The sequence below is a fragment of the Streptomyces sp. NPDC003023 genome, assembly GCF_042888225.1.
In the GTDB taxonomy this organism is placed as follows: Bacteria; Actinomycetota; Actinomycetes; order Streptomycetales; family Streptomycetaceae; genus Streptomyces.
The window spans coordinates 125,582-183,252 of sequence record NZ_JBIAPL010000001.1 but is presented as its reverse complement, the minus strand read 5'-3'; the positions used below and the strand labels follow the sequence as shown (position 1 = coordinate 183,252).

The 57,671-nt window shown below is 70.5% G+C and carries 45 protein-coding genes and 2 pseudogenes (1 of these 47 cut by a window edge); 20 read left to right on the top strand and 27 right to left on the bottom strand.

Annotated elements, in window-relative coordinates; translation table 11 throughout:
• Both ACFYV1_RS00715 and ACFYV1_RS00710 read left to right on the top strand, forming a co-directional pair.
• A protein-coding gene (locus ACFYV1_RS00715; protein ID WP_389393154.1) for a hypothetical protein crosses the window boundary here: on the top strand, positions 1 to 435 show its 3' portion. 426 nt of this gene lie to the left of the window's left edge; only the last 435 of its 861 coding nucleotides appear in the window; its start codon lies off the left edge, out of view; its stop codon occupies positions 433 to 435.
• Positions 436 to 838: 403 nt separating this feature from the next.
• Positions 839 to 1,288: an ATP-binding protein gene (locus ACFYV1_RS00710; protein WP_389393153.1), complete on the top strand. Its 450-nt coding sequence runs from the start codon at positions 839 to 841 to the stop codon at positions 1,286 to 1,288.
• 34 nt (positions 1,289 to 1,322) lie between these two features.
• On the opposite strand, the gene ACFYV1_RS00705 is transcribed toward ACFYV1_RS00710, so the two are convergent.
• The 7 genes from ACFYV1_RS00705 to ACFYV1_RS00675 form a co-directional block, all read right to left on the bottom strand.
• Positions 1,323 to 2,645: a hypothetical protein gene (locus ACFYV1_RS00705; RefSeq protein WP_389393152.1), complete on the bottom strand. Its 1,323-nt coding sequence runs from the start codon at positions 2,643 to 2,645 to the stop codon at positions 1,323 to 1,325.
• Positions 2,646 to 2,882: 237 nt separating this feature from the next.
• Positions 2,883 to 3,449, bottom strand: a complete 567-nt coding sequence (locus tag ACFYV1_RS00700; RefSeq protein ID WP_389393151.1) for a hypothetical protein — start codon at positions 3,447 to 3,449, stop codon at positions 2,883 to 2,885.
• The gene (locus ACFYV1_RS00695) at positions 3,446 to 4,636 is read right to left on the bottom strand and encodes a helix-turn-helix domain-containing protein (protein WP_389393150.1); all 1,191 of its coding nucleotides are present in this window, start codon (positions 4,634 to 4,636) and stop codon (positions 3,446 to 3,448) included. The genes ACFYV1_RS00700 and ACFYV1_RS00695 overlap by 4 nt, the downstream gene beginning before the upstream one ends.
• Positions 4,637 to 4,731: 95 nt before the next feature.
• Entirely contained in the window at positions 4,732 to 5,844 is a 1,113-nt protein-coding gene (locus ACFYV1_RS00690; protein ID WP_389393149.1) for a hypothetical protein, read from the bottom strand.
• Positions 5,845 to 5,849: 5 nt separating this feature from the next.
• The gene (gene drmB / locus ACFYV1_RS00685) at positions 5,850 to 7,724 is read right to left on the bottom strand and encodes a DrmB family protein (RefSeq protein WP_389393148.1); all 1,875 of its coding nucleotides are present in this window, start codon (positions 7,722 to 7,724) and stop codon (positions 5,850 to 5,852) included.
• The gene (locus ACFYV1_RS00680; RefSeq protein ID WP_389393147.1) at positions 7,721 to 10,870 is read right to left on the bottom strand and encodes a helicase-related protein; all 3,150 of its coding nucleotides are present in this window, start codon (positions 10,868 to 10,870) and stop codon (positions 7,721 to 7,723) included. Before ACFYV1_RS00680 ends, drmB begins: the two co-directional genes overlap by 4 nt.
• Before the next feature lie 63 nt (positions 10,871 to 10,933).
• Positions 10,934 to 12,520: an RNA polymerase sigma factor RpoD/SigA gene (locus tag ACFYV1_RS00675; protein ID WP_389393146.1), complete on the bottom strand. Its 1,587-nt coding sequence runs from the start codon at positions 12,518 to 12,520 to the stop codon at positions 10,934 to 10,936.
• 108 nt (positions 12,521 to 12,628) lie between these two features.
• Here ACFYV1_RS00675 and ACFYV1_RS00670 point away from each other — a divergent pair, with 108 nt between their 5' ends.
• The 3 genes from ACFYV1_RS00670 to ACFYV1_RS00660 are packed head-to-tail and all read left to right on the top strand — an operon-like array spanning position 12,629 to position 17,862.
• Positions 12,629 to 14,446: a DUF4357 domain-containing protein gene (locus ACFYV1_RS00670; protein WP_389393145.1), complete on the top strand. Its 1,818-nt coding sequence runs from the start codon at positions 12,629 to 12,631 to the stop codon at positions 14,444 to 14,446.
• A complete protein-coding gene (locus ACFYV1_RS00665) occupies positions 14,443 to 15,696 on the top strand; it encodes an McrC family protein (protein ID WP_389393144.1) in 1,254 nt (417 codons plus the stop codon). Before ACFYV1_RS00670 ends, ACFYV1_RS00665 begins: the two co-directional genes overlap by 4 nt.
• Positions 15,697 to 15,726: 30 nt before the next feature.
• Positions 15,727 to 17,862, top strand: coding sequence for a UvrD-helicase domain-containing protein (locus ACFYV1_RS00660; protein WP_389393143.1), 2,136 nt, complete (start codon positions 15,727 to 15,729; stop codon positions 17,860 to 17,862).
• A 42-nt stretch (positions 17,863 to 17,904) separates the two neighbouring features.
• Here the strand turns inward: ACFYV1_RS00660 and ACFYV1_RS00655 are convergent, their stop codons facing one another.
• The gene (locus ACFYV1_RS00655; protein WP_389393142.1) at positions 17,905 to 19,560 is read right to left on the bottom strand and encodes an N-6 DNA methylase; all 1,656 of its coding nucleotides are present in this window, start codon (positions 19,558 to 19,560) and stop codon (positions 17,905 to 17,907) included.
• A gap of 440 nt (positions 19,561 to 20,000) precedes the next feature.
• Between ACFYV1_RS00655 and ACFYV1_RS00650 the strand changes: the two genes are divergently transcribed.
• The 5 genes from ACFYV1_RS00650 to ACFYV1_RS00630 are packed head-to-tail and all read left to right on the top strand — an operon-like array spanning position 20,001 to position 25,610.
• A complete protein-coding gene (locus tag ACFYV1_RS00650; protein ID WP_389393141.1) occupies positions 20,001 to 21,293 on the top strand; it encodes a helix-turn-helix domain-containing protein in 1,293 nt (430 codons plus the stop codon).
• 14 nt (positions 21,294 to 21,307) lie between these two features.
• A complete protein-coding gene (locus tag ACFYV1_RS00645; RefSeq protein WP_389393140.1) occupies positions 21,308 to 22,063 on the top strand; it encodes a toll/interleukin-1 receptor domain-containing protein in 756 nt (251 codons plus the stop codon).
• Positions 22,060 to 24,066, top strand: a complete 2,007-nt coding sequence (locus ACFYV1_RS00640; RefSeq protein WP_389393139.1) for a hypothetical protein — start codon at positions 22,060 to 22,062, stop codon at positions 24,064 to 24,066. Before ACFYV1_RS00645 ends, ACFYV1_RS00640 begins: the two co-directional genes overlap by 4 nt.
• Entirely contained in the window at positions 24,063 to 25,139 is a 1,077-nt protein-coding gene (locus tag ACFYV1_RS00635; RefSeq protein ID WP_389393138.1) for a hypothetical protein, read from the top strand. Before ACFYV1_RS00640 ends, ACFYV1_RS00635 begins: the two co-directional genes overlap by 4 nt.
• Positions 25,140 to 25,160: 21 nt before the next feature.
• The gene (locus ACFYV1_RS00630) at positions 25,161 to 25,610 is read left to right on the top strand and encodes a hypothetical protein (RefSeq protein WP_389393137.1); all 450 of its coding nucleotides are present in this window, start codon (positions 25,161 to 25,163) and stop codon (positions 25,608 to 25,610) included.
• A 222-nt stretch (positions 25,611 to 25,832) separates the two neighbouring features.
• On the opposite strand, the gene ACFYV1_RS00625 is transcribed toward ACFYV1_RS00630, so the two are convergent.
• The 7 genes from ACFYV1_RS00625 to ACFYV1_RS00595 form a co-directional block, all read right to left on the bottom strand.
• Positions 25,833 to 26,930: a MerR family DNA-binding transcriptional regulator gene (locus ACFYV1_RS00625; RefSeq protein ID WP_389394533.1), complete on the bottom strand. Its 1,098-nt coding sequence runs from the start codon at positions 26,928 to 26,930 to the stop codon at positions 25,833 to 25,835.
• A gap of 267 nt (positions 26,931 to 27,197) precedes the next feature.
• Complete coding sequence (locus tag ACFYV1_RS00620; RefSeq protein WP_389393136.1) at positions 27,198 to 28,076, bottom strand: anchored repeat-type ABC transporter permease subunit; 879 nt, start codon at positions 28,074 to 28,076, stop codon at positions 27,198 to 27,200.
• A complete protein-coding gene (locus tag ACFYV1_RS00615; RefSeq protein WP_389393135.1) occupies positions 28,073 to 28,843 on the bottom strand; it encodes an anchored repeat-type ABC transporter ATP-binding subunit in 771 nt (256 codons plus the stop codon). The genes ACFYV1_RS00620 and ACFYV1_RS00615 overlap by 4 nt, the downstream gene beginning before the upstream one ends.
• A complete protein-coding gene (locus tag ACFYV1_RS00610; RefSeq protein WP_389393134.1) occupies positions 28,840 to 30,516 on the bottom strand; it encodes a TIGR03773 family transporter-associated surface protein in 1,677 nt (558 codons plus the stop codon). The genes ACFYV1_RS00615 and ACFYV1_RS00610 overlap by 4 nt, the downstream gene beginning before the upstream one ends.
• Positions 30,513 to 32,054 (bottom strand): anchored repeat ABC transporter, substrate-binding protein, encoded by a 1,542-nt coding sequence (locus tag ACFYV1_RS00605; protein ID WP_389393133.1) that lies wholly within the window; start codon positions 32,052 to 32,054, stop codon positions 30,513 to 30,515. Before ACFYV1_RS00605 ends, ACFYV1_RS00610 begins: the two co-directional genes overlap by 4 nt.
• 78 nt (positions 32,055 to 32,132) lie before the next feature.
• Positions 32,133 to 33,863 (bottom strand): choice-of-anchor M domain-containing protein, encoded by a 1,731-nt coding sequence (locus tag ACFYV1_RS00600; RefSeq protein ID WP_389393132.1) that lies wholly within the window; start codon positions 33,861 to 33,863, stop codon positions 32,133 to 32,135.
• A gap of 76 nt (positions 33,864 to 33,939) precedes the next feature.
• Entirely contained in the window at positions 33,940 to 34,638 is a 699-nt protein-coding gene (locus ACFYV1_RS00595) for a choice-of-anchor M domain-containing protein (protein ID WP_389393131.1), read from the bottom strand.
• Between the two features lie 158 nt (positions 34,639 to 34,796).
• Between ACFYV1_RS00595 and ACFYV1_RS00590 the strand changes: the two genes are divergently transcribed.
• Positions 34,797 to 35,240, top strand: coding sequence for a Fur family transcriptional regulator (locus ACFYV1_RS00590; RefSeq protein WP_389393130.1), 444 nt, complete (start codon positions 34,797 to 34,799; stop codon positions 35,238 to 35,240).
• A gap of 884 nt (positions 35,241 to 36,124) precedes the next feature.
• Here the strand turns inward: ACFYV1_RS00590 and ACFYV1_RS00585 are convergent.
• From ACFYV1_RS00585 to ACFYV1_RS00560, 6 genes are all read right to left on the bottom strand, one after another.
• Positions 36,125 to 36,748 (bottom strand): ABC transporter ATP-binding protein, encoded by a 624-nt coding sequence (locus tag ACFYV1_RS00585; RefSeq protein WP_389393129.1) that lies wholly within the window; start codon positions 36,746 to 36,748, stop codon positions 36,125 to 36,127.
• The gene (locus ACFYV1_RS00580) at positions 36,745 to 37,545 is read right to left on the bottom strand and encodes an ATP-binding cassette domain-containing protein (protein ID WP_389393128.1); all 801 of its coding nucleotides are present in this window, start codon (positions 37,543 to 37,545) and stop codon (positions 36,745 to 36,747) included. Before ACFYV1_RS00580 ends, ACFYV1_RS00585 begins: the two co-directional genes overlap by 4 nt.
• A gap of 1 nt (position 37,546) precedes the next feature.
• Positions 37,547 to 38,404: an ABC transporter permease gene (locus tag ACFYV1_RS00575; protein WP_389393127.1), complete on the bottom strand. Its 858-nt coding sequence runs from the start codon at positions 38,402 to 38,404 to the stop codon at positions 37,547 to 37,549.
• On the bottom strand, positions 38,401 to 39,531 hold the full coding sequence (locus tag ACFYV1_RS00570; protein ID WP_389393126.1) for an ABC transporter permease: 1,131 nt from the start codon (positions 39,529 to 39,531) through the stop codon (positions 38,401 to 38,403). The genes ACFYV1_RS00575 and ACFYV1_RS00570 overlap by 4 nt, the downstream gene beginning before the upstream one ends.
• The gene (locus tag ACFYV1_RS00565) at positions 39,513 to 41,090 is read right to left on the bottom strand and encodes an ABC transporter substrate-binding protein (RefSeq protein ID WP_389393125.1); all 1,578 of its coding nucleotides are present in this window, start codon (positions 41,088 to 41,090) and stop codon (positions 39,513 to 39,515) included. Before ACFYV1_RS00565 ends, ACFYV1_RS00570 begins: the two co-directional genes overlap by 19 nt.
• A 648-nt stretch (positions 41,091 to 41,738) precedes the next feature.
• Complete coding sequence (locus ACFYV1_RS00560) at positions 41,739 to 41,897, bottom strand: hypothetical protein (RefSeq protein ID WP_389393124.1); 159 nt, start codon at positions 41,895 to 41,897, stop codon at positions 41,739 to 41,741.
• Between the two features lie 400 nt (positions 41,898 to 42,297).
• Here ACFYV1_RS00560 and ACFYV1_RS00555 point away from each other — a divergent pair, with 400 nt between their 5' ends.
• The 3 genes and pseudogenes from ACFYV1_RS00555 (at position 42,298) to ACFYV1_RS00545 (ending at position 45,624) form a co-directional block, all read left to right on the top strand.
• Entirely contained in the window at positions 42,298 to 44,298 is a 2,001-nt protein-coding gene (locus ACFYV1_RS00555) for an ABC transporter ATP-binding protein (protein WP_389393123.1), read from the top strand.
• Positions 44,295 to 44,741, top strand: a pseudogene (locus ACFYV1_RS00550) (MFS transporter); the annotation flags it as partial. The gene ACFYV1_RS00555 and the pseudogene ACFYV1_RS00550, both read left to right, overlap by 4 nt.
• 79 nt (positions 44,742 to 44,820) lie before the next feature.
• Positions 44,821 to 45,624, top strand: coding sequence for a hypothetical protein (locus tag ACFYV1_RS00545; protein WP_389394615.1), 804 nt, complete (start codon positions 44,821 to 44,823; stop codon positions 45,622 to 45,624).
• A 377-nt stretch (positions 45,625 to 46,001) separates the two neighbouring features.
• On the opposite strand, the gene ACFYV1_RS00540 is transcribed toward ACFYV1_RS00545, so the two are convergent.
• Entirely contained in the window at positions 46,002 to 47,072 is a 1,071-nt protein-coding gene (locus ACFYV1_RS00540; RefSeq protein WP_389393122.1) for a methyltransferase, read from the bottom strand.
• Positions 47,073 to 47,125: 53 nt separating this feature from the next.
• Entirely contained in the window at positions 47,126 to 47,986 is an 861-nt protein-coding gene (locus tag ACFYV1_RS00535) for a helix-turn-helix domain-containing protein (protein WP_389393121.1), read from the bottom strand.
• Positions 47,987 to 48,106: 120 nt separating this feature from the next.
• On the opposite strand from ACFYV1_RS00535, the gene ACFYV1_RS00530 reads away from it, so the two are divergent.
• Positions 48,107 to 48,394 carry a transposase gene (locus ACFYV1_RS00530; RefSeq protein ID WP_389394532.1) on the top strand — a complete coding sequence of 96 codons (288 nt, stop codon included), beginning with the start codon at positions 48,107 to 48,109 and terminating at the stop codon, positions 48,392 to 48,394.
• 115 nt (positions 48,395 to 48,509) lie between these two features.
• On the opposite strand, the gene ACFYV1_RS00525 is transcribed toward ACFYV1_RS00530, so the two are convergent.
• On the bottom strand, positions 48,510 to 48,839 hold the full coding sequence (locus ACFYV1_RS00525) for a hypothetical protein (RefSeq protein ID WP_389393120.1): 330 nt from the start codon (positions 48,837 to 48,839) through the stop codon (positions 48,510 to 48,512).
• Between the two features lie 970 nt (positions 48,840 to 49,809).
• On the opposite strand from ACFYV1_RS00525, the gene ACFYV1_RS00520 reads away from it, so the two are divergent.
• Both ACFYV1_RS00520 and ACFYV1_RS00515 read left to right on the top strand, forming a co-directional pair.
• Entirely contained in the window at positions 49,810 to 50,202 is a 393-nt protein-coding gene (locus tag ACFYV1_RS00520) for a hypothetical protein (RefSeq protein WP_389393119.1), read from the top strand.
• Between the two features lie 5 nt (positions 50,203 to 50,207).
• A complete protein-coding gene (locus tag ACFYV1_RS00515) occupies positions 50,208 to 50,876 on the top strand; it encodes a nucleotidyl transferase AbiEii/AbiGii toxin family protein (protein WP_389394531.1) in 669 nt (222 codons plus the stop codon).
• 304 nt (positions 50,877 to 51,180) lie between these two features.
• Here the strand turns inward: ACFYV1_RS00515 and ACFYV1_RS00510 are convergent, their stop codons facing one another.
• The gene (locus ACFYV1_RS00510) at positions 51,181 to 51,675 is read right to left on the bottom strand and encodes a nucleotidyltransferase domain-containing protein (RefSeq protein WP_389394530.1); all 495 of its coding nucleotides are present in this window, start codon (positions 51,673 to 51,675) and stop codon (positions 51,181 to 51,183) included.
• A gap of 165 nt (positions 51,676 to 51,840) precedes the next feature.
• Between ACFYV1_RS00510 and ACFYV1_RS00505 the strand changes: the two are divergent.
• A pseudogene (locus tag ACFYV1_RS00505) lies at positions 51,841 to 52,074 on the top strand (IS701 family transposase); the annotation flags it as partial.
• Positions 52,075 to 52,539: 465 nt separating this feature from the next.
• On the opposite strand, the gene ACFYV1_RS00500 reads toward ACFYV1_RS00505, so the two are convergent.
• Positions 52,540 to 53,868, bottom strand: a complete 1,329-nt coding sequence (locus ACFYV1_RS00500; protein WP_389393118.1) for a class I SAM-dependent RNA methyltransferase — start codon at positions 53,866 to 53,868, stop codon at positions 52,540 to 52,542.
• Between the two features lie 75 nt (positions 53,869 to 53,943).
• Positions 53,944 to 55,992: an APC family permease gene (locus ACFYV1_RS00495; RefSeq protein ID WP_389393117.1), complete on the bottom strand. Its 2,049-nt coding sequence runs from the start codon at positions 55,990 to 55,992 to the stop codon at positions 53,944 to 53,946.
• 194 nt (positions 55,993 to 56,186) lie between these two features.
• On the opposite strand from ACFYV1_RS00495, the gene ACFYV1_RS00490 reads away from it, so the two are divergent.
• The gene (locus tag ACFYV1_RS00490) at positions 56,187 to 56,855 is read left to right on the top strand and encodes a potassium channel family protein (protein ID WP_389393116.1); all 669 of its coding nucleotides are present in this window, start codon (positions 56,187 to 56,189) and stop codon (positions 56,853 to 56,855) included.
• The gene (locus ACFYV1_RS00485; RefSeq protein ID WP_389393115.1) at positions 56,855 to 57,538 is read left to right on the top strand and encodes a potassium channel family protein; all 684 of its coding nucleotides are present in this window, start codon (positions 56,855 to 56,857) and stop codon (positions 57,536 to 57,538) included. Before ACFYV1_RS00490 ends, ACFYV1_RS00485 begins: the two co-directional genes overlap by 1 nt.
• The last annotated feature ends 133 nt before the right edge of the window (positions 57,539 to 57,671 follow it).

The window sequence follows — 57,671 nt, the reverse complement described above, 5'->3', positions numbered from 1 at the left end:
CGGGACGATCTGGCGGGACTGATCGAGGACGGCTTGGGCAGCGAACACGCCCGGAAAATCTGGAGGAGCCTGATGGAAACCCTCTTCACCCCCAGGCGAGGCACCATCGTGGGCGATGCCCGCCTCGCAGGACAGGAAGAAGGACTCAAGGAGGGACTCGAGGAAGGTCGCGTGGCCGGAAAGGCCGAGCAACTGCTGCGCCTGATGGAGCGCCGAGGCTTCTCCATGACGGAAGAGACCCGACAGCGCGTCACCAGCTGCACCGACATGCCGCTCCTGGATCTCTGGTTCGACCGCGCCATCGACGCCACCACCCTCGACGAGATCTTCGCCGAACCCTCCACCACGGACCGCGTCCCCGACCCCGCCCAGAGCCCGGAGCACACCGCAGTCCCCGGTCAAGGGCCGAAGGCTCCCGACTCCTCGGCCAACTGACACCAAGGGCGCGCCCCCGGACGGCCGGTCAATACCGCACCGGCCAAAAGGCCGCCCCCCATGCAACGCCACATGTGCCGCGTCCGGTCGACGGCGCGCAGCGGCACCCGTCCGGGCCGTGAAGCAGCACGGGGACGTGCCGGCAATCGGCTGCAGAACCAGAGCGTTCAGGCCCGTCGGGGCGAGCCCGGTCGCGGTTCTCTCTCACTACGGTGAACCCGGCCGTCCCACAGGCAGGCCGCACTCCACTCCGGGGTGCGGCCCACCCGGTCCACGGCCCGGTCCACAACCCCTCGCGATCCTCGCTCCCGAACGCACGGACTTCGCTCCGCCTCCGTACGCTCACTCCGCGTACGAGGCGCGGCGGTCGCCCCCGCCCGCACCCGGCCGCCACGCTGGCGTCGTGAACCACGCAACGCCTCAAGTCGGCGCCCCCGTCGCCACCTTCACCCAGCTGCTGTCGTCCACGCGGCGCGGCGCCCGTCTCGCCCGGCTGCTCACGGTGACCGAGCTGCGCGCGCGGGGCGCTTCGCAGGAACTCACGGAGCGTGCCGAACTCGTCGTAGCGGAACTCGCGGCCAACGCCGTCCTGCACGGCCGCGTGCCCGGCCGCTGCTTCCGCCTCACGCTCCTCCTCGGCCCGTGCGCCGGCCGCCTCCGCGTGGAGGTCAGCGACGCCCGCGGAAACGTCCATCCGAAGCCTCACCCGGCGGACACCGAGCCCGATCCACTCGCCACCGGCGGACGCGGTCTGACCCTCGTCACCACCCTCGCCGACCACTGGGACTGCGTCCCCTACCCGCCCAGCGGCAAGACCGTCCGGGCGGTGCTGACGACACCGGCCGAGGAGTGACGGCGTCGGCCGAGGAGGGCCGCAGCTCGCGCGCCTACGCCTCCGCGGGCAGCGCGGGGAACACGACCACTGAGCCGTCCTTGTCGCGGGCGATCTCGATCGCGACATCCGTCGGGCGGCCGCCCACCGCGACGCCGTCGCCCAGCCCACGGATCTGGTACGCCGTACGCATCAGCCGGTCGACCTCACCGTTCGTCAGGACGGGACGCACACTCTTCGGGCGCGCCAGCTCCAACGCCGACAGGCGCAGCAGGACACCGGCAAGGCCCTTCTCCAGCTCGTCGAGGCGCTGCTCGTCACGCCGCAGCGTACGGGTGAAGTTCTCGAACAGGTTGTCGGGCTCGCTCTGGGCCCGCTCGACCGCCTGGAGGACGTTGACACGCCGCTTCAACGCGATGGCCAAGGCAGCCAATTCGAGGTGAGTGCGGAACGTGCCACCCTGTTCGTCCACACCGGGGAACGACTCGGTCAGCGTGCCGATCTCGACGGGCTCGCCGTCGGGAAGCTTGTCGAGCGTGCTCGTCCACCGGGCCAGGCGGATGTCGGCCTTGCTCAGCGCGGTGTCGATGGCGTGCACCGCCGAGTCGAGTCCCAGCGAGACACCGAGCCTGCCCTGGTCCAGCAGGATGGCCGTGGCCTTGTCGATGGCGGGACGGCAGCCGTTGAGCGCGCTGTGCTCGTCGTCGAGCTTGTCCGCCTGAAGCTGCTCCAGCAGTTCCGTGATGTGCTCGATGGCCTCCTGCCGCTTGGCGTCGGCGTGCGCGCTCACCCCGACCGCCACGGCCATGAGAACGAGCGGTGCGGCCACGGTGAGCACCGCACTGCCGGCGGCCGCCACGCCGGCAGTCGCACCAGCTCCGCCGACTGCGCCCGCCGTTGCCGTTTTACCGACCGGCACGTACGTCACCCCGGCGACGATCTTGCCCGTCACCGGGTTCACGACGGAGGCACGGGCACCACCGGCCACCGCCTTCGACGGCATCAGGCGGAGGGCGCCCTGCCCCAACTGCTTGGCGACCTTCGCCGGAACCACGATGCGGTACAGCCCTTCGCCGGAAGCCGTCGCCTTGGCCGCCGCCGCGGAACCGCGCGCCGACTGTGTGACCAGCTGCGACAGGTGCTGCGCCAGCGGACTCGCGGCGTCGAGCGAGATGCCCCGGCTGCGGTCGAGCTTCTCCGGCAGCGGATGCAACTCGAGTGTGGCGATCGGCCGGTCGGCCAACGCGGCCAGCACGCCGCGCAGTTCGGTCAGACGCTCAGCCGTCATCGGCCCGTCCCCGGCCACCGACGGCACCTGGACGTCACCTGTCGCCAGCGTCCACACCGGAACGGGCGTTGCCTTGCGGTAGTCAATCATCGTCTCCCCTAGTTTCCCATGACAGCGTACGGCTGACGCCCGACGAGCACGGTGGACTCTCGTCCTCCCGGATCGCAGCCTCGGACGTCATTCGCCGCACATCGCTACCCGCGCCGAACGCCGACTGCCGTCCAGGCGGTGACGCCGCCGAATCCGATGTGGTGCGGGCCCGTTCGATCCTGCACAGCGCGTCCCGAGAGCCCTGATCCACTGCCCCCCATGGCCCCCTCTCCGGGCTCAGTCGAGCAGCCGCTCCGCGCACTCCGGTACGCCGCGGATGTGGCGGCCGTCGGCGAGCATGGCGAGCAGGAGCCGGTGGGCCTCGGTGCAGTGGATCAGCCCGGACACGGCGGCTTCGCGCATGAGGGCGACGGTGTTCTTGACGGGAATGCCGCGCGTGGTCGCGTACTCACCGGCGTCGCGGTCGTCCGTGATCCAGACGGCCCCGGCGAACTCCCGTCGGGTCTGGATGAGGGCGAGGGTTTCGGCTTCGCCCAGGTGGCGCAGGGGTTCGCTCGCGGTGCCGCCGAAGACCGCCCGGCGCAGCCGGTCCGCGAGGGCGATCTCCGCGTCGGTGGACAGCTCGATCGGTTCGCCCAGCCAGCCGTCGGCGGGGAGTTGGGCGAGGCCGCGTACGTAGGCGGCGGAGCGGCGGGCCTCCTCCGCCACTGCTTCGGTCCAACGGCCGCAGCCGTCCAGCATCTTGCGGAGCAGATCGAGACGGCTCACGGTGCCGAAGTTGCAGAGGACCGTGTTGTCGGGAAAGAGGCTGACTCGGCCGGGGACGGGTTGAGGGCTCGTCATGGCTGGAATACCGGGTCGCCCTTCTCGTCCTCCGGCAGAGGGCGCCGGGGCGGTGCGGGTTCGAGTATGGCTCTCAGGTCGTCGACCGTGCGGTTCAGGTAGGCGGCCAGCGGGCGCAGCGTCGTCTCGCCGGCCTCGTAGGCGGCGTGCAGCAGTTCCATCGGGACGAGCGGCGGGCGGGCCGCCGCGGATTCGGCACGGTGCCGGTAGTGGTCGTCGAGCCGCCCCGCCAGTACGTGGCAGATCTCGGTGGTGAAGCCGCGGAACCGGTCACGGCGGGCGGTGTCGAGGAGTCCGAGCCGGTGAAGACGCGCGGCCAGGGCGCTCGGCGAGACCTTGAAAGTAACGACGAGTTCGCTGAGTTCGGCGTCGGTGGGGCTGTGCGGGTCGGTGACCGTGCGCTCCCAGGCAGCTCGTACTTCGGCTTCGGGCAGCAGGAAGTGGGCGGCGAAGACGTTGGCCCTCACCTCTGTGTAGTCCTTCTGCTTACCGGGTTCCGGTGCCATGTCGGCGCGGAGGTCCTGGGCGTCCTGGGCGAGGAGGTGTCCGACCTCGTGGGCCAGGGTGAAGCGGGCGCGGGTCCACTCCTGTGTGGTCGCGAGCAGGACGATGCGGAAGCCGTCGGACTGCCAAGTGGCGCCGGACAGGGCCGCCTGGGTGGGGAATTCGACGAGGGCCACATCAATTCCGCAGTGGTCGCCGAGAAGCCGGATGAGGGCAGCCAGGTCCATCCCCGCCGGGGACTCCGCCCCCAGTCGCCCGAGGTGCTGCGTGAGATCGGCTGCGAGCCGCTCCCCCTGATCGACGTACCGTTCGAGCTCGGTGCGCAGTTCGGGGAGGTGCGGGATCGGCCGCGGACGGCCGAGCAGGTCCAGAACGTCGTAGGCGTTCTGGAAACGGCAGGCGATCTCCTCGATCTCGGCCCATCTGACCCCTTCGGCCCCGGCCCCGGCGGGGCGGGCGGCGGAGCGGGGGCGCACCGGTTCGCGTCCACTGAGCAGCCAGTCCACGGTCGTGTCGAAGGCTTCCGCGATGCGGGCGAGATCGAGGGAGCTGAAACGGCGTACGCCGCTCAACGACTTGGAGAGCTTGTCCCGGGACAGGCCCACCCGTTCGGCGAACGCCGCCTGGGAGAGGGAGGCCGCGTCCATAACCTCGCGCACACGGTCGTTCACAGTCTCGCTCATATCCGCACCATAAAGCGGTGTTGCGAAAATCGCAACAGGCGAGCGAGGGCGGTCCGTGCTCAGAAGCGTGCGAGCATCCAACGTCGCTTCCCCTCTCACTTCCTCACCACCCGGCCGTCCAGCCCCTCCAGGTGGCGCGGCAGCCGGCTGCCCTGCCAGCCCAGCACCAGCCCTTCGCGGGCGCGGGTGATCATCACGTAGTAGGCCATGCGCAAGGCCGCCGCCGTGGGGTCCGTGTCGGCGTCGGTCTCGCAGTCGGGGATGACGACGGTGTCGAAGTCGAGGCCCTTGGCGCTGGCACGGTGGACGATGACCACGCCGGGACGGGCGAGGTCGAGGTCGCGGTAGCGGCCGGCGGAGGCCGCCGAGCTGTAGAGCTGGGGCTCCTGCGCGAGACCCGCCCGCTCCAGGCGCCGCATCAGGTCGGCCGCCGTGCGCAGGGAGCCGACGATGACGCCTGTACGGTGCTTCGGCTGCCGGGCCGCCATGGTGACGATGCCCTCGGCGATGTCCTGGCTGCCCGCGTAGTGGCGGAGGACGGGGAGCACGCCGCTGCGCAGCGGGATCTCGGGCTGTGGGCCGCCGGTGCGGAAGTGTTCGGCCAGGGAGGCGATCTCACGGGTGTTGCGGTGATTGCCGGCGATCTCCAGATGTCCCGTCGCACGGCCGAGGGCGTCGGCGATCTCGGTCAGGGTGGAGTTCGTCTCGGTGAGGCGCTGGCACTCGTCGGCGAACACGGTGACGGAGACGGCGGCCAGGCGGGCCATGCGGTAGAAGGCGGGCGGCAGGTCCTGGCCCTCGTCGACGACGAGGTGCGGTGTGGAGGGATCTCCGTCCCCGAAGGTCGCGGCGGCCTGGTGGATGAGGGCGGTCCAGTCGAACCAGCCGTCGTCGGTGACCGGCGCGTCACGGCCGAACCTGCGCAGAACCCAGCTGTGGACGGTGGACGCCACGGCCGGCGCGCCGGGGATCGTGAGCCCCTGGAGCATCCCGTGCAGGAGCTGGCGCAGGAGGTTGGAGCGGGACAGCAGCAGCGTGGGGCGTCCCGTGAGGGCGAGGTGGACGGCTCGGTGTGCGGCGAGCAGGCTCTTGCCGCTGCCGGGCGGGCCGCTGACGACGTGGTGGCCGGACAGCGGCAGAGAGTCCAGGCAGTCCCTCTGCGCCGGGGTGAGGTCGGGATGGAGAACGGGGGCGTTCGCGGTGGCCATGGGCGTCACTCCGGGGCGGTGGCGGCGGCCGCGTATTCGCGGCTCGCGGTGAGGACGTCGGTGAAGTAGCCGGGCACCCGGGCGGAGCCGACGACCAGAGCACGGTCGAGGAGGGTGTTGCCGGTCTGGCAGCTCGTCTCGGGCAGCAGGGTGCAGGCGTGGCAGGCGGCCCGGTTGAGGTTGCCGAAGCCCTGGCCGGTGTGTTCGGCGCACAGCGGGTCGGCCGAGCACCAGGCGGCCGCTTCCAGCATCCTGATGAGCGTCTCCGCGAACTGCGGTGCCTCGCCCTGCCGGACGAGGCCGCCGAGGGTGCCTTCCGCGTCGCCTGCGGCGGTGTAGATCAGCAGGCCGTGCTGGCCGTACTCGGGGCGCCCGTACACGCGCTCGCGGAGGCTGGCCGTCGTGTAGCCGGAGTCGAACGAGAGCTGACGGATGAGCAGGTGGGCGAGGGTGTGCAGGAGGAGGAAGCGTGCGGAGAGTTCGCTGCCGGCGGTCTCTGCGAGCTGTTCGCCGCGGAACGACGCGTCGAGGTCCGCACGGACGCCCTGGACGTGGGTTTGGACGCGGGGGTCGCTCTCCCAGGCGGTCAGGCGCTGCGCGTCGAGGGTGAGGACGATGCCCTCTCCGTACACCTCGGTCGCGGGCAGCCAGCGCAGACGACCGCCGGTGTCGGCGGGGACGAGGGTGCCGTGCGGCGAGTGACGGCGGAACCCGGTCAGAGCCCGTACTTCGCGGAGGCGGTCGGCGAGGACGACGCCGCCGACGTGTGTGTCGAGCGTGGCCCAGGGCTCCTCGGTCTCGCCGTCGAGGCCGAGGCCGCTGCGGCGGACCGCGAACTCCGCGGTGGGTTCGGGGAGCTGGACGGCGTCGAAGGCGTGCCACTCGTCGCGGCTCAGGTCCGGCGTGCCGGCTTCGGGCGCTTGGGCGAGTGGCGCGGTGGCGCCCGTGGCCTCTGCGAGCAGTTGGTCGATGAGGATGTCGGACGCTTCGGTGTCGGATTTGATCATGTTGCGGAAGAGGTCGGCCCGATCCGTGCCGAGAGCGTCGAGCAGGATCGGCCAGTACGGGTGGCCGAGGACGGTGTCCGCCGCGGTCTGCTCCGCCCGCGGGGGTTCGGCGGACTGTGGGATGTCGAGAGCCGAGTGGACGAGCGGGTAGTAGACGTTCCCGGCGGTGCGCTGCACGTTGTGGACCTGCTGACCGCAGGAGGTGTGCTCGCTCCACCGCTGCCACGGGTTGCGGCCGGAGCAGCGTCCGCTCTGGGGGCCGAGGATGTCGAGCAGGTCGCGCTCGGCACCGCAGGGCCGGCCGCCTGCCCCGGTCGCTCCGCAGCGCACCGAGAGCGCTTCGAGTCCGGAGGCGCGGTCGGCGACGCGGAAGCTGAGGCGGCGGGCCTTCCAGGCGTTGTCCGCCTCTGAACAGGCGGACCGATGTTCGGGTGCGAGGTGTGAGTGGGCCCAGTACCACCAGTCGACGTCGTCCAGATGCCCGTCGGGGCAGATGCGTACGAAGCGCATCGGGGTGAGGCGCGGCGCGGCGGCACACGAGGTGCAGACAGGCGGTTCGCCGGGCTTCTCGTGCTCGCGCAGGAAGCGCACCATGGTCCGGCACGCCCCGCAGAAGAGCCAGCCGGGAAAGCGGACATAGGGTACGCCCGGCCGGTCGGCCTTGTCATAGCGGTCGTTGAGGGTGTGGGGGGCGGCGAAGAAGCCCGTCACGCCGAGACGGGTGGCCAGCCGGTCCGAGACGACGGGAGTCTTGAGCTGCGGCCAGGACGCGATGCCGGCGGCGACAAAGGACTCGCCCTGGACGTCGAGGACGGCGCCCACTCCGAACGGCAGCACCGTCTGCGCCTGCCGCACCCTCAGTTTGCGCTTCACTTCCCTGCTCCCGTCACGGTGATCTGGCACTCCCGGTCGACGCTGCGCATCGAGTTGAGGGTCTCCCACAGGCCGTAGCGCTGCTCGAAGCCCTTGAGCAGGTTGTACTGGCCCTTGCCCTGGCTGCGGTAGTGGAGGTCCTTGCCCTCGGCCGCCGCCGTCGCGGACTGCCGGCACCAGTCGTCGAGGAGGTACCCGAGCTCCGCGCGGACATCGGCGCGTACCGCCTCGGCTCGTGCCCCCTTGGCGCCGCTCTCCGCGGTCGCGGCCCGTGCGGCGAGGACGTCGGCGATCCGCTCGGCGTCGTCCCGGTGGGCGGTGATGTGTCCTGCCTGGTTCTCGGCGGCGAGGCCGAGCCGGTGGCGTACGAGGACGACCAGCGCGGCGTGCAGGGCTCGGCGGCGTGCCGGCAGGGACCAGGGCGTGATGCTGGCGGGTTCGACGTAGCGGTAGAGCGCCCGATGGTAGTCCGGGAAGGTCTCGTAGTGGGACCGGTCGCGCGGGCGGGTGGCGTTGAAGTAGGTGACGACGAGTCCGGGCACCTGGTGGCGGCCGACGCGGCTGGTGGCCTGGATGTACTCGGCGGTGGTCTTGGGCTGCCCCTGCATGAGCATGTAGGCGAGGCGCTTCACGTCGACGCCGACGGACAGCATGTTGGTGCAGGGCAGGAACGAGACGGACCTGGGATCGGTCCACGGCTTTTCGAGTCGGTCGAGCAGGATGGGCTGCTCGGCGCGCTTCAGGTTGCTGGTCAGCTCCTGTACGACGCCGTCGCCGAGCAGTCGCACGCCCGCACCCTCGTCGAGGCCCCGGAGCTGGGCCGGGATGTCGTCGCCGGCGGCGGTCACGGTCCGGCCGAGCTCCCGCAGGCTGTGGTGGTAGGCGACAAGTGTCCAGTAGTCGTCGCGGTGTTCCTCGGGAAGCTGGTGGACACCCTGGAGCATCGCGGCCGTGGTGGCGACCGCGCCACGGCCCGCCGTGTGGCCCTGTGCCATCACGCCGAGGTAGAGACGGCCCGGGCGGCCTGTGTCGGGGACGGCGAAGAAACTGTCGCGGGCGTCGAGCCCGGACGGCGGGAAGAGCTGCACATCCTGGTGGTGCAGGGCCCGGACCTGTTCGGCAGAGCGTCGGATGGTGGCCGTGGCGGCGACGATCTTGGGCGGCCTGCCCTTCGCGTCGGTGCACAGTTCGAGGATGGCGGCTTCGTAGAGGCCGACGGTGGTGCCGAGCGGTCCGGTGAGCAGGTGCAGCTCGTCCTGGATGATCAGCGACGGGGGCGGGTTGGTGGTGCCGGCACCGAAGAGTCGGCCGGAGGACGGTTCCCAGGCGAGCCGGGCGAACTTGTCGACGGTGCCGAGGACGAAGGTCGGCGGCTCCTGGTAGAGGTGCTGGTCGACGACGGCGACTGGCAGGACGTCGTGGAAGAAGCACTCGTCACGGGTGCAGTAGAAGGCGAACTCGTCCTTCTCGGCGCGGATCCCGTAGTCCGATCGGACGCTGGACCGGCTCTGGGGGAGGATGCGGGTGCCGCACCACGGGCAGCGGTCGAGGATGAAGACGTCCTCGGGGTGCGTGGCCTCACGCTGCTCGTCAAAGGCTTCCTTGGCGGCGAGGAAGCTGTTCGGGGTGGTGGTGTCGCCCACCCACAGGCCGACGGTGATCGGCTCGCCGCCCAGACCGAGCGCGGGTTCCGTGCGGCGAAGGTGTTCCAGGGCGCAGATCGTGGTGGCGGCCCGCTGGAACTGCTGGGTGGTGAGCAGGCTGAGGGTGTAGCGGCTGAGGACGGTCGTTCCGTCGCCTTCGCCGCGGATGCGGCGCAGCGCGATGGTGAAGGCGGCGAGGAGCAGATACGCCTCGGTCTTTCCACCGCCGGTGGGAAACCAGATCAGGTCCGTGGTCTCGCGGTCGCGGTGGTCCGGGTCGGCGACGCCGTCGAGAGCGAGAAGGAAGTAGGCGAGCTGGAAGGGCCGCCAGGTGGCCGAGAGGTCCACGGGCGGCTCCATGGCCACGGGATCCGACCGGCGCCGTCGCTGACCGGCCTGGTCGGCGGCGGAGTGCCGCATCTGCAGCAGCATGGCTCGTTGGGCGATGCGGAACGCCGCGAGCACGTCGGGGCGGTTCGGGTCGCACAGGGTGCGCACGCCCGCCTCGATGCGGGTGACGGCCTGACGGACGCGTTCGAGGATGCGGTCGGCGGCTTCCCGTCCCCAGGCCGGTACCTCGACGGAGCGCCGGCCCACGTACCAGGCACGGTACGAAGCGGCGAACTCGGCCAGTTCCTCGCGGAGCTGGTCGCGGGACAGGGCCGGGTCGGCCAGGTGGGCGATCGTGAGAGCGGGGGCGTCGAGCGGTCCTCCGGCACGGACGGCCGGTACCTCGGCGTGGGGCATGGCTTCACAGGCGAGCAGGGCGACGGCATCATCCTCTCCGCGGTCTTCACGGACAGCGCAGCCGTGGCCGACGGCGTGGGTGACAACGTGCCGGTACTGCAGGCGCAGTTCGCGTTCCTCCGGGTCGCGACTGGCGAGCCGGACGCTGGGGTAGGGCAGCACGGCACCGTCGGCGGGTCGGACGGTGAGATCGCACTGGAACAGCATGTCGTCCCAGCTCGGAGCCTTGCCGTCGGAGCCGTCGTGGCGCTTTGCGTTGACCAGGGCCACGGTGACGAGCGTGCCGGCGCCGTAGGAGCGGCGGGTCACCCGGATCTTCGCGCGGCCGTCGAGGACGGGGACGCTTTCCCCGTCCGGGCCGATCCGGTGTCTCTCGGGCTCGAGGGGGACGCGCTGCCAGCGGCGCCCGCGGCCGGGATGGTTCCGCTGTGTCTCGTAGCGAGCGGCAGCGCAGCTCACCTCGATGTGAGCGGCGTTCGTGTAGAAGCTGAGACCGAGCGAGGCGGGGAGCCAGCTGTTCGCCTCGGGCACCGGATCGGGGGCGGGGTCCACGTCGGGGGCGTCCGGCTCGGCGCCGGGTGCTTCGGGGTCCTCGGCCGAGAGGGCGAGCTGCCGCTGGAGGTCCGCCTGTTGGGGATAGAGCGTCCCCATGAGGTACTGCCGGTCCGGCGGCGCGTCGAGCACCTCGTCGTCGCCGCCGGCAGGACCGACGAGCTGGCGGGTGAGGTAGTCGACCAGCTCCTGGCGCGGGTCCATGGGCGGTTCCTTCGGATCAGGGGACGAATGGGCTGTGGGGCGCCTGGTGCGCGGGACCACCGCTCAGGGCCACGGAGGGACGAGTCCGCGCTCGATGAGCAGGCGCCGGAAGACCGGCTTGGCCTTGCTCTCGATCTGTCGAATGCGCTCCCGGGTGACCCCGAATGCGGCACCGAGCGCGTCAAGAGTGGACGGCTCGTCACCGTCGAGGCCGATACGCCGCACAAGAATGTGATATTCGCGTTCGGTGAAGGCGTTCAGGACATGCTCGACCTCCTCGAAGATCTCCTTGCGGATCACTACGGCATCGGGCCGGGGCAGTCGGCTCGGTCCGATGACCAGGTCACCGAAAGCGGTGTCGTCGCCGATGATCCGGTCCAAGGAATCGGTGGGCCGACTGATCCTGCGCACCTCTTCCACTTGGGCGAAAGTGAGACCGCTGACGAAGGCCACGTTGTCGACGCTCCTGGCACGGCCTTCACCGAGGAGCTTGCGCTCAGCCGCGGCGACCTTGCCGACCTTTTCGTGTACGTGCGCGGGAAGCCGGATGAGGGTGCCCTCGTCGGCGATGGCCCGGCTGACGGACTGCTTGATCCACCACGTCGCGTAGGTCGACAGCTTGAAGCCCTTCGTGGCGTCGAACTTGCGGACCGCGCGCATCAGTCCGATGGTGCCGTGCTGGACGATGTCCTCGATGTCCAGTCCGCGGCCCTGGTACCCCTGAGCGATCTTCCACACGAGCCGCACGTTGTGCAGGACGAGACACTCGTGAGCGCGCCGCTGCTCACTGCCATGAGCGAACGAGGCGACCTCCTCCTTCGGTATGTCACGACCCAGTGCGCCGACCCCACCGCGGAGCAGAACAGCGAGCCCGACTTCCTCCTCCGCCGTGAGCAACCTCTTACCCGGAGTACGCAGCCATCGAGTCTCGTCGAGCAAGGTCCGAGCCGCGTCGACGGCGGCCGAGAGGGCCTCCTCGTGGGCGGAGACGCCTGCGCCGCCACGCTTCCTTTTACGTACCTGCACGGCCGCGCCCGACGGCCCTGGCGGGCTCACTGCACCGAGCGGCCGCGGGCGAGTGATGGGAAAGTCGCCCGACAGCTCACGCGCTTCGGCGGGCCTGAGTCCGTGAAGCCGCACGACACCGTCATGCGCGAGCTTGCTGATCGAGCCGTCGGCCTCCGCGTAGCGGGCGAGCATCCGCCGGGCCTGGGCCAAGCGCCTCGCCGCCTCGGAGGGCATCAGCTCGGATTCCGGAGCGGCGGCCCGCCGGGCGCGACCGTCGCCAACCGCCGCGGCGGCGCCGGCCACAGGGCTGGCGGCAGGTCGCGAAGCTCCCACCCGGCGCTTGGCCTTCACGTGCAGACCGAGTGTTCCCAGCCCGTTCCGGAGGCGCCGTTGCTGCTCGTCGGTCGTGAGCCCGAGCCTGGCCGCTTCCAGATCGAAAGCCCGCCTACTGATAACGCCCGCAGGAGAGGCGGAGCGCTTCAGCCTCTCAATGACCGACGGCAACTCCGCTCCCATGGCATGACGTTCGGCCTCGACCGTTGGATCCCCACCCATTGCGCCTCCCACTCCGGCCACCAAGCGCCACTTCCGCCCGACGAATCGACCGGATGCATCACCACGGTAGGGTAGGTCCGTGTACATCGTCAACACGCTGACTGCTTGTGATCACTATCGACCGAGAATCCATTGACAGCGTCAACAGCTATGGTTGCGGGTACGCTTGCCACGGCCGAACCGGAAGGTCATCCAATGCCGCACCACGACCGTCTCCCCGGCACACCCGAGTTCCGCATCAAGCTTCCGAAGGACGGGGGCGAGGCATACGGGTACCTGCTCACCGAGTTCGGCGGCAACGGCACTCACAAGTTCGTCCTTCAGGAAGGTTCCCTGGTCGCCGCCGAAGCGTGGCCCGGGCTCGGCGACCACGCACGCCGCTTCCGTGCGGAGCTGCGCGACAGCAACGCACTCGCCGACGCCCCGACGAATCCCGACCGGCCGCAGGCACCGCCGCGGTTGGTGGCAACCCGGGACATCGAGTGCAACTCCTCCTCGGCCGCCGCCGCACTGGTGTACGGCTACGACGCCTCCGGCCCCGAGTCCTGGCGAACCGCCGAGGGCCACCCGCTGGGCGACTACCTGTCCACCGGCTGGCGCGCCCCGCGCAAGGCATGGCTGGTGCGGGGCTCCAACGTCTCGGGGCGCAATCTGGTGCGGCAGCTGTGGCTGGAGGAGGGGCTCGCCTCCCTCGCGGGGGCGCACCTGCCGCCCCTGGAGGAAAGCGACCCGACGAAGAGCATGCTGCGCCGCGTGGTCGAGGACGGGTACGAAGGCGCGGCCTCGTACAGCCAGAAGCGGGGCCTCGTCGACGAGTTGCACGCCTTCCTGACGCAGATGCGCGTCGGTGACACGGTGGCCACCATCGGCGACGGCCGGCTTCACATCGGCCGGATCACCGGGGAGGCCGTGCAGACCGCGTCCCCGGACGGCCTGTCCAATCTGCGGCGAACCGTCACCTGGCGACCCGGCAGCCACCCGTACGAGGAACTGCCGGAGGAGATCCAGCAGAAGCTGTCCGTGCAGCATGACGTCGTCGACCTGACCGGTGTCCTGGACGCTCTGGACGGGCTCGGCGGACCCTCCGGCCCGACAGCGGTCGGTGTCACCACGGGGCTGCCCGCCGAGCCGGCGGCTCAGCGGGAGTTGTCACTGCCGGACGTGAGCGAGGCCCTCGCGGCCGACCTGCTCGTGCACGACCGGACCTGGCTGGAGGAGATGCGCGAACTGCTCACGGACGAACGCCAGCTGGTTCTGTACGGTCCGCCGGGCACGGGCAAGACCTATCTGGCGATGAAGCTGGCCGAGCACTTCGGCGGTGGCCCCGAGCAGGTCAAGATCGTGCAGTTCCACCCGTCGTACTCCTACGAGGACTTCTTCGAGGGATTCCGGCCCGCGGAGGACGCCGAGACACGGGAGGTGGCGTTCCGGCTGACGGCAGGCCCGCTCCGGGAGCTCGCCGATCTCGCCTCCCGCGAGGGCAACCGGCACATCCCGCACTTCCTGATCATCGACGAGATCAACCGTGCCAACCTCGCGAAGGTCTTCGGCGAACTCTACTTCCTGCTGGAGTACCGGACGAAGTCCGTCCGTCTCACCTACTCCGGGGACGACTTCGCACTGCCTCCGAACCTCTTCGTGATCGGCACGATGAACACCGCCGACCGTTCGATCGCGCTCGTGGACGCGGCAATGCGGCGCCGCTTCGCGTTCGTGGAACTCTCACCGCGCACCGAGCCGACCGCCGGGCTGCTCGCCCGCTGGCTGGAGCGCGAAGGCCGGGACCTGGAGCCGGCCCGCCTCCTCGACGCTCTCAACGCCCGCATCGACGACCAGGACTTCGCCATCGGGCCCTCGTATCTGATGAAACCGGGTGTGTACCGCGACGGCGGCCTCGAGCGGACATGGCGCACGAAGATCCTCCCGCTGCTCGAGGAACACCACTACGGAGAAGGTCTCGACGTCGTCGCCCGCTACGGTCTGGGCGCGCTGCGCCGTGAGCAGCACCCGTGACCGTGACCGACGTGACGCTGCGCGAATTCGGGCCGGCAATCTCCGTCCCGCTGGGCGTCGAAGCCGGGCGGGCTCTGGCCAGCGCCGGAATCCTGCAGAGCGCGACCCCAGATCCCGGCCGGGAGGGCCACTGGCTGCTGCGGGCGGGCAGCCGGGTCGGCGCGGTGCGTACCCCTGGCGGCCCAGTTGTACGGATCATGCCCAAGACCCCCGTGAGCCGGCTGTTCTTCCTCCTCGGCTTCAGCCTCGACCCGGCACGCGCCTGGCGCGAGCGCCGGGAGGGAACCGTCGACACCGGCACGTACGACGACATCGTCCCCGCCCTCGCGCACGCCGTGGAACGGCAGATCGACGCGGCTCTGCGGCACGGTGTCCTCCAGGGCTACCGGGAAGTGGAGGAGTCCGGGCTGGTCGTGCGCGGGCGGCTGCGCCAGGCCGAGCAGATCCGGCGCCACTTCGGCCGTACGCCGCCCGTGGAGATCGCCTACGACGCGTACACCGCCGACACCGCCGAGAACCGCATCCTGCGCGCCGCCGTCGAGCGGCTGCTGCGGCTGCCGGGACTCCCCGGCCCGGTCCGGCGCCGCCTCACCCATCAGCGCGTACGCCTCGCCGACGCCCGGCCGTTGATACGGGGACAGCAACTGCCGCGCTGGCTGCCGTCCCGCCTGAACTCCCGCTACCGGCCCGCGCTGCGGCTCGCCGAGGCCGTCCTGCGTGGCACTTCCCCGGAGCACCGGCCGGCCGGCACCGACCCGCTCAGCGTGGACGGCTTCCTGCTCGACATGAACAAGCTGTTCGAGGACTTCGTCACGGGCGCTCTCCGCGAGGCGCTTCAGGAGCACGGCCTGACCGGGCGCCTCCAGGACTCCCACCATTTCGACGCCGCGGGCCTGGTGCGGATACGCCCGGATTTCGTCGTACGCACCGGCGACGGCCGCACTCCGCTCGCCGTCGTCGACGCCAAGTACAAGGTGGAGAAGGCCGACGGACAGCACAACGCCGACCTGTACCAGGCCCTCGCCTACGCGACGGTCCTCGGCCTGCGCGAGGCTCACCTCGTGTACGCGGCGGGACGACAGCCGTCGCGCTTCCACGAGGTACGCGGAACGGCGGCCGGGCAGGACGGGCGCGGAGTGTGCCTGCACCAGCACACTCTCGACCTCTCCGGGGAACCGGCAGAGATCCTTACGTCCCTTCGGGAGATCGCCGGAAGGCTGGCCGGGGCGACACCACCCCCGCGGCCTTGAGACACCGTCAAGCAGGAAGAAAGGGACCTCATGCCCCGACTCGCCTTCGCCCAGAGCTTCTGGGACGGCTACGACACGTTGGAAAAGCCGGTGCGAGCCGGGGTACGCAAGGCCATGGGGAAGTTTCAGGCCTTGAGTGCCGCTGAGCTCAACGCGGACAAGGGCCTGCATCTGGAGTCCGTCGGGAATGCCCGGGACCCGCGGATGCGCACCATTCGCATCACCGACTTCTGGCGCGGCATCGTCCTCGCTCCCGACGACGGCAGTGATGTGTTCCTGCTGGTCAACGTGCTGCCGCATGACGATGCCTACACCTGGGCGGCGAAGCGCCTGTACAGCGCCAACTCCGCGACCAGGGGTCTTGAGGTGCGCGACGCTGTCGCTCTTGACGAGCTGACCCCGCTGTACGAGACGGCCGCACGCCACGCTCCCCGGCTACTGTTCGCGGACGTCTCCGACGGCACCATGAGCGATCTCGGCATCGACGACCAGGTACTGCGCGCCGCGCGCTCCCTGGTGGACAAGGCCCAGCTGGACGCGTTCGCCACACTTCTGCCGGAGGATCAGCTGGAGGTGCTGCAGTACCTCGCCGAGGGGTTCGCACCGGAAGACGTGTACCGGGATGTCGTCACTGTCCGCCGGCCCGCCGACGCACCCGCCGAGCCGGTCGAGGACCTGGCCACGGTGATCGCCAACACCTCCGCACGCATTCGCCTGGTCACCGGGCCGGAGGAACTGGAGGAGATGCTGGAGAAGCCGTTCGAGGCCTGGAGGGTATTCCTCCACCCGTCGCAGCGCCGCGTGGCCTACCGCACCTCGTACGGGGGCCCCGTCCAGGTCACCGGCGGACCCGGGACGGGCAAGACGGTCGCCGCGCTGCACCGGGTCAGGCATCTGCTCGACCGCGGTGGGGACGGCCGCATCCTGCTCACCACGTACACGAACGCGCTCGCCGACGGATTGCGCCAGATGCTCGGCCTTCTCCTCGACAAGGACGAGGAGCTGCTGGCGCGGGTGGATGTTACGACGGTCGACGCCTGCGCGAACGGCATCATACGCGCGCGTACCGGGGCCGTACCCAAACCCGTCGGGGACCGGGAGCAGCGTCAGTTGTGGGAGAAGACCGTCAAGCAGCTCGACCTGCCGTTCACCGCCCAGTTCATGGCCCAGGAGTACCGGCACGTCGTACTCGCCCAGGATCTCCGCGATCTCGACTCCTATCTCGCCGCGAGTCGACGCGGTCGCGGCACCGGCCTCGGCCCGGCGCGGCGTCGCCAGGTGTGGAGCGGTGTCGAACGGTTCGGACTGTTCTTGCGCGATCGAGGCGAGACCACTCACCTGGGAGTCTGCGCCCGCGCGGCGGAGCTGCTCTCCGGCCGACCGGCTCCGTATGCCCATGTTGTCATCGACGAGGCTCAGGACCTGCACCCCGCGCAGTGGCGTGTGCTGCGTGCAGCCGTCTCCCCGGGGCCCGACGACCTGTTCATCACCGGTGACCCGCACCAGCGGATCTACGACTCCCGGGTCTCGCTCGGCTCCCTCGGCATCGCCACGGCCGGCCGCAGTTTCCGTTTGCGCGTCAACTACCGCTCCACAGAGGAGATTCTGTCCTGGTCGGCGAGGCTCCTGGCACCCGTCACGGTCGACGCGCTCGAGGGCGAGGGCACGGACTCGCTGGCCGGGTACCGCTCCCTGCTTCACGGGCGCCGCCCTCAGGTGCGGGATTACGCGACCCGGCAGGAGGAGACCGCGGCCCTGGTGGAGCGGGTCCGGGCCCTGCTCGACGACGGCCTGGCACCGCACGAGATCGGCGTGTGCGCCCGCTTCAATCTCTCACTGGACGCGGCCGAGGAGAAGCTGAAGGCCGCCGGCGTACCGGTGCTCCGGGTCAAGGGGCAGGCGGCGCACGGGACCGAGGGGGTACGGCTGGCGACCATGCACGCGATGAAGGGGCTGGAGTTCCGGGCGGTGTCCGTACTCGGTGTCGGGGAGGGCGCCGTCCCGTTCGCCCGTGAGATCACCCCGCGCGAGGCGGACCCGCTGCAGCACGAAGCCGACCTGCTGAGGGAGCGCTGCCTTCTCTTCGTGGCCTGCACTCGCGCCCGCGAAGCCCTGAGCGTGACATGGAGCGGAGCTCCGAGTCCCTTCCTGCCGGATTCCGCGTGATCTGCCCCGCGACCCGGGGCGGTGCGCCACCCCGGGCGGTCCTCACTTCTCCGGCTTCAGGGCGCCCGTGGCGAGACCGTCGCGCGCGATCTCGGCGAGCTGGCGACTCAGCTCGTCGATCTTGCGCATTCGCTCCTCGAACTCGGACAGGGCCCGGAACGCGGAGCCGTAGCGACGCTGCTCGTCAATGCCCATACGGGGGATGCGTGAACCCCGGCCGTCGAGGCGAAAGGTTCCACTGGCGCTGGTGGACCGGCGGGCGTTGACGGGGCTGCGCAGAAAACCCTGCAAATAGTCCGTGTCGAGCTGCTCGCTGGCCGATACGGGGTCGGAGCCTTCGTAGGCGACGAGGCCGGCACGGGCGAGGTCAGCGACACTCGTGGTGGCGATGTCCAGTGAGCCCGGTCCGCCGCCTGGTGCGAGCTCGGGCAGGAGCCTGGCGAGTCGGCGGACCTCCGCCGCCAACTCCTCGCGCAGGGCTGCGTACTCACCAGAATAGTCGCGGTGCCGCGCCCGCAGATGACTGCCGGGCGTCAGGTCGACGGTGTCGTCGAGAAGTTCGATCAACGGCACGTCGGCGACCTGGTCGGGGCGTGGTTCCAGACTCCCGTCAGGGGTGTTGCCGGTCAGATCGACCATGCGTACGGTGCGGTTCGTCTCCGCGGTCGCCGTGGTCTCGGGGCGCTGCAGACACCACAGATGGACCGGCAGGGCGTGAGAGGTCGCTGTCCCGGGCGGCAGGGCGATCACTTGACGCACGATGCCTCGGCGTACGAGTTCCGCGCGGATACGACGGCCTGCCTTGCGGTAGGCGACCGAGGCCGGCATGACCATGAGGACCTGACCACCGGGCGCGGTGTGTGCGTAGGCGTGCTGCAGCCACGCGAGCTCCCCTTCGGCCTTGGAGGGGGTACCGAGCTCCCAGCGCGAGTCGAGCAGGAGTTCCTCTCGTCCCCACTCGGTCACGCCTGCCGGCGGATCGCAGACGACCAGATCAGCCCTGAGCTCGGGCCATTCATCCGCTCGCAGGGAGTCACCTGCCACGATGCGCACACCGGAGCGGCCCAGGAGGTCGGCGCGGAGCTGGGCGAAACGGGCGCTGTCTGCATCCACCTCCTGGCCCCGACAACGCATCCCGGTGTCGGAAGCGACGGACAGGAGGAGCACCCCGATCCCGCAAGCCGGATCGAAGACCGTGGCATCGGGCGGCAGTTCGGGAGCGAAGTGGGAGACGGCTCGCACCACTCGCTCAGAGGTCACCTGGTCCGATCCCGCACGCCTGGCGGAGTCCATGAATCGTTCGGTCAGCCCGTTGACGATGTCGATGGGCGTTTCCGTCCGGGCCAGCTTCTGTACACGGGCGGACACACTGTCCGGCAGCTCCGCTCCCTGTGCTCCGGCCAACATCCCCGCCGCCGCGGCCAGGCCGGCGACCAACTGTTCGCCATAGGCGGCCCGCATGTCCTGCCACAGCTCGACCTCGGGTGACACTTCCTGGCCTTTGCGCTGCTTGTCCAGCCATGCCTGGACCTCGGCGAGCGCGTACAGCGGACTGTTCGCGGCACCTGCCGCTTGCGCGGGGAAGTCGTCGTAGCGCCGACGCCAATTGGAGACAGCGGCCCGAGTGACACCGGCCAACCGAGCGATTTCGGAACCGGTGACAAGGGGGCCGACCGTTGAAGCGGCTTTGTCTGTCATAGCACCAGCGTACACGGAACACAATCGGGCAAAAATATAGAAGTGCGTTGACAGGATTAACGGCTTTGCCCCATTCCGCCCCCCGCTCCCACCATAGGCGCGCACCTTGCACAGCCCTGACGCCGCAGAGCAGGGAACTGGCCCATGAGCAATCGGCAAGAGCCGGGGGCGGGACTCTCCTGGAGGGGGAGGGGACGCCGATGTGCCGTGCTCTTGGACACCGAGGGTATGGAAGGCGGGACGCCCCAGTCCGGCGACGGAGGCAAGAGCGATCAGGCCTCTGCCTCACGGCCTCCCAACGGGCCCCCGCTGCAAGGGAGTAGCGCTCCCACCTGCGGAGAAGGAAACGGGAAACAGCACCGATCACCTTGTCCGTCCGAGGTGGGCTGCCGCAGTCTTCATGTGACGCCTCGCCTGGACGGGCGGTTCTGGAGGTTCCCGTGCCACAGCCGTCCACCGGGTTCGGCGAGGAGCTGAGGAAGCGTCGTCTGGACGCCGGCCTCAGCCTCACCGCACTGTCCGCCGCCGTGCACTACAGCAAGGCGCAGCTCAGCAAGGTCGAACGGGGCATCAAGGCGCCGAGCCGCGATCTCGTCCGACTGTGCGACGCCGCCCTCCGGGCCGACGGAGCACTTGTAGCCCTGACCACCGGACCCGATGCCGGCACGCCGCTCGCGGAGCCCCCCGACGGAATGGATGAGGAGGAGTGGACCATGCAGTTGTCACCCGGCGGCCCGAGTTGGTTCCAGCCCGTGGGCCGGCGGCAGGTCATGAGTGCCGGCGCCGCCTCGTTGATGGGACTGCGCACAGGCAGCCCCGGGCCGGTCGTCCCGGCAGCGGGTGCGGGCATGCTCGAGGCGTCCCGGTCCCTGTTCACGCAGTACCGGCGACTCGGACAGAGCGTCGAGCCGGGATTCCTGCTTCCCGGACTGATCGCCCAGACCCACACCCTGCGGGAGCTGTCCGCGCACGCCGACGACGACACCCGCCAGGATCTGCTGGCGCTCGGCTCCCGGTACGCCGAGTACGTGGGCTGGCTGATGCAGGAGACCGGTGACGAGAACGCGGCCCTGTGGTGGACCCAGCGCGCGGTGGATCTGGCGTCAGCCGGTGGCGACCGCGCACTGGGCGGCTACGCCCTGGTCCGCCGGGCGTTGATCACGATGTACCAGGACGACGCGGTGCAGACCGTCGCTCTGGCGCAGCGTGCCCAGAGCGGCACGCTGCCACCGCGGATCCGCGGACTGGCGGCCCAGCGTGAAGCTCAGGGGCATGCGCTGGCGGGAGACCGTGACTCCTGTCTGCGCGCTCTGGACCGCGCCCGAACGCTCCTTGCCCGCCAGGACGGCGGCATCGACACTCCTGTGATCGGCAGCATGCACCTGCCCGACTCGGTGGGCATGGTCACCGGCTGGTGCCTGGTCGACCTCGGCCGCCCGGGGGAGGCCGCCGAGGAACTGGACCGGCAGCTCGCACTCGTCTCCCACGACGCGGTTCGCACCCAGGTGCGGTACGGCGTGCGTCGGGCCCTGGCTCATGCGTCGAACGGCGAGATCGACCACGCCTGTTCCCTGGTGACACCGCTTCTCGACGGTGTGGTGGCGGTCCGGTCCGCGACCGTCACGATCGACCTCCGGCGCCTCGCGCGCCTTCTGGCCCGGCACTCGGATCGCGTTGCCGTGCGCCGGCTCGCTCCGCGACTCGGCACCTTGACGCGTCCTCCCCTTTCCTGAAGAGAGGCTTCGCCATGACCGACGTGTTCATCAACTACCGCACCGGAGACGGTGACAAGACCGCCGCCCTGATCGACCAGGAGCTGTCGCGCCGTTTCGGCAGCGGCCGGATCTTCCGCGCGTCGAAGTCCATCGCCCCGGGACGGGCATACCCGGATGAGCTGCGGACCGGTCTGCGGCGCAGCGCGGTTCTGCTGGCCGTCATCGGCCCGGACTGGACCAACTTCCGGGCACGGCTGCGGGACCCCGACGACTGGGTGCGCACGGAGATCCTTGAGGCATTCGCCCGTGAGCTCCCCGTCGTCCCCGTACTCGACGGCAGGAAGACCGACCGGCTGACGAAGGCCGACCTGCCCGAGGAACTCGCCCGGCTCGCGGACATCCAGTCGGTCCCGTTCAGCACGCAGGACGCCGCAGCGGGTCTCAAGCGACTCGGCGATGTGGTGGCCGACATGGTCCCGGGCCTGCGCGACCTGGACCGGGACGCCGCACCGTCGTCCGAGCCCGGCTCGGTGACGAACTCGATCGGGGACGTGAGCGGAACGGCCGTACAGAGCCGCGACTTCACCGGAGACGTCGGCGGCACGGTCGTCAAGGGTTCCACGGGACCGGTCCACACGGGTCAGGGTGACATTTATCAGAACTCCCGCCATGTGTCGGGCGGCCGGCACTTCTCCGGCGACGGAATGACGTACTTCGAGGGCGACCACCACGGCGACATCCGGCACCGCTTCGGTGACACCGGCGGGCACGAGGACGACGACCGGTGAGCGAACATGTCCGCACCACACAGGTCACCGGTGCGAACGGGCCGATGCACAACGGCACCGGTGACATGTACATCAACTTCGGCGCCGATCAGCAGGGCTCTGGCCGACCCTCCTCCCGGCGGGTCGCCGACGACCAGCTCTCATGGCTGCGGCGCGTGCTGGTGGCCCCGGCCGGCATGGGGAACGCCCGCTCCGAACTGGCCCGCACCGGCACGGTGATCCTGGACGGCCCACCTGGCAGCGGCCGGACGTCCACGGCCCGGGTACTCCTGCACGAGCATCACCGGGACTCGGAGGCCTTCCGGGAACTCCTGCCCGGCGAGGAGGGCGAACTGCCCCTCACACATCCCGAGCTGGTCGGAACCGGCGACCTGCTGCTGCTGGATCTGTCGGCCGCGGACACTGCCCGGTGGGACACGGCCCAGGCCGACATCTCCGCCCTCCGGAAGGCCGTGCACGACCAGCACGCCCACCTCGTGGTCGTCATGCCCCATGGCGGAGCCGTCGACTCCACCCTCCAGCAGAACCGGGTGGAGATCCAGCCGCCGTGTGGTGCGTGGGTTCTGCGGCGGCACCTTCGTATGCACGGTGTGCCGGCCGAGCAGTATCTCCGCCCCGACCCCACGGTCACGGAGTTCCTGAACAAGCCGCGACCGTTGAGGGAGATCGCGGACTTCGCCGACCTGGTCCGACGGGCCCGCGACGGCGCCGCACCGCGTGCGGCGTTCAGCGAGTGGTGCGCGGCAGCCGGAAAGGCGCGGGCCGACCGGAGCAAGGAGGTCGCCGCCCTCGTCGCGACGTCGAAAGAGAGCTCCCAGCGTGCACTGCTGATCACCGTCGCCATGCTCCACGGCGCTCACGCCGACGCCGTCCACCGCATCGCTCGGCTTCTGCTGAGCACCGTCGGTTCGCCGCCCGACGACAGGCCCCTGCTCGAGCGCGAAGATCTCGCCGAGCGTCTGGAGAAAATCACCGCGGGTACCGGACCCGACGGTCACGTGCGTTTCAAGGAGCTGGATCACGACTCCGCACTGCGCGCCCACGTCTGGGACCACATGCCCGAGCTGCGTCACCATCTGGACACGTGGACCGCGCGCAGCGTCGCGCTGAAGGCCCCGCACATCACCCAGGAACTGCGCGACGGCCTGGTGACGAATCTCGCCGGGGAGTACCTGCGGACCGGGAGGCCCGCCGGGCTGGTGTCACTGGCCGAGGACTGGGGTTCGAGAAACGGGAGCAGGGCCGTACTGGACGCCGCCGTCCGCGCTCTCACCTGCGGGCTCGAAGATCCGGCACACGCGAGCAACTTCCGCGGCTGGATCTACGACCGGTGCAGACACCACAAGCCGCTCACACCAGGGTTCGCCCATGTCCTGGTCCGGGTCTGTGCCGAGGTCATCGCAGCCGGGCATCCCGACCAGGCCATGCTGCGGCTCTACTACCTGGCACGCAGACAGGACGGTGCCACCGGCGCACTCGAAGCGCTGTGCGACCTGGTGGCCACGAGTCACCGACTGCGCCGCAGGCTGCTCCACCGTCTGGCAGGCTCCGAGCTCTCGCCGGCCGAGCTCGGCATCTTCCTGCGGGCCGGTGTCCCCGAGCCGCTGACCGGCCCGGGCGACAACAGGCGCGCTCTGGTGGACGAGAAGGGCGTGCAGTCCGCTTTGACCACCTGCTGGAGTGCCGTCCTCAACGGGCTGCCCAGACCGATGTGGCAACCGTACGCGGAACGCTGGATCCACCAGGTCGCCGTTGCCGGACACCAGGGCGGGCTGCTGCTCGACCTGCTCGTCGGCGCCGCCGATCTGTGCGAGGGCAGGCGCGGCGCGGCCTTCGCCGCGCTCTACGCGACCGCCCGTGACGCCGAGCGCACCACGCCCGGCGGATCCTCGAGCGCCACGCTCACCACCGACCTGCTGCTCCAGAAGATCTGCTCGGCCCAGAGCCGCAACCGGCCGACCGCACCGCCGCAGGCGGCATCACCCAGGGGGACCGAACCATGACCACCGGAAGCAAGACGACAACCGTCTTCCTCACCGTCCTGTGCGGCCTGGCACTGACCATTCTCGGTCTGACGCAGCAGTGGCCGTTGTGGGTGTGGCCGATCCTGGCAGTACTCCTCGTCACCGCTCCGGCACTGGCCTTCAAGGTCGCCGCCCTGCGCCGCGGTCCCGTGCCGGTCAGCTTCGAGGAACATCTCACGGCGGCTCCCGTCGAACGCACCGAACACCACGTCAGCCGTGTCGCGCTGCCCAGTCAATGGGCCGACTACGACTTCCTGATCTCCGCGACCGTGCGCTGGTACGCCCTGGACACCGCCGGCCATGGCCCCGTGCTGAACCCTGCGGGCCTCGCCGTCGAAGCCGTACTGAACCGTGCCCGGGCCATCACCGAGCACCGGGAGCCCGGTCGGGTCTCACTCGTCCGGCACGAACTGAGCGGTGCGCTCGGCTCGCTGCTTTCCGACAGCACGGGTCAGCTCCAGGCCATGGCGGAGGACGTGCAGCTCACCCTGCACGAGCACGACCAGGAGCGCCTGGACAGTCTCGCCGGGGTACGCAAAGACCAGGCGGTGTGGGAGCACCAGCGGAAGTACGAGCAGAGCAAGCGCAAGTACCTGGGCGAGGACGTGCTCAAGGACACCGGCAGCGCCGTGGTCTGGTGGCTCGCCAAGAACGACGAACAGGTGGGGAGGACCGTGGAGGACCTCGGCCTGCTCGCCCGTCTCACCTCCGCGGCCAACGACACCGACGTTCCCGAACGGCTTCGGGAACTCCTCCCTGGGCCTCGTGGGGAACAGGACGACCAACTGCCCTCGGACGGGCGGGCGGCAGACTTCCGGCGGACACCGACGGCCGCCGACCACCTCGCAGCCGCGCTGGGCGCCCTGGACCTCGAGGACGGGGGGACTCAACGGAGGTTCCTGGCCAAACAACTCGCCGACGTCATCAGGGACCAGGACCAGCACGAGACGGCTGACGACCTGCTGCGCCGGTTCGACCCGTCGGCGGCATCGAGCCCCGACGACGAAGAACCGCCGGCCGCCCGCGGCACTCGGACGCCCCCCGCGTTCTGACCCCATTCAAGGAGGAAGACGATGGACACCGAGCTTGCCGCTCTCGCCGCGTCGGGAGCGACGACGTTGGTCTCTCTCATGGTCACCGACGCCTGGGCCCAGGCACGTGAGCTCGTCGGACGGCTGTTCTCACGTACCGGTGATGGTGCTGCCGCGATCACCGCCCTTGAGGACGCACGCGCCGGACTGCTTGCCGCCGACACCGACCACCGCGGGCGAACTGCCCAGGAGATCACCGCCCTGTGGAACGCCCACATGCGGCAGCTGCTGCGGACAGGCTTCGCCACCGGCGAGGAACTGCACGAAGTGGTGACCTCACTGCAGCGGCTCGCGGCGGAGATCCCGACCGTTGCCGCCCCCGTGCACAACCACGTCACCGGTGGCGTACAGCACGGTCCCGTGATCCAGTCGGGGCGGATCACCGGCCTGACCTTCCATGTCAGTGGTCCGGGCTCCGCCGTGCAGAGCTGAGATGCTCGGGGCACCCGCCCGTACGGGGCCCGGGCACTGCTTGACGCACCGCTGACGAGCGGGCGCAGGTCCCCGGGCCGGGCCTCCGATCATCACATGACACGTGCCGCCTCCCCGTACCCGTACCCGTGCCGGCACGGGTACGGGGAGGCGGCACACACGCCACGGTGCGGGCGCCGCGCTACGTGTCCGCCGCGGTGCCCCGTCCCGATGACACGCGGTTCAGGCCACGAGGAGGCGCAGGCCGAGATCTGCCGCGTCCAGTTCGGCGAGGTCGCCGTTGCGTTCGGCCCACCGGCCGGAGTCGAGGTCGTGCCGGAGGCTTCGTACCGCACGCTGCTCGGCCTCCGGCCCGACCCTCGTCCACACCGACATCGCGCGGCGCACACGGCCCTCCAGATACGCCCCCGGACGGCGCCAGTACGCCTCGAACAATCCGTCGGCGCAGTCCCACGGGATGGGCACCGGCTCGGCGCGGGCGCCGATCGCGTCGGCCATCCCGCCGAGTGAGGGAAATTCTGCGAGGACTGCGGCGAACTCGGGGAGATAGTCGCGGGTGAGCCAGAACCGGTCCTGCCATCCGGGCTCGTCGGTGTCGAACGTCAGCACCACCACGCGGCGGGCCACTCGCCGCATCTCGCGCAACCCCGCTATCGGGTCCCCCCAGTGGTGGACGGTGGAGACGGCCATCGCGACGTCGAAGGAGCGGTCCGCGAACGGCAGCTTCTCCGCCGCGGCGGCCACGCACGGTGCCGAACCGGCAGGCCGCTGCCCCCGCATGACTGCCGACGGCTCCACCGCGATCACGTCTCGGTCGACAGGCTCGTAGGAGCCGGTTCCTGCCCCGACGTTCAGGACCGTACGCGCGTCTCCGAGCGCGCCCCAGATCTGCGCGGCGATCCGCGGATCGGTACGCCGTGTCGCGGTGTAGGCGCCGCCGATCGCGTCGTACAGCCGTGCGCCGAGCATTTCCAGCTGTTCCTCCGGTGTCACGTTCAATCCCCTCGCCCGAGCCTCGAGTTCCCTGTCGATGGCCGTCACCATGGCGTCGGCGCGATCACGCCGCTCCAGCAGAAGGCCGCGCAACTTACGCAGGTGCGCGACCGCGTCGGTGGACGGGTCGCCGACCAGTTCGGCGACGTCGCGCAGTCCGAAGCCGAGCCGCCGGTAGGCCAGCACCTCCCGCAGCCGCTCCACGTCGCCCGCCGAATAGGCCCGGTACCCGGCCGGAGTCCGCGCCGACGGCCGAACGAGCCCGATGTCGTCATAGTGATGCAGCGTGCGGACGCTCACCCCGGCCAGCTCGGCCACACGTCCCACGGTCCAGTGATCTTCCACGCCGCCGACTATGCAGCCTGACGCCGCGTGAGGGTCAACGCCGTAGTCGGCCCCGGAGGCGGGACACTCGCGCGCCACCGTCCTGCGGCCCGGGTCCTCGCCCGCCGTGGACGCCTCCCGGCCACCGGGCGGTGGCCGGGAGCGATCGCCGCCCCGGTAGGCGCAGGCCCCGTACTCCGTGGCACCGCAAGCCCCGTGGGGCGCCGCGAATCTCGCGGCGCCCCACCGTCGTCACCGTCCCGCTGTCTCTTACGCGGCCGCCTCCGACGCCGGCAGCGGCGCGTGCGTCACCCTGCGGCGGGCTCGTGCCAGGAGGCCGTGCTTGGGGGCGAGGCACCACGTGAGTGCGAAGATCCCGGTGAGGACCACCACGATGGATCCGCCGGCGGCCAGGTCGTACCCGTACGACACGTACAGGCCGCCCAGGGTTCCGGCACAGCCGATGCCGGACGCCAGCAGGGTCATCACGCCGAGCCGGTCGGTGAGCATCCGCGCCGTCGCGGCCGGGGTGATGAGCAGGGCGAGGACGAGGATGTTGCCGACCGCCTCCAGCGACATGACGATCGTCGTCGTCACCACGATGTAGAGGACCAGGTCGAGGCCGAAGACGGGCAGGCCCGCGGCGCGGGCCGTCTCGCGGTCCAGGGTCACGGCGATGAGTTCCTTGCGCAGCAGGAGCACCGCCGTGACGAGGACGGCGCCGAGTCCCGCGACGGTCCACACGTCCTCGGGTCCGACCGCGAGGACCTGGCCGAAGAGGAAGGAGGACAGGTCGGTCGTCCAGCTGTCGCGGGTCGACACGAGGACGATGCCGAGACCGAAGGCGAACGCGAAGAACACCCCGATGACGGTGTCCTCCTTCAGCCGCCGGTTCTGGGACACGAAGGCGATGAGGACCGCGGTGGTGATGCCCGCCGCGGCGCCTCCCAGCAGCAGGTTGCCCTCAAGGGCGTACGCGAGCGCCACTCCGGGGAACGCGGAGTGGGCCACGGCGTCGCCGATGAAGGCCATGCCGCGCAGGACGACGTAGACGCCGACGACCCCGCAGACGAGACCGACGACTGCGGCGACCGCGAAAGCCCGCTGCATGAAAGGCAGTTCCCAGGGGTCGAGCAGGAACTCGATCACGCCGCCGCCTCCTCGTCCGCCGTCCGCCGGGCCGCCGGCACGGCCGCACGGTCCAGGCCGAAGGCCCGGAGCATCCGGTCCGGATCCGACAGCAGTTCCGGTCCTCCCTCGGCGACCACCGTGCGATTGAGCAGGACGACGTGCGTGCAGGTACGGGCGGCGGCCGCCAGGTCGTGCGTGGTCATCAGCAGGGCCGTTCCGTCCTCGGCCAGCCGGCCGAACAGGTCGTTGAGAAGTTCCTGCGTGGGGACGTCGACGCCGGTGAAAGGCTCGTCGAGAAGCAGGATCCGGGGTTCCGCCGCCAGCGCACGGGCCACGAGGACGCGTTGGCGCTGACCGCCCGACAACTCGCCGATGGGCCGGTGCCGCAGTCCGGCGAGGCCGGTGAGCTCCAGGGCACGGTCCACGGCTGCGTGGTCGTCCGCTCCGGGCCCGCGCAGCCATCCGATGCGCCGGGTACGCCCGGACAGGACGGCTCCCGCGATGTCGACGGGAAAGTCCCAGGCGAACTCGTGCCGCTGAGGGACGTAGCCGATCAGCCGCCGGGTCTCGGAGACGGGCTGTCCGGTCACCAGGACGCGGCCGGCCGACAGCGGGGTCAGGCCGAGGACGGCACGCAGCAGGGTGGTCTTCCCGGCGCCGTTGGGGCCGATGAGCCCGACCAGTTGCCCGGAGTCGACGCGCAGGTGGGCGTCCTCGAGTGCGATGCGGCCGCCGAGGACGACGGTGACGCCCTCGGCCCGCAGGACGGGATCCACGTCGCTCACGACCGCGCTCCGTTCCGCTGTTCCCGGCGCCTGTTGAGCGCCACGAGGGAGGCACCGGCCGCGGCGAGCACCACCGCGCCTCCACCCATGAGCGCCACGTCTCCCGCGCCGGTGCTCGCCATGGAGCCCGAGGCGCCCTTGTTCTGGCCCGCACCGCTCCCCGTGCCCGGGGACTCACCGCCGTCGGCTCCGGCCCTGCCGTCCGTTCCCGACGACCCGCCCGAGCCGGACCCGCCGCCGACGGGGTCGACAGAGCCCGGATCCGTCTTGTCGCCGACCACGAACGTCAGGGTCTCCGTGTCGGTCGAGGCGGAGCCGCTCGCGAGGGTGCCGGTCATGGAGAGGGTCAGCCGGTGAACCCCTTCACCGCGGAACGCCCAACCGCCGTGCGCGTGTGTGTTGGCCGGTACGTCGATGAAGTCCGGCACGCCGTCCTTGCTGTTGAACAGGACGGTCGCACCCGAGAGCCCGTCGTAGGTGTACAGGGCGAAGCCGCCCGGTCCCTCCGCCTTGGTCAGGCCGAACTTCACTCCGCCCTTGAGCGCGCCCGACGCGGCATTGTCGGTGGACCAGCCGGGCCACAGCAGTCCCTCCTGCTGGACCTGGTCGAGCAGCCAGACCGGGGCTCCCGCCTTGCCGAGGAAGGCGAAGGCGTCCCCTGCCGGGATCTGCTTCTTCGCGGCGGGCTTGATGTGGAGCACCACCGAGGACGGCTCTCGCCAGGTGGTCTTCCCGGCGACCGTGCCGTCCTTGACCTGGATCTGCAGCTTCCCGTCGACGACCCGGGCCGCGATGTCGAGGTGGCCCTCGTCCAGCACCACCTTCTCCGTGGCGGCCTTCCCCGTAGCGGCCTCTTCTGTGGCGGCCTTCGCCGCGGCGGGTGTCCCGGCCGCCGCGAGTGTTCCGGTGCGTGCCTCGACGGCCTGCGCTCCCAGGGCCGGGACGCGACGGCCCAGCGGCCGTGGGTCCTCGGTCTCGACGGCGACGGGCGGCGCGGGCTCCTCCGACGACGGGGCCGGAGCCGGGGCCGGGGCCGGGGCCGGGGCCGGTGACGAGTCAACGGGCACGGCGACCGCGGCGCTCCCCACTCGTACCGTCAGCGTGGTCGTCCGTCGAACGACGTCCGTGTCCGGGGCCGCGTCCGTGTCGGTGTCCGTGTCCGGGTGGGACGACGGCGACGGCGACGGCGACGGCTCGGCGAGCGTGAGCCGGTACGTGCCGGGTTCGGTGAACGCCCAACGTGCGATCGGCGCAGCGGTTTCGGCGGTACGGCGCGGGATCGCGTAGCTGTCCTCCGAGAGCCCCTGGTCGAGCCCGCTGTGCGCCAGGAGTTCGGGAGTCTCCCCCGCCCGGTGGACGACGAGGTCACCGGGGCCTTCGACGCCCGTGAGGGTGAAGCCGCCGGTCCCGGCCGGCTCTTCGATCTGCCACACCCGCGCACCCGGGTCGCCGAGGAACGCGTACGAGGCGTCGGCCGGCACCGTCACCGAACGGGTGTCGTCGATGTCCAGCGTCGAACCGCTGGCTGATGCCCCGAGTGCCGCCGTCGCGGCTAGGGCGGGCCGGCCGGCGGCCGCGGCTCCCACCGCGGCCGGGGTCAGCGCCAATGCGGTGCCGAGGGCGCAGCCGAGCGCGATGCGGCCCGCCGTGATCTTCTTCCCTGCGCTGGTCATGAGGTCCTGCCTCCCTTTCCGCCCAGGCAGCGGGCGAGTTCGTCGGCGTTGTGACGCAGCATCCCGACGTAGTCGTGGACCTTGTCGTCGAAGGAGTCGCCGTAGATGGTGCAGATGCCGACGCCTTCGTCCTGTGCCACCCGGCGCAGGATGTCGGCGCGTGCGGCGAGGTTGGGTTCGAGGAAGACGGCCGGGACCTTCTTCTCGCGAATGGTGCGGCGCAGCTTCTCGACCTCGGCCGCGCTCGGCTCCTGGTTCGGTACGGGGACGACGAAGCCGGCGACCTCCATGCCGTAGGCCTTGGCGAGGTAGCCGAAGGCGTCGTGCGTGGTGATGAGTTTGCGGTTGGCGGCGGGGACGGTGGCGAGGGTGGCGGCGACGTCCTTGTGCAGGGCGGCAAGGGTGCTCAGGTACGCCTCGGTGTTCCGTTCGTAGACGGCTTTTCCTTCTGGGTCGGCCTTGGTGAGTTCGGCCTGGATGCGGCGGACGTACGCCTGGGCGTTGGAGACGTCGCCCCAGGCGTGCGGGTCCATGTCGCCGTGCACGTGCTTGCCGATGACGGCCTGCGGCAGGACCCAGATGTCCTCGCCTGCGGCTCCGAGGAAGCGGTACTGCGGTTCCCCGGGCACTTTCTGCCTGGCCCGGTCGGGCACGTTCAGGGCCACCTCGGCGCCGGGGGTGCGGACCCGTTCGCCGGTGGCCTTGTCGTCGGTCCGTACGTACACGGACTTCTGCTGGGCGTTGAGGGTGACGTCGGCGTGCCCGCCGTCCAGGGTCCTGCGGCCCTCGGCCGCCTTGTTGTGGGCGGCGCCGCCGACGGTGAACGTGACGCTGCCCTGCCCCGCGTCGGTGGTCGTGCCGTCCAGCGCCTCGATCCGGCCGCGCACGGTCAGCTCGTACGTACCCGGTTCGGTGAAGACCCAGTTGACGTGGGTGTGCGCCTCGGGCGGCAGGGTGAAGGAGTCCTTGGCGTCGAGCCCGTCGGCGGAGTTGATGTAACTGGTGGGGTTGCCGAGGGTGTCGGTGAGGTAGACGTGCAGGTCGCCCGGGCCGGTGAGCTTCACGGCGGAGGTGCGTACGTGCGCGCCCTCACCGGCGACTTCGCCCTCCACGGCCCAGCCCAGCCACAGCACGTCGAGCCCGAGGTCCTCCTCGAGTTTCATCACCGTGCCGCCGAACTGCTCGAGCTTGGCGGCGATCTCGATCTTGGGCGCGCCCTTGCGTGCGTTGTTGTGGATCATCTTGATGATCCCGGGCTCTTCCAGGAGCAGCCCGTTGGAGAAGACGAGGTCGGCCCGCGCGACCTTGGCGGTGTCGCCGGGGCTGGGCTCGTAGGAATGCGGGTCGCCGTGGTGCGGCACGATCGAGGTGGCGTCGACGCGCTCGCCGCCGACCTGGCGCACCAGGTCGGCGATGACGGCGGTGGTCGTCGAGACCGTCAGGGCGGCGTCGGACCCGCCGGGGCCGGTGCCCGAGCACCCGGCCAGCAGCAGGGCACCCGCCAGGGCGAGGGCCGTTCTTCGTGGTGCGGTGCGCACGACGGAAACTCCTTGGTCGGTACAGAGGACCGGCTCCGGGGGCGGGAAGGACGGTTGAGACGCCCCCGGAGCCGGTGGTCAGTGGGCGGCGGCGGCCGGGTCCTCGCGGCGGCGGCGTGCGGCGAGGCAGGCCACCACTCCGAGACAGGCCGCGGCTGACGCCAGGCCGATCGGCAGCAGGGCGGTGCTCCCGGTGGAAGCCAGCCTTCCTCCCGTCGACGCGGCGGCCGGACCGCCGTTCGAGGCACCGCCGTTCGAGGCACCGCCGCTTCCGGTGTCACCGGCGGATCCGGAGGTGTCCCCCTGGTCGCCGGTGGCGCCGGTGGCAGGCGTGGTGGACGAAGGCGAGGGAACGGGCGGGGAGACGGACGCGGTGGTGGTCGGTGACCCGCCGGGCGGGGTGGTCGAAGGGGCGGTGGGCTCGGTTCCCCGCCCCGGTTCCACCTTCGTCGGGTCGGTGCTTCCGACGGCCCAGGCGATGGTCGCGGTGTCGCTCACCTTGCTGCCGTCGGCGAGAGTGGCGGCCACCGTGAAGGTCGTGCGGTAGACGCCTTCCTCGGTGAACGCCCACGCGGAGTGGGAGTGGCTGCCGGCGGTGTGCTCGAACGCGTCGGGCAGCCCGTCCCCGCTGTTCACGAGAACGCTGCTGTCCAGCGAGTTGTCGTTGACGATCGCGAGCGTGCCGGGGCCCTGGAGCGAGTCGACCCGGAAGGTGACCCTGCCCTTCACCTGGGAGGCGGGGAAGGCCTCGGTGTTCCAGCCGGGCCACACCAGTCCACCGAGTTGGCTGGACGGGAGCCACCACACGGGGTCTCCGGGCCTGCCGAGGAAGTCGTACGCCTCGGTGATCCGGCGTTTGGCCGCGGGCTTGACATGGATGACGGCGTCATCGGGCTCGTGCCACCGCGGGTCCTGAGGGGTGCCTTCCTTGATCTGGAAGGCGAGCTTCCCGGGCTCCACCGGACGTGCGGCCAGGTCGATGTGTCCCTCGTCGATGACCCGTGCGGCCGGTGCCGGGACGGTCGGTGTCGCAGAGGTGGGGGTGGGAGCCGGGGCGGACGTGGACGGGGCACCGGTCGTGGGCGCCGGGGTGGAGCCGTCCCCGGGCCGTACCTGTGCCGGGTCGGTGGCGCCCACGGCGACGGCCAGAGTCTCGGTGTCGCTGACCGTCGTGCCGTCGGCGAGCGTCGCGCTCACCGTGAGAGTGAGCCGGTGGACGCCTTCGGCGGCGAAGCCCCACGTGGGCACGAGCCGGTCGGGCCCCTGCGGCAGCGCGAAGGAACGGAGGGCAGGGTCGTCGCTGTTGAGGTGCTGAACCGGCTCCTGGTCCGACCACTCCATCTCCTGGGTGAAGGTGTAGAGCGCGAACCGCCCCTCCCCCTGGGCACGGTCGAGCGTGACCTTCGCCGACCGCGCCCCGGTCAGGCCCGTCCAGCCGGGCGTCAGGGCGAAGACGTCCTGCGCGTGACGGCCGTTGAGGAACCACCCGTACAGTCCGTCGCCGAGGACGGGGTTGACCGGCGAGATGATCGATTCCTTCGCCTCCGGCACCACGTGCAGCACCACGTCCGAAGGTTCGCGCACCACGGCCTCGTCACCCGTGCGGTCGGAGATCCGCAGGTCGAGCCTGCCGTCGGCGAGTTGGGGCATGAAGTCGATGTCGCCCTGGGCGAGCACGACGGCACCGCTTCCGGCGTGGGCCGTTCCGCTGCTCGCGGCGACCAGACCGGCCGCAGCGGCCAGCAGCGAGGCGGCCAGGGCCGCGGCGGTCGCCGCGACCGCGCGCCGGCCGTGTGTCAGGACGCTCATGGCCCTGCCTTCCTTGCCAAGGCGGTGACCCGCCCGCGCCGCGGACACGGGCGGGTCACCGCGGTCGGTACACAGGTCAGTTGGCGACGGTGAAGGTGTACGTGGCGGTGGCCGACTTCGCGACGCCGTTCACGGTGCCGGTGACGGTGAAGTTCACCTTGTAGGTGCCGGCCTCCTCGAAGGCCCAGTTGGCGTGGTCGTGCCCGCCGATCGCGAAGGTCTTGTTCTTGTACGAGGTGGTGGTGCCGCTGTCGTAGTAGCGGTCCACGGTCGAGCCGTTGACCTTGTAGACGCTGAAGTCGTCGGTGGCGGCGCCGTTGCGGGTCACCGTGCCGAGCTTGTACTGCACGGCGTTGTTGGCGAACACGCCCGAGGCAAGGTGCTCGGTGGAGATGCCGGTGAACAGGATGTTCTTGGCGTTGGCGGTTGCCTCGTCCTGCGGCAGGACCCAGACCTGGGCGCCGGTGCCGAGGAAGCCGTACTGCGTACCGGTCGGACGCGCGGTCTTGGCAGCGGCCGGCACGGAGAACGCGACGTCGGCCGGGCTGTACTCGACGCCGTTGGCCTCGTCGTGCACGTGCAGCGCGAAGGCGGCGCCGTCCCACTCCGCGTCGAGGACGTCGACGTGACCGCTGGAGAGCGTGGTCGCGGCGAAGGCGGAGCTGTTGAGCCCTGCCACGGCGAACGCGGCGGCGGCGACGCCGGTGACGGTCATCAGACGCTTACGGGTATGCAAAGTAACCCCCTGGATCATGTCCATGCCTGTCATGGACATGATGACGATAATCATTTTCATTTAGCTGGCGCAAGTCCCACCTCGCGGCCCACGACCCATTCGAAGACCCGCACCGGGACAGATGTTGCAGATGGATTTCATTTCCATCTACTCTGTCGAGGCCCCGTCCTCGTCACGAGGAGACCGAAGGAGATGCCGTGAGTCGGGCCGGATCCGGGCCGCGGACACGACCCGGCGAGTGGAGACGTACGACCCGCCAACGCGAGGCCGTGCACGCCGCATTGACCCGCGCGCCGGACTTCGTCTCGGCCAAGACGCTGCACGCGTCGCTGGCGGCAACGGGGGTGACCACGGGACTGACCACCGTGTACCGCGCGCTCCAGGCACTCGAACGCGCCGACCAGGTCGACGTGGTCCGCGACGAGGCGGGTGAGCGCCTCTACCGCATGCGCTCCGCGGGCACGCACCGCCACTACCTGATGTGCCGCAGCTGCGGCCGCAGCCATCCCGTCGACACCGATGTCGTCGAACGCTGGCTCGCCGACGTGCCGGCGGCGACTGGCTTCAGCGACATCGACCACACGCTGGAGCTCACGGGCGTCTGCGCGGACTGCCGCCCGCCGACTGCGACCACGTACTGAAGAGGGGCGCCAGGCGTGGCCGCCCACACACTCGCCGCCCGTCCGACGCCGCGGACCGAACGACTTTGTCGTACACGCCGGGCAGGCGCGACGAGCGACCGACCGGGCGGGCGGGGTCAACAAGGGCCCGCAGCACGTAAGTCGGGCGAACAGGACCCCACCGGCCGGACCGGCCCCGGAGCCCCCGCGTGATGCGGCGAGCCCCGCGCAGACCAGCGCCACAGCCACGCCGGCGCGAGGCACACCCTTCCGACACCTCCCGCCGCCCGCCGGCCTCCTGCCGACAGCGATGCGCAGGGCCGGCGCGGACCCAACCGGGAAGCAGCCCCCACGGGGCCCCGGCTACCTGACACGGGATCACATGGGTCGAGCACCTGCGCCTCGCATCCGCGACACCGGCTGAGCCGGACGCGGGACCGCTTTCGCGGATCCGGGACCAGTTTCGCGGATCCGGAGCAGCGGCGCGGCGTCCACAGGAACGGGCCGCGTTCACTCCCCGCACTCGCGAAGGCGTGTCGGCACGACGCGCCCGGAACCGACGGGGTCCGGTGTCCCGGTCGGCCGGGTGGCTCCCTGCGCTCAGCGCGCACAGCCTGAGGGACGTCACGCGAAGACGGCCACGGGATCCCGACTTCGGATTGATCGACGGGCCGGTCGTCGGCGACGACGACGGCCCCGGACCTGATTGTCCGTCAATTCACGGCGCCCGCGCTGCACTCCGGACACGGGCGGGTGAAGCCGTCGTCGGGAGCCCAGCGGGCCGCCCTCATGCCGTGCATCCGACCCGTCGGCGGACCTCGGAAGGCATGGGCTTCCGCCGAAATCCCCCGGGCTCCGGACGAAACCGTACGGCTCGTGCGTGACGGCGGGCGGTGCGGCGGCGGTCAGGGCGCGGCGGCGGGCTGCTGTTCGGGCATCGCCACGATCTCGTCGCAGAGCCGGCGCAGCAGCGGGTCGTCGTGGCTGATCACCAGCAGCCCGAGGGAGCGCTCGGCCACGATCTCCATCACGGCGGCGAACAACTCCGCCTGCGTCAGCGTGTCGAACATCGCCGTCATCTCGTCGGCGATCAGGTACCGGGTCCGCGGGCCCAGCGCGCGCAGGAGGCAGAACCGCTGGAGCTCGCCGCCGGACAGCTCCCCCGGGCGCCTGCGGTACCACTCGGGGCGGATCCCCAGACGGTCGGCGAGCGCCGGATCGGGCTCGTAGGCCTCGGCGACCACGGACCGCATGATCCACCGCGGGTTGACCGCCTTCTCGGGGTGCTGCTGCACCAGTTGCACCGGGCGGGGCCCGGGCGCGCCGATCGGGTGTCCGTCGCAGAGGACGGTGCCCGCGGCGGGGACGGTGTGTCCGGCGAGGATCCTGGCCAGTGTGGACTTCCCTCGGCCGCTGTGGCCGGTCAGCCCGACCACCTGGCCGGGCTCGATGCGCAGATCGAGTCCGCTGAACAGCGGCCGGCGCCCGCCGGGAACGCGGTACTCCAGGCCGGTTCCGTCGAGGCTCATCGTGAGGTGCCTTTCCAGAAGTCGTGTTGGGGCAGGGCTCGCCAGAGACGGCGGGCGTACTCGTGCCGAATCGCTTCTCCGCTTCCGGTGAACGAGGCGGCCGATTCCACGGTGACCACACGGCCCGAGCGCATCACGGCGACCCGGTCGGCGATCGCGGCCGCGGACACCAAATCGTGGGTGATCAGCAGGACGCCGGCGCCCTTGTCGGCGAGGGACCGCAGATGCGAGAGGACTTCTTGGAGGGCTGCCGGATGCAGGCCGGGCGTGGGTTCGTCGGCGATCAGCAGCCGCATCGTCTCGGTGACGCTGGTGGTGAACAGGACGCGTCTGAGCATGCCGCCCGACAGCTCGTGGGGGTACTGCCGGGACACCGCCTCGTCGAGCTGGTACCGCGTGAACAGGTCCCGCTGGATCCGCGCGGCCCGTTCGCGCGGCAAAGTGAGGCGCACCTGCCGGCCGACGGGCATGAGCGGGTCGAGGTAGTTCACCGACTGCGGGATGAAGGAGATCTCACGGCCGCGCAGCCGCTGGAGGCGGCCCGGGGTGAGGGGTTCGCCCGCGTACTCGATGCGACCGCTCACGGTGGCCGCCGCCGGAAGGATTCCGACGACGGCGTGGGCCAGCAGACTCTTGCCGGAGCCGCTGGCGCCGATCACCGCGAGGATCTCCCCGGAGGCGACGCTCAGCGCGACGTCCTCGACGGCCGGGGTCGTGCGCGCGCGCAGTCCGAGCGGTCCGGTGTACTGGGTGAAGCCCACGGTGAGGTCGGTGAGGGAAAGCAGAGGTTCGGTCATGTCAGCCGCCCTGGCTCGGAGATGAGGTCAGTACCCGCAGCCGGTCGCCGAGCCGGGCGAAGGCGAAGACCACGAGGAGGAGGCAGGCGCCGGGGAAGACCGCCAGCCACCATGTTCCGCTGGAGATGTGCGGCATGCCTTCGTGCAGCAGGATCCCGATGGCCGGCGTCTGGGAGGAGAACCCGAAGCCCAGGAAGGTCAGGGCCGACTCGTGGAGCACCACGTGAGGGAACATGAGGACGAAACCGACCAGGGCCTGCGGAAGCACCTGCCCGAAGAGGTGCCGCCGGGCGATGAACCACGAGGAGTGCCCGAAGCCGCGGGAGGCGCGGACGTAGTCCGAGTGGCGAAGGTGCAGGACGTCGGCCCGGATGAGCCGGGCCAGGGACATCCAGTGGGTCAGCGCGACACCGAGCACGATGCCCTGGACGCCGCCGCCGGCGGAGAACGCCACCAGCACCATGAAGACCAGGTGCGGGACGCCGATGGACAGGTCGATCAGCCAGGAGATCACCGCGTCCACCCACCCGCCCAGAAGGGCGGCGGCGATCCCGAGCACGGTTGCCACGACGACGCTGAGCAGCGAGGTGGCGACCCCGATCACCAGGGAGAGCCGCAGGCCGGTGACGGTGCGGGTGAAGACGTCCCGGCCGAGCCAGTCGGTGCCGAAGAGGTGGTCGAGGCCCGGGGGTGCCAGGCGATCGGTGGCCCGCGGGCGCAGGGATGCCTCGTCGAGCAGTGCCGCGGTGACAATCACCAGCACGACGAGCGCTGCCACGGTGACGGCGGCGAGTGCGAGCGCGGAAATCGGGTTGCGCTGCCGGGGCGCGCGTTGCTGGGTCGGCGACAGGCGTTTCACAGGGAGTCCCGGGTACGTGGATCGATCATGGTGGTGACGATGTCGGCGACGAGGTTGCCGACGAAGACGAAGGCCGAGCTGATCAGCACGATGCCCAGGAGCATCGGCACGTCGCCGCCGAGGCCGGCGTCGATCAGCGTGGAGCCGAGGCCGGGGTAGGCGAAGACCTGCTCGGCCAGGACTGAGCCGCCGAAGAGCTCGCTGAAGTAGGCGAACTGGATGACGAGCGCCGGGATGATCGAGTTGCGCAGCCCGTGGTTGCGGAACAGGCGCCAGCCGTGTTCGCCGCGCGCCCGGGCGAAGGCGACGTAGTCGGAGTCGAGTACGTCCAGCATCCGCTCGCGGGTGTGCATCGCGATCGTGGCGACGCCCAGCGCCGACAGCGTGGCGGCCGGCAACACGAAGTGGTGGAGGCGGTCGGCCACCGTCACCTGCGCCTCGGGTACGCCGGGCGGGCCGGCCAGGCCGACCGGGAACCAGCCCAGGACGACGGCGAAGACGGTCAGCAGGATGATGGCGAGCCAGAAGGTCGGCGCCGACGCCAGGGTGTAGCTGTACCAGCGGATCAGGCGGTCGAGGAGGCGGCCGCGGTGCATGGCGGCGACGACCCCGAGGGTGTAGCCGAGGATTCCGGAGACGAGCCAGGCGACGCCCATGAGGGCGAGCGACATCATGAACCGGTCGGCGATGACGTCGAGGACCGGTGCCTGGTAGACCTTGGAGGTTCCCAGATCGCCCTGGAGGACGGCGCCCGCCCAGGCCAGGTACTGCTCGGCGAAGGAGCGGTCCAGCCCCCAGTACTCCCGCAGCCGGGCGATCTGCTCGTCGGTGGGGCTCGCCTCGGCGCCGATGTACGCGGCGACGGGGTCGACCGGGGAGTGGTACACCAGGGTGAACGCGAGGAGCGAGACACCGAACAGCAGGCCGACCAGGCGTGCCGCGCGTACGGCGACGACGCGGGCGAGGCGCCCGCCCCGGCGCGGCTTGCCGGTGCCGGGGTCGGGTGTGTGCCGTGCGGGTGCGCCGGCCGGGGGCGCGGTGTCGAGGGGGCGGGCCGGGGGCGCGGTGTCGAGGGGGCGGGCCGGGGGTGCGATGTCGGAGGTGCCGCTCACCGGTTCCAGCGCCAATCCGCGATGGTGTTGAACAGGGCCCACTCGTGGCCGTGCGCGTGCACGGGCTGCTTGCCGAGGTCGAGCCCGTCGGCGACGAAGTAGAGGTGGTCGATCCGCGCCAGCCACACCAGCGGCGCGTCTCCCTCGGCACCGGCGAAGCCGCCGGTGCCGTCCCATTGCGCCTTCTTCCACCAGGAGTTGGCCTCCTCCTGTGTGGTGGCGGCCAGGGCGCGCTTCATGGCCGCGTCGACGCGAGCGTTGGAGTAGTGCGGCATGTTGTTGTAGCCAATGTTGTGCTCGTCCGTGGCGTACATCTCGTACATCTGGTGCGGGTGGTGCCGGCCGCCGCCCCAGGTCACGGCGTTGGCCTTGCCGTCGGCGTAGATGCCGTCCCAGCTGCTGCCCTTGACCTTGATGTCGATACCCAGTGCGCGCGCCTGCTCGCTGACGACCAGGGCGAGGTCGCTGCGGAGGTTGTCGTCGGCCGGGTGGAGCAGGGTGAAGGAGGCGGGCCGGCCGTCCTTGTCCAGGACGCCGTCGCCGTTCCGGTCGGCCCAACCGGCCGCGGTCAGGAGCTCCTTCGCCCCCTTGACGTCGCCGTCCTTGAAGACGGTCTCGCCGTTGAACCACGGGAGGGTGTCCGCGAGCGAGTAGGCCGGGCGGCCGTGGCCCTGGAGGGCGACGTCGACGATCGCCTCCCGGTCCAGTCCGATGTTGAGGGCCTTGCGGATCGCCGGGTCGGCGGTCACGTCGTTGCCCACCGCGACGTCCTTGCCGTTGATCCTGCCCGACTTCCCCGACGGCTGGGTGGGCAGCGACAGGCCGCGCGAGTCGACGCTCTCGTAGCGCTTGAGGGACATCCCCGGCAGCTTCTGCCCGGCGAAGGTCGGCGGCACGTAGAGGACGTCGACCTTGCCGGCGCGCGCCGCGGCCAGGGCGGCGTCCTCGGCGAGGAAGAGGAAGGTCAGCTTGTCGAACTGGGGGGCGGTTCCGTACCAGTGCGGGTTCCGCTCCAGGATCAGCTGCTGGCCGTCCTGGTAGTCGGCGACCCGGTAGGGGCCGGAGCCGATCGGGTTGGCGGAGTAGTCCTTGCCGTAGTGCTTCCGGGGGAGGATCGGTATCTCGGTGAGCTGGCTCACGAACGTGGACCGGGGCGCGCTCAGGGTGAACTCGACCGTGTACTCGTCGACGGCCCGGATGCCGTTGACGAAGTCCAGGTCGAACCGGACTCCTTCCTTCTTGAGCAACTCGTAGGTGAACCGGACGTCGTGCGCGGTGACGGGCTCGCCGTTGGAGAACTCGGCGTCCTTCCGCAGGGGCAGATTCCAGACCAGGCCGTCCTCGGACACGGTGTGCCCCGTGGCCAGGTCGCCCTCGAACTCCAGCGCCGCGTTCACCTTCAGCAGGGAGCTGTGGATGGGCCGGATCTGCGCCGGGCGGGTCCCCCACCCCTTGACCGGGTCGAACTCGCCGCCCGATATGTCACCGACGGCCAGGGTCAGGGAGGTGCTTCCGGCTCGGCCGCTCGACCCCTGCGGGCCGCCGCCGGAGCCGCAGGCGGTCAGCGCGGTCATGGCCAGCGTCGTCACGAGCGCCGCGGCCGCCCAGGTGCTGCGGCGGGGGCGACGAGAAGGGCGGGCTGGGGTTGGGCGCGGGCGCACATTCGCTCCTACAGGAATGCAGCGGCCGGCCCGGGGCCGCCGCTGCGAGAGGGATGATCGTGGCCGAAACTGTACATGAAAACGATTGTCATCTTCCCGTTGGGTCCCTGACCGGCTCAGGCCCCCTCCCCCACACGGAGGGCGCCCTCTGCATCTGGCGGAAAACAGCGCCCGCGCTGCGCCCCGGCTCTCCGCGACGGACACCGGCGCGAACGGACATCTCCCTGGAGCCCTCTGGCAGCAGGGCCTTGGACGGGCCGACCTTCGCCCGTCGAGGGCCGGTGGTGGTCAGCGCAGGGTGAGCGGGGTCACGGAAGTCCATGTGCACGAACAGGGCAGGGTGGCCGTCGACGAATGTGCCGTCACGGACAGTCACCCCTGCGGCCTCGTACGAGCCCAGGCCCTGCACGGCGTCCAAACCCGCCTGGAACGCCGCGGGTTGCTGCCGGCCGAGCACCTTGCCGACGGCGGTTGCACCTCCCTGGTCCACAGGGAACCGGCCACCCGGGAACGCCAGTTCATGCTTACCGGGTCGGTGCCGGCGTCGCTCGGGTCAGGGGGTCAGGACGGTCTCGCCCGCCGGCTCTCCGGCGGCAGCCGGGGCGCGACCGCAGCATGGTCGGCACGCAGCCGCTCGGCCAGTTCTCCGCCCTCGACCCGGGCGACCGGCTCGGCGATCCGGGCGAACCGGCCGGCGGCGCGGGCGTGGACCGTGGCCAAGTCGGCCGGGCCCCCGGCCGCGGGCCCCGAAAACCCAAGTGTCACAGGCGTATCCAATGTCGGCGTGTCGGCCACCGGGGCATCGGCGGGCGGCTGGGCCGAACAAGGGTCCGTGGGTCCTACACACGACCTCAAGCGCTCCATCTCGGGGTTTCGGCATCGTCTCAAACACGTGTGTTCGATATCGCGGTCCACGTCGTTGACCTCGATGTCGTCGCGCAAGGCACACAGATCAAGATGGGGGACCGCAATTGAGCACAGCGGGCACACGCAAGTTCGAACAGGACGGCGACGCTTCTCCTCCGCCGCCGACGAAGATCCCGTGCACGGGAGAGCGCTCCGTTGACCCCCTCGCTGAAGCCTCACTCCGCTCGACACGACCGGATACGGGGTGGGTGGCATGAGCGAGCCGACCGATGCGGCATCCGACAACGTGCCCGGACCGCGGTCCGCCCCGCTGCCCCTGCCGCCGACGACTGTGTCCGCCGGGCCGGAGGACGGCGACATGACCGACGCGATGGAAGAGGCGTACTGGTCCGTCCACGACGGCGCCGCCGCCGGCGCCACGGTGCGCCAGGTCCTGGTGCGCCTGCCCAGGATCACCGCCCTGATCGGGCGGCTCGCCTGGCAGGCGGACCGCGCCTCCACCGTCACGGCCGTCGTCTGCCAACTGGCCTCGGCCGCCATGGCCGCCTTCGGACTGATCGCCTCGGTCGGAGTCCTCCAGCACCTGTTCGCCCAGGGCCCCACGCCCGACCGCGTACGCGCGGCCATCCCGCAGATCCTCCTCGTCGCGGGCTTCCTCGCCGCCCGTGCCCTGCTGGAGGCCGCCGTCTCGCTGGCCCAGGCACGCGTCACGCCCAAGATCCGCACCGCGCTCGAATGCGAGTTCCTGAGCCTCACCGCGCACGTACGGCTCGAGGCCGTCGAGGACGCCCACTGGCACGACGAGGTGCACCGCGCCAACGACCGCGGGCTCTTCTACGCCCGGATGATCGTGGGGCAGGTCGTCTCCCTGGCCTCCGCGGCCCTCGGCCTCATCGGCACCGCCGGCGTCCTGAGCATCCTCCACCCCGCCCTGCTCCCGCTGTTGCTGCTGTCCGTCCTGCCAGTGGGGGCGGCCGCCGTGCACAGCGCACGGGCCCGCTTCCACTCCTTCAAGCGCTGGAACGCGCTGCAACGCCGCGTCCGGGTCTTCTCCTGGCTGCTGCTCGACGTGGACGCGGCCGCGGAGCTGCGCTCCGACACCGCCCAGGACGCCCTGCTGGACGAGCACCGCCGACTGACCGTCAAGATCGCAGAAGAGGACACCCGCCTGGGCGTGAACGCGGCCCTGATCAACCTCGCCGGCCGAGCGGTGGGCGGAGTCGGCACCGGCATCACGTACGCCGCGCTCGCCGCCATGCTGATCACCGGGTGGCTTCCCCTCGCCGCCGGGGCCGGCGCCGTCCTGGCCATCCAGTCCGGACGGTCCTCCCTCACCCAGCTCATCGAGATCGCCCACCTCGTCTACGAACACGCCCTGTGGGTCGACGACCTCCTCGCCGTCCAGGAGAGCAGCCGCCGTCGCCTTCCCCGAGCGGCCGAGGCGCGGGCACCGGAGAAGGTGCGGGAGATCACCGTCCAGGACGTCCACTTCACCTACCCCGGCAAGGACACCCCGGCGCTCGACGGCGTCTCCTTCACCCTCCGCGCCGGGGAGACGGTGGCACTCGTCGGCCTCAACGGATCGGGGAAGTCGACCTGCGCCAAGGTGCTGGCCGGTCTGTACGTGCCGCAGAAGGGCAGCGTGAGCTGGGACGGCACCGACGTACGCCAGATGGACGCCAAGTCGCTGCACCGGCAGGTCGCCTGTGTGCTGCAGGACCCGGTGCGGTTCCCCTTCAGCGCGCTGTCGAACATCACCGCCGGAACCGGCACGCTCACCGAGGCCGAGCCCCAGCGCGCCTTGGCCGCCGCGCGGGCCTCGGGAGCCGACGGGGTCATCGCCGCACTTCCCGCTCAGTGGACGACGCTGCTGTCCAAACGGTTCAAGGGCGGACAGCAGCTCTCCGGCGGGCAGTGGGCGAAGATCGCCGTCGCCCGGGGCCTGTACAAGGCGGCGCCGCTGCTGCTCCTGGACGAGCCGACGGCGAGCATGGACCCGCCGTCCGAGCACGCCGTGTACGAGGCCGTGCTGCGCGGCCGACTGCGTACCGACCAGATCACGGTGCTGATCTCCCACCGGCTCGCCAGCGTCGTCGACTGCGACCGCATCCTGGTCTTCGACAGCGGCCGCATCGTCGAATCCGGATCTCACGACGAGCTGATGCGCAGGGGCGGCGACTACGCCGCCATGTTCACCCTGCAGGCCAGCGGCTACCGGTCCGGCACCGCCACGGCCGAAGAGGCGGGCCGGTGAACCCCTCGACCACCGCTCCCCCGCTCACCGGGCCCGATGAGGGCCGCTCGTCCACGTCGCTGTGGCGGCACCGCGACTTCCGGCGGTACCTCACCGGCCGGACCGCCGGCGTGGCCGGCAGCTCGATCAACTCGATGGCCATCCCGATGCTCGCCGTAATCGAGCTCGACGCGACGCCCGGCCAGGTGGCCTGGCCGGCGTTCTGGGGGCAACTGCCGCCCGCACTGCTCGCTCTGCACGCCGGTGCGCTCGCCGACCGGCGTGCAGAGCGACGGCAGATGATCACCGGTGACCTGGTCAGCGCCACGGCGCTGGCGACGGTACCGGTGGCCGCGGCCCTCGACGCACTGACCCTGGCGCAGCTCATGGTCCTCGCCGCGGTTCAGGGTGCCGCGGGCGGAGTGCACGACGCGGCGGCGATCAGCCTGCTGCCGACGCTGGTCGACCGGTCCCTGATCCAGCGGAGCAACAGCCGCATCGGGAGCCTGTTCGCGATCGCCGCGACCGGCCCGGATGCAGGCCGTGAGCACCTGGCTGACCTCCGGCGCCCGGCCGCTGGGCGCGCTGCTCGCCGGCGGGCTCGGCACGCGGGTCGGCGTACGCGCCGCGCGGGTCGCCAGTGCTTGCCTGCTCGTCGTCCCCCTTGTGGTCCTGGCCCGTTCGCCGCTGCGCGCCCTGCGGCAGATGCCTGCCCCTCCGCCTGGCACCGGCGGGCACGAACCCCACCATGGGTCAACCGCCTGCCGCAGCCGGGCCGACCGTACCCGCGCCGGGGTCCGCGCCCGCCGCGGAGGGCTCGATGGACGGAGGTTTGCCGTGACGCAGCCCAACACCGGTGGTGCGGAAGCGGGGCCGACCGCCACCGCGCTCCCCGAACCGTGCACAGCAACACCTTCCCCCGCCGCGCCGGATCCACAATTCGCGGCCGCACGGGCGGAGATGGTCGCCCGCCTCGAAGAGGCCGGTGACCTTGGCCCCGGGCCGGTGCTCGATGCGCTCCTTGCCCTGCCGCGCGAGACGTTGATGCCGCAGGCGTACGTACGGCGCAGCATCCCCCACGAGCCGCCGCGCCGGGAGCTGCTGGACTGGGTACGGCCCGACGACCGGGAGGAGTTGCCGGGTCTTCTCCACAGCGGGATCAGCGTGTCCGTCCAGCACGAGGGCGAGCCGATCCTCGGCCGGGTCGCCGGCGTCCGGTCCGGGGGCGCCATGACGGCGATGTCGAGCACGATGGGCATGACCGCCGACCTGCCGCAGCGCTTGGACCGATACAGCCAAGGAGCAGCGATCCAGCGCTGGGCCGTTTCCTTCGGATCACCTTGCTAACCAGATGCCGACGGCGGCGAGATGGAGTCCGGCGAGGTAGATGATGACGGCCTTGTCATAACGGGTGGCCAGGCCGCGCCGCTGCTTGAGCTCCATATGGATCTTGGGGCGTGGCCGTCCGGCACGCCGGCCGGGGCCCCTTTCGTCCTGGAACGACCGTCGGCATGGCCACCGGCTCCAGCGGAACACGTGCGTCCGCGTCGCATACCGCGGTGTGCCGCAGTGCCGACGAACGGGCCACCGCAGGCACCCGGAACGGTGGCCCGCCGCCCTGCAGACGGCCACGGCCGTTCGCGGCGCCACCGCCGCCGGTCCAGCGGGCGCCCGCGGGCCGTGTCCTGCGGGTCAGTCGGCCCTGCCCCGGTGCGTGCTCGTGGTCAGCAGGCCATGGTCTCGATCAGGTAGAAGGGGGCCGCCTCCAGCAGCGGGGTCACCGACACGACGGACAGTCCCGCGCGGTGGCACACCTCTTCGAAGTCCTTGCGGGTACGTTCCCTCCCGCCCAGGTTCACCAGCATGTTGAGGTCGCTGAGGTAAGTGATCCCGCCGTCTGCGGCGTGCGCAGCGGCGCCGGTACCGACGACTTCGGGAAGCACCGGCTCCACGATCAGGACGTGGCCGCCGGGCTGTAGTACCTCGCGGCAGTGGCCGAGGATCGTGACCGCTTGATCGTCCGACCAGTCGTGCAGGACGCTCTTGATCAGGTACAGGTCCGAGCCGCCGGGCACGGAGCGGAAGAAGTCGCCTGCGGCCAGGGAGCAGCGGTCCGCCACCCCGTGCCGGTCAAGCGTCTTCGGTGCCTGGGCCAGGCCGTCGTTGGTGTCGTGGAGGACGCCGGTGAGCGCCGGGTGCGCGGCGAGTATGCCGGCCAGGACGCTTCCGTCGCCGCCGCCGACGTCGGTGATCGAAGTGAAGCGGCCGAAGTCGTAGGCGTGCGGCAGCACGGCGGCCGTCTCCTCGGAGGCCTGGCTCATCGCCGCGTTGAAGTCGGCGGACAGCTCGGGGTGTCGGCCGAGATGGCTGAAGAAGTCGGTGCCGAAGACGGCGTCGAACGCGATGCCGCCGGTGCGGACGCTGCTGTCCAGGCCGTCCCAGGCCCGCACGATCGCCGGGTCGGTGAACATCCGGACGAACGAGACGAGCGAGTCGGGGCGGGCGGAATCGAGAAGGGCGCCGGCGGCAGTCACTGAGAACGCGTCGGGTTCGTGCTCCTCCATCAGGCCCAGGCCGGCGAGGGCGCGCAACAGCCTCGTCATGGGTTGGTGTTCGGCTCCTGCGTCGGCGGCTACCTCGCCGGCCGACCGCCGGCCGTCGCCGATCAGGTCGAAGACTCCGAGCCGCAATGCGGCGCGCAAGGTCTGCGAGGCCATGCTGCCGAAGGCGAGCTGGACGATCAGACCTCGGTCGGCCATGGGCTCTTGGGCAGCAGCTGTGTCTATGGTGCTCACCGATGACTTCCTTCCTCGTCGGGATGGGTGGCTGTGGTGTTCGGGGGTACGGGTCAGAGGCCGGCCAGGGCAGCGGGCGTGCACCCGGCGAAAGCGAGGACGTCGCGGTGGAGGTGGGACTGGTCGGCGTATCCGTGCGCCAGGGCGATGTCCGCGGCGTTGCCACCCGCGCGCAGGGCCCGGGCGGCCTGGTCGAAGCGGACGAGCATGGCGGCGCGCTTGGGTGTGAGGCCGATCTGGGCACTGAACCGGGACCACAGCCGCTTGCGGCTCCACCCGCAGGACGCGGCGAGGTCGTCGACCCGTACCCGGCCCCCGTGCGCCACGATGGTGTCCCACACACCGGCGACCTCGGGTGTCATCGACCGGCCCCGGGCGGCCCGGCGGGTGAGGAACTCGCTGACCAACGTGAAACGTTCCTGCCACGTGGTGGCGGCGGCCACCCGTTCGCGGAACTGCCGTTCCTGCCGCCCCCACAGGTCTTCCAGGCCGACGACCGCCCCCTCCAGTTCGTGAGGCGACACACCCAGCAGCGCGTAAGCGGTGCCGGGCGACAGGCACATCTCGATGCACTCGACGTCCCGGCCGTGGATCCGCGTGGGACCGGGCGACAACGACGCGACCAGGCTGGGATGAGGGCTCGGGCTCGTCGAGGGTCGTTGCGCGGTGCCGCCTTCGACCGTGAACGGATCGTTCCCCAGGCCGATGACGACGACCACGGCAGGCTGGGGCAGCACCCGCAGGTCCAGTGCCTGGCCGACGCGATCCCGGAAGCCAGCCATCCGGACACCGGGAACGGCAGGGGCGCCGCCGGGCCGCACTACTTCCCACCCGCTGTCGGCTGCATGGTCGCCGTCGGAACCATGGTCCACGACCACGGCCACGGCCTCGGCATCCACTTCGTCGCTGTGCATGCCCCCACCCTGACGGACCCGGGCCGCTCCGTCTTGGAAAAAAGTTCCGCGGGCCGACGCGCGGAGCCCCAAGCGGCCAGGGAGTTTTCTTCGGATCGTCTGATCGTTGGTTGATGTCCGATATCGGCTGACGCCCAGTGGGCGAGGATCGAGCCGTTGCTGCCGGACCGGACTCCGAAGCGGGGAGGGCGGTGGCGGGATCACCGGCAGGTGATCGACGCGATCGCGTTCAAGTACCGCACCGGTACGCCGTGGATAGACCTGCCTGAGCACTTCGGGTCATGGAAGGCGAACTACCTCGGAGCGAGACCTCCCTCATCGCCGTCGGTGCCCGCTCGAACAGGCAGCAGTCGGATCAGGGCTTCGCCGCCTGGATGCCGATCGGGGGAGCGCACAGCCGGTACCTAGGCGAGTGGGGGGTGAGAGGCCCGGATGTGACGCTGTCGTACCGGCACGGTCCCCTGACGCGACCGCCGGCCGGCCACGGTCGTACGGCACCTACCGGTGAGCGGTCAATGCGACATCACGACTGGCGAGGGTCGGGATAGCCGTCGAGGCCCAGTGGGCAAAGGCTGAGGAGCATACCGTCGTCGGGTGAGTCGGTCAGGAACATGCGGTAGTACTCGCCCCTGGCGGGGCGCAGCACGACGATCGCCTCCGACACGCGGCCGCTGCGAAGTGACTCGCCGACGGCGGGCCCGTCGTCGGCGCCGACCGAAAGGCGCCGGCACAGCCGCAGCACCTTCAGCGCCTTTGCAGGACTGAGCCCGGCAAGATCGAATTGATACGCGAGCTTCGCGGGAGCCGAGTCATCAAACAGGTGCAGCATCGGTACGCGCAGCGAGGCGATCATCCAGTGCGGCCCTGTCCATCACGGTGACCTTCACGTCCCGGCCTTCACCCAGACCCATGACGAACGCCCGCTCGCCCGGGTAGGAGTGCGAGGACCGACAAGGAGCCACTCAAAGGGGTCGTGGTCCATGGGCAGAGGAGGGCGCAACTCTTGCCACATGAATCGCCGCGTCGGCCGGCGACCCGTTCCCGTGACGGATCACAAGATCACAGCCACTCGGCGTGGAGGTAGCCATGGCAACAGTCACCAGGTGACCATCGATGGTGATCTGGCTGCCGGCTTTGGGCAGCACGCCGGCGTCATCGGTCACCGTGTGTCCCCCTGTGGCTCGCTCCGCATGCTTGCAGGAGGAGCCTGCTTCCGCCCATGGGTGGCGATCACACGTTCCGGCTCACGCCATTGGCAGCGAGGCTCGTCACACCTTGCAAGAGGCGCCCGTCCTCGCGTGACAACTCGTCAAACGTGCGTCACGTGCGTCCGATATCCATCAAGACATCGCCCGTGACGCACGTGGCGCCCATAATGCACACTCGCCGAACCTTCAGGTCAGCGGCCCTTTTCAGCAGGCTCAAGGATCGCGACACACTCGACATGGTGGGTCATCGAAAAGGGGTCACCCTGAGCGAGTCATGAAAAAGACCAGGTCAGGGCAGCTTTCTCGGCTCGCTGAGCAGCGTGAGGGTGCCCAGAGCGTCAAATGAGCGTCACGACTGGCCGGACGCACCCACCCTCGGCACGGCAGGCGCGTCCACCTTGATCAAGAGCTCTGCGGATCTTGTCGCTTTCTGCGGGACGACCGCGCGGCGCCCCGAGGACGGGATCAGCGCCCGGCGAACTGCCAGGAGTCAGCACCGCTCACGGAATAGCAGACTGCGGCAACCAGCTCACCAGGAGATCCGTCCCCACTCGCTCCGGACTCCGACTCGCTCATCGCGACACTCGCGACGTCTCCGGCCGCCATAATGGAGTCATGCCCTCCAGCCCACAGCACCCCGCACCCACCCCAAGGGACGTCTCGGGAGCCGACGCCGAGGACCTCGCGCTGTACCGGGAGAAGTTCCGTCGCCGTCTGCCGGAGTCGCTGGACCAGCTGCGCGGGCCGACCCACGGTGTCGTGGATCTGCCGCTGCACCTGGCCTGGTCCGGGATGACCTCGTACGACCTGGGCAAGCCGCGCCAGCGTATGGGCCTGTACCGCACCCTCTTGCACGAGGGCCTGTGCGACGACCTGCCCCGCTACCTCAACCACGACCTGCTCCTCCGTCTGTGGCCAGTGCTGCGCACCCTCGTTGGCCGCACCGTGCGCGCCGTATGGGAGGACGCCTTCCACGAGCTCGCCGCGCGCACCCGGGCGGCCGCGTGACGGACATGCCGGAGCTGCACGCGCGGCTGCTGGCGGATGTGATCGCGCTCGGTTCCCCGTATCCCCTGGTCCTCACCGGTGGATATGCCGTGCGTGCGCACCGCCTAGTGGACCGCCCGAGCCAGGACCTCGATGTCGCCACCGAGAACCCGGCGCCCATGGCCGACATCGCCACCACGCTCCACGTCGGCCTGGAAGCCCGCGGCTGGAAGGTGCACGCGCTGGAGACCGCCCCGCTGTCCGCCCGCTTCACCGTGACCGATCCGGCCACTGGACAGGAATGCGAAGTCGACATCCTCAAGGAAATCTTCTGGCGGCCAGTCGCCCAGAGCGCGTACGGGCCCGTCCTCGCGGAGGAGGATGTGATCGGGACCAAGGTCCGTGCCCTCGCCGACCGCGGAGCGCCCCGCGACCTGATCGACGTGTTCGCAGCCTCCCGCCGCTGGACCAGTGCCGAGCTCGAGGAGTTCGGCCGCCGCCACGCCCGCGGCCGCTTCGAGCACGAGGATCTGCAGTCGAACCTCACAGGCGCCGAGTGGACCGACGACGAAGCCTTCGCCACCTATGGCCTCGATGACGCCACCATCACCGCTCTCCGCGCATGGGCCGTGGAGTGGGCCGACGACCTCGCGGCCCGTCTCCTCGAAGAGGCCGATGATCCGGACATCGACTGATCACCTCCAAATGAGGGCTCGCGGTGAGACTGCAGGGCTTGCGAGCTGAATTCCGCCGTACCCTACAGTGCCAGGGTGGGCACCATGAGTGCCCACGGATGCAAGGTGCCCGCCTGGACCAGCTACAGGTGCAGTCCCACATGGTTCACGATGAACCGCTTCTCCTCAGAGTCGAGGGCCAAGTAGATGCGTCCGACCTCATTGGGCGAGCCCCTCAGAGGATTCCGACTAGTGAGCTCCTTCAGTAGGCCCGGTGGGTAGAGCCGCTGTGTCCTTGCACGGCACAGCCACGGACGCAAGAACCTCACTCAGGCCGCTTGCCGCGTGCACGGAGGGCCGCCTCCAGCCGGGCGATGTCCTCGGCGTCCTTGGTCCGTCGAGGCCGGGAGGGATCCCAGATGGGCATCATCCGTTTGATTGCAATCTGGGCCGGCGGACTGACGATCGCACATTGCAGAGCACCGATACGGCCCGGCCCCGCATCGAGCATTCCCTCAGGCCAGGGCGCACCGGCCCAGGGGCCCCCGGCAACCACCACACGGCCGGCCGTATCCCGGTCCAGGAGCGTAAAGCTGTTGTCCAGACCGTCCTTGACGAAATCGAGCTGCAACTCAGGCGGCGGCCCTGGGACCGGTTGATAGCCGTGCAGCAGCAAGCCTTCCGCCAGGGCCCCTGCATCGTCCGCCCAAGCGAACCAGTCGACGTCCTCATGGTCTCGCGTGATCTCGCCGAGGAAGAAATCCATGGCCCATCCACCGCGAAGCCACACCGCGACCCCAAGAGCCCCGGCGACCTCCATGGCCTCAGCGATCAAGCGGAGCTGTCGATCAGCACGTCCCATATCCATAGCCAGGCAGGTTACGCAGCAACCGGTTTGCCCAGCACATCATTTGTCCCCCACAGAGCGGGCGAACGTTGTCTGATGCGGCACTACCTGTGCTGGTCACCCACCACGGTCACCCGGGCCGAGCCGGTACGCGTCGCCGGCACCCGCTGGAGCGTCGAGGAATGCTTCCAGGCCGCCAAGGGCCAGGTCGGACTCGATCGCTACCAGGTCAGGCACTGGACCTCGTGGCACCGGCACATCACCCTCGCCATGCTCACCCTGGCCTTCCTGACCGCCCTCGCCGCCACATCGGCACCACAGCGGTCCGCCGACCCGCACCACCCACCCGCAGCCGCGATCCGATCAAGCTGACCGTCCCGGAGATCCGCCAACTGCTTGCCGCTGTCCTCCGTCCACCAGCCGTGACCGCGACCAGGCTGCTGCACTGGTCCAACTGGCGCCGACGCCATCAGGCAACAGCCCGACGCAGCCACTACCAACGACGGGCCGTCAGCGAACCCACGGGATAGATCACGAAACCGCACTGGAGTACTAACGCGCTACTCGACGGGTTGAGCCCGAAAAGTCGATTGACCCGCGCCATCTGGTCCCAGGACGACCACCTCACACTCCGTCAGAAACAGCGTCGAACGAGCGTCAAGACATTTCCCGAATCCGTCTCTGACGGAGTTGAGCAGAGGGTTCTGGACTCACGCTCCCGCTGCGAAACCACAGGTGAGCCACGTGGCGGCTACCCACACAGGCTCCACGCGGTGAACTTCGGGAAACAGGTCGAGCACCACCGACCACAGCCGGAAAGCCCAAGAAAGCCGCAGGTCAGAGCCCCTTTGCGCTAGGCTCCAGAATCGCCACGCACTCTACGTGGTGGGTCATCGGGAACAGGTCGAACGCCCGCAGTGTCCGCGGCTTGTAGCCCGCCTCCGCGAAGTACGCCAGGTCGCGCGCCAGCGCCGCCGGGTCGCAGGCGACGTAGGCGATGCGGCGGGCGCCGAGGCCGGCGAGGTGCCGGACCGTCTGCTTGCCGGCGCCCGCGCGGGGCGGGTCGAGGACGATGAGGTCGACGCTGTCGATGCCCGTGCGCGGCAGGACGGTGTCGACCTTGCCGTGCTCGACGCGCACACGGTCGAACTGCTGGAGGTTGTGGCGGGCGTCCTCCACCGCGCGCTTGCTGGTCTCGATGCCGAGCACCGCGCCCTTGTCGCCCACCCGGTCGGCGAGCGCGCCCGCGAAGAGGCCGACGCCGCAGTAGAGGTCGAGGGCCATGTCGCCCTTGCGGGGCAGCAGTCCCTGCATCACGGCGCGCATCAGGGTGTCGGCGGCCTGCGGGTGGACCTGCCAGAAGCCGCCGTTGCCCACCCGGTGGGTGCGATCGTCGGCGCGCTCGCGTACGAAGGCGCGGCCGTGGACCCGGTGCACGCCGCCGTCCTTCTCGTCGACCCGCAGCACGGACACGGGCTTGTCGAGTTCGACGAGCGGCAGCCGGGCGCCGGGGCGCGGGGTGAGGACGACCTGCCGGTCGCCGGAGCCGGAGGCGGCGATGGCCTCGACGGTCGCCATGCCCTCCCAGAGGCGCTCCTCGATGCCGAGCTCGCTCACGCCCTGTGCGGCGATCATGCAGTGCTCGATCGGCTCGACCTCGTGGGAGCGGTGGCGGCGCAGGCCGACGTGTCCGGCATCGTCGATGGCGTACTGGACGCGGGTGCGCCACTGCGGGACCTGGCCGGGCGGCAGCTTGTCGCCCTCGGCCGGCATGACGGTGCCGTCCCAGCCGGCCTCCTCCGGGGTGAGGCCCGCCAGGCGCTGGAGCTGCTCGGCGATCACCTCGCCCTTGAGGCGGCGCTGGGCGCCCGGCTTGGCGTGCTGCCAGTCGCAGCCGCCGCACTTGCCGGGGCCGGCGTACGGGCAGGGCGCCTCGACCCGGTCCTTGGAGGGCTCGAGCACGCGCACCGCGTCGGCGCGCAGGAAACGGGAGCCCTCCTCGCCCTCGGTGACGCGGGCGACGACCTTCTCGCCGGGGAGCGTGTGCCGTACGAAGAGCACACGCCCTTCCCCGGTGCGGGCGATGCAGTGACCGCCGTGCGCGACTGGGCCGACCTCGACCTCGTACTCCTGCCCGACCAGCGAGGACTCAGATGCGTTCTGCATGGTGGGGTGACTCCAGAGATCAAGGGGGGTACGGCAGGACAACGACCCACCAGTCTACGTCCGCCGGGACGTGCCTCAGACCTTGCCGCTCGGCTCCTTCGGCCGCCGGTCCACCGGTCCGCGGCGCACAGAGCCGGGGGCGTTCCAGTCCTGGCGCTTCCTGGCCCGCAGCTTCGCGGCCTCGGAGGACACCAGCTGGTAGGGCACGGACGTCACCATCACACCGGGGGTGAACAGCAGTCGGCCCTTCAGGCGCAGCGCGCTCTGGTTGTGCAGGATGTGCTCGTACCAGTGGCCGACCACGTATTCGGGGATGACGACGCTGACGACGTCGCGCGGGTTCTCGCTCCGGAGCCCCTTCACGTACTCGATGACGGGGCGGGTGATCTCGCGGTACGGGGAGTCGAGGATCTTGAGCGGGACGTTGATGCCGCGGCGTTCCCATTCCTTCTGCAGCGCCTTGGTCTCCACGGGGTCGACGCTGATGCTGATCGCCTCGAGCCGGTCGAAGCGCATCGCCTTGGCGTAGGCCACGGCGCGCAGGGTCGGCCGGTGGACCTTGGAGACGAGCACGATCGCGTGGACGCGGGAGGGCCGGACGCTGTCCTCGCCGGGCTCGTCCGGTGCGGCGATCTCCTCGGCGACCCGGTCGTAGTGCCGTCGGATCGCGGACATCGTCCCGTAGAAGATCACCATGCCGAGGAGCGCCACCCACGCGCCGTGCGTGAACTTGGTGGCGAGCACGACGACCAGCACCAGGCCGGTGAAGAAGGCGCCGAAGGTGTTGATCGCCCTGGAGCGGATCATGTGGCGGCGCCTGGCCTTGTCGCGTTCGGTCTTCAGATGCCGGTTCCAGTGCCGCACCATGCCGGTCTGGCTGAGGGTGAAGGAGACGAAGACGCCGACGATGTACAGCTGGATCAGCTTGGTGGAGTCGGCTCCGTACATCCAGACCAGCAGGATCGCGGCGCCCGCCAGCAGCACGATGCCGTTGGAGAAGGTGAGCCGGTCGCCCCGGGTGTGCAGCTGGCGTGGCAGGTAGCGATCCTGCGCGAGGATCGAGCCGAGCAGCGGGAAGCCGTTGTACGCGGTGTTGGCCGCGAGGAAGAGCACCAGGGCGGTGGCGGCGGCCAGCAGGACGAAGAAGAAGGTGCCGTCGCCGAAGACGGCTGCCGCGACCTGGGAGATCACCGGGTGCTGGACGTAGTCGGGTCCGACCGGGACGCCGTTCGCGATCAGATCCTTCGCGGGGAACTCGGCCATCTTGACGTCGGTGGCCATGGCCAGTCCGATGATGCCGCAGAACATGGTGACGGCCAGGGCGCCCATCATCAGCAGTGTTGTCGCGGCGTTGCGGCTCTTGGGCTTGCGGAAGGCGGGGACGCCGTTGCTGATGGCCTCCACGCCGGTCAGCGCCGCACAGCCGGAGGAGAACGCGCGCAGCAGCAGGAAGACGAGGGCGAAGCCCGCGAGTCCTTCATGCTCCGGCTTGATCTCGTAGTCGGCGGTCGGTGCGCGCATGGTCTCGTCGAGGACGATTCCCTGGAAAGCGCCCCAGCCGATCATGATGAAAACGCCGGCCACGAAGACATACGTCGGAATCGCGAAAAGCTTGCCCGACTCCTTCACTCCCCGCAGATTCATCAGCGTGAGCAGGACGATTATCCCGATGGCGCAGGCGACCTTGTTCTCCACGACGAACGGGATGGCGGAGCCGAGGTTCTCCACGCCGGAGGAGATCGACACGGCCACCGTGAGGACGTAGTCGACGAGGAGGGCGCTGGCGACGGTCAGCCCGGCCTTCGGGCCGAGGTTGGTGTTGGCGACCTCGTAGTCGCCGCCGCCGCTCGGGTAGGCGTGCACGTTCTGCCGGTAGGAGGCGACGACCGTGAACATCAGCACCACGACGGCGACCGCGATCCACGGGCTGAAGTGGTACGCCGACACACCCGCGATGGACAGGACCAGCAGGACTTCGCCCGGCGCGTATGCCACAGAGGACAGGGGGTCGGAAGCGAAGACGGGAAGGGCGATGCGTTTCGGGAGGAGGGTCTCCCCCAGCTTTTCACTGCGCAGCGCCCGGCCGATCAGAATCCGTTTGGGAACGTCGGTCAGTTTGGACACGCTGAGGATCGTAAGCGCTCGATATGAGCCAGACCCAACCAGCGAGGCACTATCTGCGGGATCTTAACGCGACTGCTGCGCGGAGCCCCTTCCGGCGGACCGTGCGTACCGCGTCGGCCCCGTGGTCTGAGACCCTGTAGTGCCTCAAGGACCGGTACCGCTGGTGCCGCACACACAGAGCCGGAAGGACGGTCGTGCACATCGTCATCATGGGATGCGGGCGAGTGGGAGCCGCTCTCGCGCAGACCCTGGAGCAGCAGGGGCACACGGTCGCCGTCGTCGACCGCGACCCCACCGCCTTCCGCCGTCTGGGGTCCGGGTTCGGCGGCCGCCGCGTCACCGGGGTCGGGTTCGACCAGGACACCCTGCGCGAGGCGGGCATCGAGGACGCGGGCGCCTTCGCCGCCGTCAGCAGCGGCGACAACTCCAACATCATCGCGGCGCGGGTGGCGCGCGAGATGTTCGGCATCGAGAACGTGGCCGCCCGTATCTACGACCCCCGGCGCGCCGAGGTCTACCAGCGGCTGGGCATCCCGACGGTCGCCACCGTCCGCTGGACCGCCGACCAGATGCTGCGGCGGCTGCTGCCCTCCGGGGCAGAGCCGCTGTGGCGCGATCCGAGCGGTGGGGTGCAGCTGGCCGAGGTGTACACGTCGCCGGCGTGGATCGGCCACAAGGTCAGCCGCCTCCAGGACGAGACGGGCGTGCGGGTCGCGTTCCTGACCCGGCTGGGCGAGGCGATCCTGCCGACCTCGCAGACCGTGCTCCAGGAGGGTGATCTTGTGCATGTGATGATGCGCACGGACGAGATCGCGAAGGTCGAGGAGGCCTTCACGGAAGGTCCTGAGGAGGGCGGTCACTGATGCGTGTCGCAATCGCGGGCGCCGGTGCGGTGGGCCGTTCCATCGCGGGCGAGCTGCTGGAGAACGGGCACGAGGTACTCCTCGTCGACAAGGCGCCGACCGCGATCTCGGTCGAGCGCGTGCCGCAGGCCGAGTGGCTGCTCGCCGACGCCTGCGAGATCACTTCCCTCGACGAGGCGGCCCTGCAGCGCTGCAACGTGGTGATCGCGGCGACCGGCGACGACAAGGTCAACCTGGTCGTGTCGCTGCTCGCCAAGACCGAGTACGGGGTGCCGCGGGTCGTCGCGCGGGTCAACAACCCCAAGAACGAGTGGCTCTTCAACGAGTCCTGGGGTGTCGATGTCGCCGTCTCCACGCCGCGCCTGATGTCGGCGCTGGTCGAGGAGGCCGTGAGCGTCGGCGATCTCGTACGGCTGTTGCGCTTCAGCCACGGCGACGCCAACCTCGTCGAGCTGACGCTGCCGCCGGAGTCGGCCCTGGCGGGGACGCAGGTCGGCGACGTGGCGTGGCCAGAGGACACGTCCCTGGTCACGATCATCCGTGGCTCCCGGGTGCTGACGCCTGGTGTCGAGGAGACCCTCGAAGCGGGCGACGAGCTGCTGTTCGTGGCGGCGCAGGCACGGGAGGAGCAGCTGGAAGATCTGCTGTCCGTCCGCCGTGAGGGCCCACTCTCTTCGGACTGATCAGCCTCGGGGCGCACCGTGCCCCGGCATCGCGGGGGGGGCCCCCCCCCGGGGGGGGGGGGCCCCCCCCCCGCCCCGGGGGGGGCGCCCCCCCCCCCCCCCGGCCCCCGCCCCCCCCCCCCCCCCCCCCCCG

Bases quoted from the DNA above. Each gene is read 5' to 3' on its own strand.
- ACFYV1_RS00705 (WP_389393152.1), bottom strand. From the start codon at position 2,645: ATGATTGACTACCGCAAGGCAACGCCCGTTCCGGTGTGGACGCTGGCG.
- ACFYV1_RS00700 (WP_389393151.1), bottom strand. From the start codon at position 3,449: ATGACGAGCCCTCAACCCGTCCCCGGCCGAGTCAGCCTCTTTCCCGAC.
- ACFYV1_RS00695 (WP_389393150.1), bottom strand. From the start codon at position 4,636: ATGAGCGAGACTGTGAACGACCGTGTGCGCGAGGTTATGGACGCGGCC.
- ACFYV1_RS00690 (WP_389393149.1), bottom strand. From the start codon at position 5,844: ATGGCCACCGCGAACGCCCCCGTTCTCCATCCCGACCTCACCCCGGCG.
- ACFYV1_RS00680 (WP_389393147.1), bottom strand. From the start codon at position 10,870: ATGGACCCGCGCCAGGAGCTGGTCGACTACCTCACCCGCCAGCTCGTC.
- ACFYV1_RS00675 (WP_389393146.1), bottom strand. From the start codon at position 12,520: ATGTACACGGACCTACCCTACCGTGGTGATGCATCCGGTCGATTCGTC.
- ACFYV1_RS00670 (WP_389393145.1), top strand. From the start codon at position 12,629: ATGCCGCACCACGACCGTCTCCCCGGCACACCCGAGTTCCGCATCAAG.
- ACFYV1_RS00660 (WP_389393143.1), top strand. From the start codon at position 15,727: ATGCCCCGACTCGCCTTCGCCCAGAGCTTCTGGGACGGCTACGACACG.
- ACFYV1_RS00655 (WP_389393142.1), bottom strand. From the start codon at position 19,560: ATGACAGACAAAGCCGCTTCAACGGTCGGCCCCCTTGTCACCGGTTCC.
- ACFYV1_RS00645 (WP_389393140.1), top strand. From the start codon at position 21,308: ATGACCGACGTGTTCATCAACTACCGCACCGGAGACGGTGACAAGACC.
- ACFYV1_RS00635 (WP_389393138.1), top strand. From the start codon at position 24,063: ATGACCACCGGAAGCAAGACGACAACCGTCTTCCTCACCGTCCTGTGC.
- ACFYV1_RS00630 (WP_389393137.1), top strand. From the start codon at position 25,161: ATGGACACCGAGCTTGCCGCTCTCGCCGCGTCGGGAGCGACGACGTTG.
- ACFYV1_RS00610 (WP_389393134.1), bottom strand. From the start codon at position 30,516: ATGACCAGCGCAGGGAAGAAGATCACGGCGGGCCGCATCGCGCTCGGC.
- ACFYV1_RS00600 (WP_389393132.1), bottom strand. From the start codon at position 33,863: ATGAGCGTCCTGACACACGGCCGGCGCGCGGTCGCGGCGACCGCCGCG.
- ACFYV1_RS00595 (WP_389393131.1), bottom strand. From the start codon at position 34,638: ATGTCCATGACAGGCATGGACATGATCCAGGGGGTTACTTTGCATACC.
- ACFYV1_RS00585 (WP_389393129.1), bottom strand. From the start codon at position 36,748: ATGAGCCTCGACGGAACCGGCCTGGAGTACCGCGTTCCCGGCGGGCGC.
- ACFYV1_RS00580 (WP_389393128.1), bottom strand. From the start codon at position 37,545: ATGACCGAACCTCTGCTTTCCCTCACCGACCTCACCGTGGGCTTCACC.
- ACFYV1_RS00565 (WP_389393125.1), bottom strand. From the start codon at position 41,090: ATGACCGCGCTGACCGCCTGCGGCTCCGGCGGCGGCCCGCAGGGGTCG.
- ACFYV1_RS00555 (WP_389393123.1), top strand. From the start codon at position 42,298: ATGAGCGAGCCGACCGATGCGGCATCCGACAACGTGCCCGGACCGCGG.
- ACFYV1_RS00535 (WP_389393121.1), bottom strand. From the start codon at position 47,986: ATGCACAGCGACGAAGTGGATGCCGAGGCCGTGGCCGTGGTCGTGGAC.
- ACFYV1_RS00525 (WP_389393120.1), bottom strand. From the start codon at position 48,839: ATGATCGCCTCGCTGCGCGTACCGATGCTGCACCTGTTTGATGACTCG.
- ACFYV1_RS00520 (WP_389393119.1), top strand. From the start codon at position 49,810: ATGCCCTCCAGCCCACAGCACCCCGCACCCACCCCAAGGGACGTCTCG.
- ACFYV1_RS00515 (WP_389394531.1), top strand. From the start codon at position 50,208: ATGCCGGAGCTGCACGCGCGGCTGCTGGCGGATGTGATCGCGCTCGGT.
- ACFYV1_RS00510 (WP_389394530.1), bottom strand. From the start codon at position 51,675: ATGGAGGTCGCCGGGGCTCTTGGGGTCGCGGTGTGGCTTCGCGGTGGA.
- ACFYV1_RS00500 (WP_389393118.1), bottom strand. From the start codon at position 53,868: ATGCAGAACGCATCTGAGTCCTCGCTGGTCGGGCAGGAGTACGAGGTC.
- ACFYV1_RS00485 (WP_389393115.1), top strand. From the start codon at position 56,855: ATGCGTGTCGCAATCGCGGGCGCCGGTGCGGTGGGCCGTTCCATCGCG.